Genomic DNA, 57,671 nt, shown 5'->3' on the forward strand with positions numbered 1-57,671 from the left:
TCAAGGAGGTTTTGATGGAGCGGGTAGCGGGAATCGAACCCGCACGACTAGCTTGGAAGGCTAGGGCGCTACCATTACACCATACCCGCGTGCTTGAATGTGGGGGTAAGTCATCGTCCCGTTTTCGTCAAGGATGAATGAGCCTTGACCTATGATGCGGATTTCCGCACATCACACATATGTTGATATTCAAAATTCTCCGCCCTTCCGAATGGGACGTGCTTTGCGCCCAGAGGGAAAGCCTTGGCGCGCCGATTGATCAGGCCGATGGCTATATCCATTTCTCGACCGCAGCGCAGGTGGCCGAAACCTTGGCCAAGCATTTTTCAGCTGTCGAAGGATTGATCCTTGCCGCCTATGAGGCCGATGCCTTTGGCGATGCCCTGCGGTGGGAGGTGTCGCGCGGCGGCGATCTTTTCCCACATTTATATGGCAAGCTGCCCTTAGACGGGGTTTTATGGCATCATGAATTGACGCTTGAAAATGGTCTTCACATTCTGCCCGATTTGAACGGGTGATGAGAGATTAGGACATCTGATGTTTGAAAAAGCCGCCCTTGCCGCCTTGCGCCTGATCTCACCTGAACGCGCGCATGGTCTTGCGCTGACCGCGCTGAACATGGGGCTTGCCCCCAAAACAGGGCCAATTACCACCTCACGTTTGGCAACAACTGTGGCGGGGATGAATTTCCCAAACCCGCTTGGCCTTGCGGCGGGCTTTGACAAAAATGCCACCGCAATTGCGCCCTTAATGGAAACAGGGTTGGGGTTCATTGAGGTGGGGGCAATCACGCCACAGGCGCAGCCAGGAAACCCGCAACCCCGCGTGTTTCGCCTGCCGCGTGACCGCGCGGTGATCAATCGCTTTGGCTTTAACAATGAAGGCATGGAGGCTGCATCCAAACGTCTGGCCGACCGCCCCCATCGCATTCCTTTGGGTTTGAATTTGGGCGCCAATAAAACTAGCATGGATCGCGCGGCAGATTACGCTTTGGTTTTGGCCCGTTGTGGGGGGCTGATTGATTTTGCTACGATCAACATCTCCTCGCCCAACACCGAGAACCTGCGCGACCTGCAGGCCGCCGACCAGCTTGAGCGCTTGTTGCAAGGGGTAATGGATGCGAATTTTGATCTCGCCCGTCCCGTGCCGCTCTTTGTGAAAATTGCACCTGACCTGACCAATGACGAGATTGACGCCATTGCAGAGCTTGCCTTGCGGATGCAGCTTGCGGGGATCATTGCCACCAATACCACCATTTCACGCGAGGGGTTGCGCGGGCGCCATCGGCGCGAAACAGGGGGCCTCTCAGGGCAGCCCTTGTTCGAGCGATCCACCCAAGTTCTGGCACGACTGTCGCAGCAAACAGGCGGCAAGATTGCCTTGATTGGTGTGGGGGGCGTGGCCAATGCGGATCAAGCCTATGCCAAGATCAAGGCGGGCGCACATTTGGTGCAGCTTTACACGGGGCTTGTTTATGGCGGTATGGATTTGGTTGCCGATATCCTTCAAGGTCTTGACGCCGCTCTTGCGAAAGATGGCCATGCCAGTTTGCAATCTGCCATCGGCACAGAGGTTGACGCATGGCTTTGACCCTCTGGCATAATCCACGCTGCTCGAAATCCCGTCAGGCTTTGGCATTGCTGACAGAGAGGGGCATAGAGTTTGACACGCGCGCCTATTTAGACGCCGCGCCCACCCATGCCGAACTGGCCGCAGTGATCGCAAAACTAGGCCGCCCTGCCCGCGATCTGATCCGCGTAAAAGAGGCCCGCGAAACGGGGGTGGATTTGACCGATGAGGCCGCAATCTTAGCTGCCATGGCCGATGATCCACTCCTGATTGAACGCCCTGTTTTGATCAGTGAAACCGCCGCCGCGATTGGCCGTCCGCCTGAAAACATCCTCAGGCTGCTTTAGGTCGCGCTGCGCTCAAGTGCGGGATAGCGCGCCCCAAGGCTGAGACCGCGCAGGATGAACATCCCCAACAACGCGGCCCATAACCCGTGATTTCCATAGGTGGGCATCAGCGTCAGGCACAGTATCACATAGCCTGCGAAAGACAGGGCCATCATGTTGCGCATGTCACGGGTGCGGGTTGCGCCAATGAATATCCCGTCCAAAATCCATGCTTGAAACCCAACAAGCGGTGCAAGCACCATCCAAAACAGGTAATCACGCGCCTCAATTCGTACTTCGGGCGCAGTGGTGAGAATATCAATAATCTCGCCTCCAAAGACCCAAAAAGCTGCGGCCATCACCACCGCCACACCGCCCGACCAAAGCGCCGTCATCATGGCGCTGCGGCGCAAGGCGGCACGGTTTTTGGCCCCTAAGGATTTTCCAACAAGACTTTCGGCGGCAAAAGCAAACCCATCCAACCCATAGGCGGTAATATGGATGAATTGCATAAGAATTTGATTGGAAGCGAGGGTCGTATCCCCGAAATCCGAGCCGATATAGATAAATGAGGTAAACCCTGCCATCAGAAAGACGGAACGGATCAAAATATCGGTGTTGACCTGCGCCATATGCAACAGCCGCCTGCGATCAAAAACGCGCGGCCAATCGCGCCATGCAGCCTGCGAAAATCCCGCGCGACACAGATAAAGCCCAAGCGCCAAGCCCGACCATTCTGCAATGGCCGTGGCCGCGGCCACACCATCGACATCATAGCCCAAACCCAACACAAACCCCGCTGACAGCAGTATGTTCAACCCGTTCATCCAGAGCTGCAAAACGAACACGGCGCCTGTGCGTTCAGCGGCAATCAACCACCCCGTGATGCCATAAATCGCGATTGCAGCGGGGGCAGACCAAATCCGGATTGCCATGTAATCGCGCGCCAAGGCCTCGACCGCATCACTTGCGGGGGCTATCGCAAAAATGGCCGCGAAGATTGCCGATTGCAGCAGGATCAAAAGCACACCAGCCACCACGCCAATCATCAAAACGCGCGACAGCAAAGCCGAGATTTCTGCCTGATCCCCTGCCCCATGGGCCTGCGCGGCCAAACCGACGGTGCCCATGCGCAAGAATCCAAAAATCCAAAATACAGTGGTCATGGATATCGCACCCAAGCCTACCGCACCGATCATAGCCGCATCACCCAATTGGCCAACAACGCCCGTGTCGACCAAACCCAAAAGGGGCACTGTGATGTTTGACAGAACCACAGGCACGGCGATGCGCAACACCCGCGCATGGGTCAAGGGCGGGGTCTGATCCGTCATGGGACTGTCCCCAAGGCAAAATGGCCATGCGCCGCGGCAATGGGGGCGTCTGGATCACCTTGCCACATCGTGACCGAGACCGAGGCAAAACGGCGCCCCGCGCGGGTCAGCTGCGCCTTGGCAAACCCATCCTCGGGCAGGCCGCGGCGTAAATAATCCACAGTGAAATCAATCAACTTTGGCGGGGTTATCAGCGGGATAGAGAGCGCATGTATCACATGGGTTTGGGCCGCGATCTGCAGCACCGATGCCGTAACCCCGCCATGCAGTGCGGGCAAAATCGGATTGCCAATCAAAACGCCACGATAAGGCAATTTGATCACCCCGCCCTCTTGGCCCTCTAGGCCCAAAAACCGCGCATAGGGCAGCTGGTTCAAAATCTGCTGCATCAGCCCTGCCTCGTTTGCGGGTTGACCATCTCCAAGACACCCTTGCCATCTGGCCCATATTCGACCGTGAAACTTCCGCTGGCTTTGGCCAAAAGCGCGCCTGTCTCTTGATCAGTGGCCGCCACAGTGACAAAGGCCACATTTCCCCTGATGGCATAACACTCCGCCTTGGCCAGAACCGTGCCTTTTGCACTCTGACCCATCACATCAAGGCGCAGATCTAAGGTCGCGGTCGCAAGGGCTTTGCTGTCATGCGCCACCACCGCCGTGCCTGCGCAGGTGTCCATCAGCGCCATGAGTGCGCCTTCATGCAGCGCGCCCGCAGCATCACAGAGATCGGGCAGAACCCGCATCGTCATCGCCGAAGTCCCAGATCCAAGGGCAACAATGTTCATCTGCAACGCCGCCGCATAGGGCAGTTGCGTGATGAAACTTTGCGCGACATGGAGGAAATCCGACTGGTCGGAGGGCACGGGCATAATCCAACAAATTGGGGTTGATGATCTGCACCATCTAACGCGCGGCGCGCGCCCGCGGCAATGCGCAAATTACATCGATACCAATTCTATGATAAGCTGCGATCACATCATGGATCAGCCGAGGATGCCGCAAATGCCATCAGACGCCCCACAGCGCGAGGCCGATTTTCGCACCATCGGAGAGATGTGCGCCCTGTTTCAAGTGACGCCGCGCAGCCTTCGCTTCTACGAAAGCAAGGAGCTGTTGGCCCCCTTGCGTGTGGGACAAAAGCGGCTTTATTCCCGCAGCGACCAAGCGCGTCTTAAACTGATTTTACAGGGCAAACGGTTTGGCTTTAGCCTAGAGGCGATGCGACAATTGCTTGACCTTTATGCACTTGGCGACAATCAAGTGACGCAATTGGAAAGAAGCCTAGAAGTTGGGCGTGAAAGATTGCACGATATGCAGGCACAATATACCGAGTTAGGCCAAGCCATTCGTGATTTGCAAAGTCAAATTGATTTGGTGGCGCAAATGCTGGCAGACCGAAAATCGGATCAAGACCCACAGTCATAACGTGACATAAGGAAACCGAGCCGTGACCAACACCCTCTATTGTTTTGGGGAATCTGGAAATGCCTATAAAGCCGCGCTGTGCCTGACTTTGGCAGGTGTGCCTTGGCAGCCCCGTTTTGTTGATTTCTTCAACGGCGAGGCGCGCGGTGCAGAGTTTCGCGCAATAAACCCAATGGGCGAAGTTCCCGTGCTAGATGCAGGGGGTAAAATCCTGACCCAATCAGGGTTGATACAAACTTGGGTTATGGATGAAACAGGCAAACTTGCAGGGGCGAGTGCCACAGACCGTCAAGAAATCTTGCGGTGGATTTTGTTCGATAATCAAAAGGTTTCGGGCACTGCGGGGCCGTTGCGGTTCTTGATGAATTTCGCGCCCGAGGACAAACGTGATGCGGGCGTTGTTGGATATTTGACGGGGCGGATGAAGGCGGCACTTTCCATTCTTGAAGGGGTGCTCAGCACCCGCGACTGGATTGCCTGCGACAGTGTCTCAGCGGCGGATATCGCCTGCGCGGGCTATCTCTATTACCCTGAAAATTTCAATTTCACGCGCGCCGATTATCCTGCGATTTCGGCATGGCTGACCCGCTTGGCCCACCAACCCAATTGGGCACATCCCTATGACCTGATGCCTGCGCCAACATTGGGCAAAGATGACGGGTTTCGCGATGCATAAGCGCGAGGGCATTGCGTGACCGCGTTAGAGGAATATCAAAAACTAGAGGCCACAGGCCTTTGGCGCGATGTTGGCGACAGCCAACGCCGCGAAGTATTGATCAATTTGGGCAACACTTCTTTGATCATTTCGACCCTTTCAGAAACCGCGCTCACCCATTGGTCGCTGGCCGCGGTGATCCGCGTCAATCCAGGCGAGCTGCCCGCCCTTTATGTGCCTGTGGAGGGCAGTGACGAAAGCCTCGAGATCGCGGATGAGGACATGATCGCCGCAATCGAAAAGCTGCGCAGTATGATTGACCGCCATCGCCCCCATCCTGGGCGGTTGCGTGGCATTCTGGCGGCCACAACCGCGGCGGTGGTTCTGGGCTTGGGCCTGTTTTGGTTGCCCGATGCATTGGTGCGCCAGACAGTGCATCTCTTGCCCGAGGCAAAAAAGCGCGAAATAGGTCAGGATATTCTCACAGAGATGATCCAACTGACGGGGCCAAGCTGCAATCAAACCGCAGGGCAAGCCGCGCTTGCAACCCTTGCGCGGCGGGTGTTCATTGCCACGCCAACCGTGCCTCGGCTTGTGGTTCTGCGTGATGGTCTGCCCGCAAGCTTACATTTGCCCGGCGATTTGATCGTGCTGAACCGATCCGTGGTTGAGGATTACCAAAGCCCTGATGTGTTGGCAGGGTTTTTATTGTCGGAATATATCCGCTTGGTTGACAGCAACCCCACCCAAGCCCTGCTGCAAGAGGCGGGTTTGTGGGCTACATTTCAACTGTTGACCACAGGCGAGATCAGCGAAACGCATCTGGCTGCGCGCGCAGCCAGTCTGCTGACCGAAACACCAACAGATGTTGCCGATGAGGCGCTTTTATCGCAATTTGCACAGGCCGAGATTTCTTCGCAGCCTTACGCCTACGCACTCGATATTTCGGGTGAAAACACCCTTAGCCTAATCGAGGCAGACCCCCTTCGGACAGCACAAAATGCGCCCTTGTTAGAAGATACGAGATGGGTTGCCCTACAGGAGATTTGCACTGAGTGAACAGATCACTGAATGCGGGCCGAGGTGAACCCTGCCGCACGCAGGACCAATTCCGCGCGTTGCGTTGCTACATCACTTGAGAACGGGCCGACCAGAACCGCATATCCCGAACTCATACGCCCAAGCTGTGCAGTCATGCCAAATTGAGCCAATTGCGCGGCGGTCTGCGCGGCTTCGTTCCGCGTGCTATAGGTGGCGGCGCGAACCTAAGCCCCTGTCACGGAAACTGCGGGCATGGCAGTTGCCCGAACCGTTGCAACAAATCCCATGCTGCCCCAAAATTGTACTGCTTTTTTGACCATTCAAGCCCCCGAATTGGGGCAAGAATGAATAAATGTTTATACATAGTAAAAGCACATAAATGAACAAATAGATATCCGCCCCTCATTTGGTGGCAAATATCCGATCCCCCGCATCCCCTAGACCCGGAAGGATATACCCCTTTTCGTTCAAACCGCGATCCAAGGCCGCGGTAAAAATTGGCACATCAGGATGGCGAGCGGCGAATGTCCTGACACCCTCAGGGGCGGCCAGCAATGTCATCAGACTGATATCAACGGCCCCTTCCAATTTGATTTTATCCACCGCCGCAGCCGCCGAATTGCCCGTGGCCAGCATGGGATCTAGGGCGATGACATGACGTTGGGACAGGTGCGAGGGCAGGTTGAGATAGTAATCCACGGGCTCAAGCGTTTCCTCATTGCGATACAGCCCGACAAATCCAACCCGCGCAGCAGGGATCACGGCGCGCATCCCCTCAAGCATTCCGTTGCCCGCCCGCAAAATCGAAATCAAAGCCAGTTTTTTCCCTGCAAGTGTCGGCGCATCCATCACCTCAAGCGGGGTTTCAACGGCAGTGGTTGTAACCGCCAAATCGCGGGTGACCTCATAGGCCATCAGCATCGAAATTTCGGTCAAAAGCCGCGCGAAATCTTGGGAGGCGCAGTTTTTATCGCGCATCAAGCTCAACTTATGTTGCACAAGCGGATGGGTCACGATGGTCAGTGTGTCGAATACTGTCATAGTCTTCCCTCTAGCTTTCAAGCCGTTTTGTAACGCGCGCGCGGGTTTCCTCATCACAAAAGGCCGCCGCAAGCGCGGTTTGGTTTATTTCCGTGAATTCCGTCTCACCCCACCCAAAATGCTGTTCCAAGGCCTCATATTCACGGCTCATATTGGTATGGAAAAAGGGTGGATCATCGGTTGACACGGTTACCTTGACCCCAGCCTCGCGTAGTCGCGCAAGCGGGTGACTTTTCCAATTTGGGAAAACCCCAAGAAAGACATTCGACACAGGACAGCATTCCAAAACAACACCCGTATCGGCAAGACGTGCGACCAAATCAGGGTCACTGATCGCCTCGACACCATGCCCGATACGGGGCGGATTATAGGCATCTAACGTCTCGCACACCGATTGCGCGCCCCCCCATTCGCCTGCATGAATGGTGAAGGGTAGTCCTGCCTCGGCCGCGCAATCAAAGCTCCATGAAAAATCGCGCACATGGCCAATCTTCTCGTCTCCCGCCATTCCAAAGCCGCAAATCATGCACCCCGCCGTTTCCGCAGCACAGCGCGCGGCCCGTTTCGCCTGATCTGGCCCGAAATGACGAACCGCCGTAACCACGCCCCGCATCGTGATCCCAAAATCCCGCTCGGCGGCATCTGCGGCTTCGGTCATCGCAGAAAGATACTCGCGCCAAGCACCAATATCCCCACCGCCGCAAAAATCAGGGGACAGGAAGGTTTCGCAATAAACCACCCCATGGCCTGCTGATGCCTCCAGCACAGAGCGCGTCAGACGCGCATAATCTTCGGGCGTGGTGAGAACCGATGTTGCCGCCTCATAGACGCGCAGAAAATGCACAAAATCATGAATGTCATAGCCGCCTTGCGCGTTGAAAATGCCCGATAAATCCACCTTTTTTTCGAAGGCGATCTGACGAATAAAATCAGGCTGTGCTGCCCCCTCAAGATGAAGGTGCAATTCAACCTTTTTGACGCAGGCCATATCTGACATCGCCGTTCCCCTAGAAATAATAGCCAAGCGCGGTGACCACTATGGCAAATAAGGTAGCCGCGCGCCATGAGATCACCCGCTGCGACAAGACCCGGGCGGCCAGACGCACCCCAAATAGGGCAGCGACAAAGGTCATGGCAGCATAGATGATTTGACTGTCAATCGGGCTCATAAGGCAAGGCTTCCAATCTGAAGGGGGCCAAGCCCCAAATGCGCGGCAAGGCTTGCGCCAATATCGGCAAAGGCCCGAAGGCCAAGCACTTGTGGCGCATAGTCAGGGGCCGCGACCAAAAATGGGACACGTTCACGGGTGTGATCCGTGCCAACCCAAGTGGGATCATTACCATGATCCGCGGTTAAAATCAGCATGTCACCCGCGCGCAGCGCAGCGATAATTGGCGCAATCGCTGCGTCAAACCATTCCAGCGCACCCGCATAACCCGCCACATCGCGGCGATGGCCAAAACGGGCATCAAACTCAACGAAATTGGCGATTGTGAGGCTACCATCGGGGGCGCAATCTACCGCGTGGGCCAGATGTTCCATCAGGCGGGCATCACCTCCCTTATGGCTTTCCGTGATGCCACGATGGGCGAAAATATCGCTGATTTTGCCAATGGCAATGACCGCGCGCCCTGCCTCAGATGCGTGGTCCAACAAGGTTGGGTGAGGCGGCATCATCGCGTAATCGCGGCGGTTTTCAGTGCGCTCAAATCCGCCTACCCGACCCGTAAAGGGCCGCGCGATCACCCGCCCTACCCGCATCGCGTGCAGCTGCGGGGCGATCCTTTCGCTGAGGTCATAGAGACGCTCTAGCCCAAAGACCTCTTCATGCGCGGCAATCTGAAAGACACTATCGGCCGAGGTGTAGCAAATCGGATACCCCGTTTGCAGATGTTGCGCCCCAAGGCGTTCGATGATCTCAGTGCCAGAGGCGTGGCAATTGCCCAAAATCCCCCCAACACCTGCGATAGATTGAACCGCCGCGACCAAAGCCTCAGGGAAACTGGGAACGGTGGCGGGAAAATAATGCCAATCCCAAGGCAAGGCGCAGCCCGTCAATTCCCAATGGCCTGATGGCGTGTCTTTGCCTTTGGCGGATTCTTCGGCCACACCCCAAATGGCATTCGGTGCGGCCGATGTCAGAGGTGCAGGGCAAATGCCGCTTGCTAGGTGCAAAGCGGCCCCAAGACCCAGACGATCCAAATTCGGCACTCTCAGCGCCTGTGCCTGCGCGATATGGCCCACGGTATTCGCGCCTGTATCGGGATGGCCCGCATTGAAATATCGGTCTGCATCACGCGCGCCCCCGATACCAACAGAATCCATCACCACCAAAAATCCGCGCGCCATTCAGCCGATCCTTTCATGGATCAAGGCAGGGCGCGGCGGCCTTTCTTCGGAGAGGGTGAAGGCGTCTAACAGGATTGCCCCCATATGTTTGGCAATCTCAGGGTCGCGCGCATGAAGGCGCAAAAGCGGGGTCGTAGGGTCGGCCAAATCACCAATCCGCTGGATGTCGGACAGACCCACGCGTTTGTCGATCTGATCCTCTGCCTGTAGGCGCCCCCCGCCAAGATGCACCACGACCTCGCCCAAGGCGCGGGCGTCAATTGCGCGGATATAGCCCGTCTTTTGCGGGAAAATATCGACCGCATAGGGCGCTGCGGGCAAGCGATCTCGCCAACGCGCCACAAAATCCGTAGCGCCCCCTTGCGCCGCGACCATACGGCCAAAAACCTCGGCGGCGTGACCTTGGGTCAGCGCGTTTGCAAGTGCCATCTCACCCGCCGCCGCATCAACCGCAAGCCCCGCTTGCACCAAAACCTCACCCCCAAGGCTGATGGTTAGGCGGATCAGATCACTGTCGAGATTTGGACTGCACAGCGCCTCCATCACCTCCATCATTTCCAAAGCATTGCCCGCCGCGCGCGCAAGTGGTTGGTTCATATCGGTGACAAGCGCCGTGGTTTTACAGCCCGCACTTTGCGCTGTATCCACCAAGGATTGAGCCAGTTGCACGGCCTCTTGCGGGGTCTGCATGAACGCACCCGTGCCGCATTTCACGTCTAAAACCAAAGCCTCTAGTCCTGCCGCTAATTTCTTGGACAAAATAGACGCCGTGATCAAATCAATGCTTGGCACAGTTGCGGTGATATCACGCAACCCATAAAGCCTGCGATCCGCAGGGGCGATATCGGCATTGGCGCTGATAATCGCACAGCCCACTTGCCCCACAATGCGTTGCAAATCCTCAATGGCGACATCAATCTGCAAGCCCGAAATTGCCGAAAGTTTGTCCAAAGTGCCGCCCGTATGCCCCAAGCCGCGCCCTGAAATCATCGGCACATAGGCCCCGCACGCCGCTAAGGCAGGGGCAAGGATCAGCGACACACAATCGCCCACCCCGCCTGTGGAATGTTTGTCGATCACAGGGCCATCCAGTGACCACCCCAAAACCGTGCCGCTTTCCAGCATCCCATGGGTCAGATGGGTGCGGTTCTCAAGGCTGAGACCGCGCAAACATACGGCCATCGCAAAGGCCCCCGCCTGCGCATCGCTGACAGTGCCATCCGCCAACCCTTCAGCAAAGGCAAACATCTCAAATTCGGTCAGAGTTTGCCCCTCTCGCAATTTTGCCAAGATGCTGCGCGGATCGGCCATGATCTGCCCTATTCCATCGCCGATTTCACAAAGGCACCAGGCAGAATGTCAGCCATGCTCAGGATAGCCTGACCTGTGCCGCGCGTTGTGGCCATGGTGATCAGCACCTCATCTTTGCTGAATTCCCGCAATTTTTGGCGACACCCCCCACAAGGGGCGACAGGAATGGGGCTATCGGCGATCACCGCAACCTCTAGGATCTCATGACAGCCTGCGGCAATCATCGCTGAAATTGCGCCCGCCTCAGCACAGGTGCCTTGGGGATAGGCCGCGTTTTCGACATTCACCCCTTGGTAAATCTGCCCATCTGCCCCACGCAGCGCAGCACCGACTGCAAAGCCCGAATACGGGGCATAGGCGCGCGGACGGATTTCTGCGGCGGCGGCCATCAATGCGGGGTCTGGTGTCTTTGTCTGGGGCATGATCCGCACTCCTTGAATTGCGTTGCCTCAATCTGTCCTGACGAACCGATGCACGCAAGGCGAAAGAAAAAGCGGGCCCAAAGGCCCGCCCTTCATCCCGTCTCGTCAAACCCGCCTTAGGCTTTGGGGTAGCCCAAAGTTTTCAAGGCCACTGCAATCTCGTCTAAAATCGCAGGATCATCAATTGTTGCAGGCATTTTATAGCTTTCGCCATCAGCGATTTTCACCATTGTTCCACGCAAAATCTTGCCCGAACGGGTTTTGGGCAGGCGATCCACCACAACGGCCAGTTTGAACGCCGCAACGGGGCCAATTTTGTCACGCACAAGTTTCACGCATTCAGACACGACATCTGCCGCATCTTTGGTCGCCCCTTTATTGAGACACAAAAACCCCAGAGGCATTTGCCCTTTGAGATCATCTGCCACACCGATCACCGCGCATTCAGCCACATCTGGGTGGGAGGCAAGAACCTCCTCCATCCCACCTGTCGACAAGCGGTGACCCGCCACGTTGATCACATCATCCGTGCGCGCCATGATATAAAGATACCCGTCTTCATCCTTATATCCCGCATCACCCGTCTCGTAATAGCCTTTGAAATGCTCAAGATAGGATTTGCGGAAGCGGGCTTCGGCATTCCACAACGTAGGCAAGGTTGCAGGCGGCAAGGGCAATTTAATCGCAATCGCGCCCAATTCGCCCGCAGGCAATTCATGCCCGCCCTCATCCAAAATTTGCACATCATACCCGGGCATTGGCACCGAGGGGCTGCCGATTTTGACAGGCAATTTTTCAATACCCAATGGGTTGCCACAAATGGCCCAACCCGTTTCGGTTTGCCACCAATGGTCAATCACGGGCACGCCAAGTTTTGCCTGCGCCCATTGGATTGTGTCAGGGTCGGCACGCTCACCCGCCAAGAACAGCGATTCAAGGCTAGAGATGTCATATTTCCCAATAAAGCTGCCTACTGGGTCTTCGCGCTTGATCGCGCGAAAGGCCGTTGGGGCGGTAAACAGGCATTTAACTTTATGCTCATCAATCACGCGCCAGAACGTGCCTGCATCAGGCGTGCCAATAGGTTTGCCTTCAAAGACGATTGTGGTGCAGCCAAAGGTCAGAGGCGCGTAACAAATATAGGAATGCCCCACGACCCAACCCACATCAGAGGCGGCCCAAAACACCTCGCCGCGGTTCATGTCGTAGAGATTGCGCATTGACCAATTCAACGCAACCAGATGGCCGCCTGTATGGCGCACAACGCCCTTTGGCTGGCCCGTTGTGCCAGAGGTGTAGAGAATATAGGCGGGGTGGTTGCCCTCTACGGGCACACAAGGCGCAGGCGCAACCCCGTGTTGGAAGCCATACCAATCGACATCGCGCCCATCGGTCAAGCTTGCCACTTCTTGCTCGCGCTGAAAGATCACGCAGAAATCTGGCTTGTGGGCGGCGGCCTCGATGGCCGCATCCAAAAGCGGTTTATAATGCACCACGCGGCCCGGCTCGAGGCCACAGGAGGCGGCGATGATACATTTGGGTTGCGCATCATCAATGCGCACCGCCAATTCAGCCGCAGCAAAGCCGCCAAAGACCACCGAATGCACCGCGCCAATACGCGCGCAGGCAAGCATCGCCTCAACCGCCTGTGGCACCATCGGCATATAGATAATGACCCGATCCCCTTTGGTCACACCTTTGGCTTGAAGGCCACCCGCCAGAAGCGCGACACGTTCTTGCAATTCTGCATAGGAAATTTTCTGAACCGTGCTGGTGATGGGGCTGTCATAGATGATAGCGGTGCGATCCCCATGGCCTGCGGCAACATGGCGATCGACCGCGTTCCAACAACCATTCAGTTGACCATTTGCAAACCATTCATAAAGAGGCGCGTTTTCATCAGACAGCGCTTGGGATGGTTCAACATCCCAATCAATGGCAGAAGCAGCCTCCATCCAAAACCCTTCTGGGTTGGAACGGGCATACTCATAAATCTTTTGATAGCTCATGCGTGCCTCCCTTTGCTTGTGCAATTTTCTATCCCTTCAACCATAGCTTGCGCAAGAAGGTGACTTTGACGCAGGCGCGAAAACTGCGACCATGCGCCACTTTGTTTTAACGGCGGGGACGTTAGGTGGGGGAATATTGAACAGGAGCCTCCCCCATGACCATGTCCTTGAACAAAGACACAAGCCACTATATCACACGCCATGTCACCTATCGCCTGCCCGTCATCAGGCGCATCGCGCGCGAGGTGATCGAGGGCGAAGTAGACAACAGTTTTGCCCTTATTATCATGGTTGTTTCGGCTGTTGCCTCGGCCGTTCTGATTTGGGGTTTTCCCGCACTGATCATCTCAGGGCTTGGGGCAACCGCATTGATGTTTATCACACTGTTGCGCATCACCTTTGGCTAAGGCGCGGCCGTGCGCCTGTCAGCCATAGGTGGCGACAGGCGTGCCTGCGAGGGCAGAAATATTCAACAACCCCCGCGCGGTAATTGAGGGGGTGACGATATGGGCGCGATTGCCCATCCCCATAAGAATCGGCCCGACTTCCAGCCCGCCCGCCTTCATCTTTAGGATGTTCCGTGCCGCCCCAGCGGCATCAGTATTGGCAAAGACAAGCGCGTTGGCCTGCCCCTCAAGGCGCGAATTGGGGAAAATTCGGGCGCGCAGTTCGGGATCAAGCGCGCTGTCTATATGCATCTCGCCCTCATAGGCGAAATCAAGCGCCATCGCGTCCAGAATATCGAGCGCCGCACGCATCCGCCGCCCACTATCACTGTCGAGATTGCCGAATTGACTGCCAGAACACAGCGCAATTTTTGGCGCGATGCCAAAACGGCGCACATGACGGGCTGTGGCAATCACCGTCTCGGCGATTTGGTCTGGGGTGGGCTGCGCATGAATATGCGTATCGGCAATAAAGAGCGGCCCATCTTCCAAAATCATTAAGGACAGCGCCCCAACAGGATGTAACCCGTCACGGGCCAAAAGCTGGCTGATATATTTCAAGTGCCACAAATACTGGCCGAAGGTGCCGCAGATTAAGCTGTCTGCCTCTTCGCGATACACCATGACCGCGCCGATGGCGGTGGTGTTGGTGCGCATAATCGCACGGGCCAAATCGGGGGTCACCCCGTGACGTTCCATCACGCTGTGATAGCTGCCCCAATAATGCCGATAGCGCGGGTCATTTTCGGGGTTTACGATTTCGAAATCCACCCGCGGGCGGATGGTCAGGCCTGCCCGCTCGGCTCGCATTTCAATCACATCGGGACGACCGATAAGAATGGGGGTGTCTGTGGTTTCCTCAAGCATGGCTTGGGCCGCACGCAGAACGCGCTCATCCTCGCCTTCTGCGAAAGCGATACGGCGGGTCGTAGTGGCCGCTGCGGCAAAGACAGGGCGCATGATAAGCGCAGAGCGGAACACCGCCTGATTAAGTTTGGCGCGATAGGCGGCGATGTCATCAATGGGCCGCTTCGCCACACCCGAACTCATAGCCGCCTCAGCCACGGCACTGGCCACCACACCCATCAGGCGCGGGTCAAACGGCTTGGGGATCAGATAGTCAGGGCCAAAGGTCAGCTGCTCGCCCTTATAGGCCGCCGCCGCTTCGGCACTGGTGGTGGCGCGCGCCAAGGCGGCGATGCCTTCAATACAGGCAATTTGCATCGCGTCATTGATTTCGCTTGCGCCGACATCCAAGGCGCCGCGGAAGATGAACGGAAAGCATAAGACGTTGTTCACCTGATTAGGAAAATCTGACCGCCCCGTGGCAATGATCGCGTCAGGCTTTACCGCGCGCACATCATCGGGGGTGATTTCTGGGTTCGGGTTCGCCAAGGCAAAGACCACAGGACGATCTGCCATGCGCGCAACCATCTCGCGCGTTAAAACACCCGGGCCAGACAGGCCAAGGAACAAATCCGCCCCCTCGATCACATCACTCAAGGAAGCAGGACTATCCCCTTGGGCATATTCAGCCTTTTGCGGGGTCATTCCCGCCTCACGGCCCTGATAGACCAGACCATCCAAATCGCAGAGCCAAACATTCTCACGCTTGAGGCCCAGTTTCAGCAGCATATTGAGGCAGGCAATCCCCGCCGCACCGCCGCCCGTAGACACGACCTTGATATCGGCAAAGGATTTCCCCGCAAGACGCAGCGCATTGGTTGCGGCCGCGCCCACGACAATCGCCGTTCCATGTTGGTCGTCGTGGAAAACGGGAATATTCATTCGCTCACGGCACAGTTTTTCTACGATAAAACAATCTGGCGCTTTGATATCCTCAAGATTGATTGCGCCAAAGGTTGGCTCAAGCGCGCAAACAATATTCGCCAATTTCTCGGGGTCGCTCTCGTTCAATTCAATGTCAAAGCAGTCGATGCCAGCGAATTTCTTGAAAAGAACGGCCTTCCCCTCCATCACAGGCTTTGAGGCGAGTGCGCCAATATTACCAAGGCCTAGCACAGCCGTGCCATTGGTCACCACGGCGACAAGGTTGCCGCGTCCTGTATAGCTTTCGGCATGGGCAGGGTCTGCTTTGATTTCAAGGCAGGCTTCAGCAACGCCGGGGCTATAGGCCAAGGACAGGTCGCGCCCATTCGCCAAAGGCTTGGTCGCGCGCACCTCTAATTTTCCTGGTTTTGGGCCTGCATGATAGGCAAGCGCGCGCTGGCGCAAACTGTCGTTGCTGTCTTCAGTCATCATCTATTCCCAATCGGCTGTGGTCGCCAAACAGCCGCAAACGGCCGCCCTCCACAATTAGTTTAACGTTAAACTATCACCTAGGAAAGGGTAAATCCCGTTTGGATTACACGAATTGCTCGCGCAAAAGCCGCTCTTCCAAACCATGGCCTGGATCGAACAGGATACGATGGGTCACGTCTTGCGCGCTGGATATCTCTACATGGGTGACATTGTTCACCGAAACGCTATCGGCATCTGCCATCACAGGGCGGTGGTCAGGATCGACCACTTCGAAAATTACGTTGGATGATTTATTGAGCAGCGCCCCCCGCCACCTGCGCGGACGAAAGGCCGCCACCGCGGTCATCGCCAAAACATCTGCACCAATGGGCAAAATCGGGCCATGCGCGGAATAGTTATAGGCGGTCGAGCCTGCAGGCGTGCATAACAACGCACCATCGCAGACCAGTTCTTGCATGCGCAGCTTTCCATCAACATGGATGCGCAGCTTGGCGGCTTGGGGGCCTGCACGCAGCAAACTGACCTCATTGATTGCCAAAGCCTCGATTGTTTCGCCTGTCGCGCGCCGCGCCTTCATACGCAACGGGTTGATCTGCGCCTCCTCCGCCGCAGTGAGGCGGGCCATCAAACCATCGGCAGAATATTCATTCATCAAAAAGCCGACCGTACCACGGTTCATTCCATAGACAGGACGATTGAGCGGTTGGGTTTCATGCAATGTCGACAGCATGAAGCCATCCCCGCCAAGCGCCACGATGATATCGGCCTCCTGAGGCGTTGATTGGCCATAAGCCGCGCTCAATTCCGCAAGGGCTGCCTGCGCCATCCGCGCCCGCGAGGCCAAAAAGGCTATTTTCAAATCTTTGCTCATCTGCGCGACCTTTGCGAGACAGGGGTGACGCCATCCTGTTCCCTGCCATGCCGAAACACAAGACCCCGCAAAACAGTGCAAATTTGCCCGCCTTGCAGGGCGGCAGGGCGCGACTCTCTGTCGAATTGCCGCTTTCACCCTTTTCCAAGGGGCTGTTCTGCCCTAAACCCCATGCGATAGACAGAGCCCGCGCGTGACCCAACAAAACGCGCCCCCGATGTAAGGAGCCCTCACTATGACTGCGCCCCACCGTGACGATGGATTTTTCACTGAAGCCCTCAGCACCCGTGACCCTGAAATCTTTGGCGCGATTACCAAAGAATTCGGTCGTCAAAGCGAAGAGATCGAATTGATCGCCTCCGAGAACATCGTCTCGGCTGCTGTGATGGCTGCGCAAGGCTCGGTGATGACCAATAAATATGCCGAAGGTTATCCAGGTCGGCGGTATTATGGCGGCTGCGATTATGTCGATATCGCAGAAAACCTTGCGATTGAGCGGGCCTGCAAATTGTTTGACTGTGCGCATGCCAATGTGCAGCCCAATTCAGGCAGCCAGGCGAACCAAGGGGTTTTCACGGCTCTTTTGACGCCCGGCGATACCATCTTGGGCATGAGCCTTGATGCAGGCGGCCACCTGACCCATGGCGCCAAGCCCAACCAATCGGGCAAGTGGTTTAACGCCATTCAATACGGCGTGCGCAAGCAGGACATGGAAATCGACTATGACGCGATTGCCGAACTTGCGGCTGAACATAAGCCCAAAATGCTGATCGCGGGCGGCTCGGCCATTCCGCGCGTCATTGATTTTGCAAAAATGCGTGAGATTGCTGACAGTGTCGGTGCTTATCTTTTGGTCGACATGGCGCATTTCGCGGGGCTTGTGGCATCGGGTCATTACCCCTCGCCTTTCCCGCATGCGCATGTTGCAACCACCACCACGCATAAAACCCTGCGCGGGCCACGCGGCGGGATGATCCTGACCAATGACGAAGATATCGCCAAGAAGGTCAATTCTGCCATCTTCCCCGGCATTCAAGGCGGGCCGTTGATGCATGTGATCGCCGCCAAGGCTGTGGCCTTTGGTGAGGCGCTGCGCCCCGAATTCAAGGCCTATCAGACCCAAGTGATTGCCAATGCCAAGGCGCTGGCGGATCAGCTTATGAAGGGGGGCTTGGATATCGTCACAGGCGGCACAGATACGCATTTGATGTTGGTTGACCTGCGCCCCAAAGGCGTAAAAGGCAACGCCACTGAAAAGGCGCTCGGCCGTGCCAACATCACCTGCAACAAAAACGGCATCCCGTTTGACACCGAAAAGCCGATGATCACCTCAGGCGTGCGTTTGGGAACACCTGCGGCCACAACCCGTGGCTTTACCGAGACCGAATTCCGCCAAGTTGCGGATTGGATCGTTGAAGTGGTCGATGGCTTGGCCGCGAATGGTGAAGACGGCAATGGCGCCGTAGAGGCGAAAGTTGCCGCAGAGGTGAAGGCACTCTGCCAGCGCTTCCCCATCTATCCAAGCATCTGACAGCGCCTATAAAATTGTGATGTCACGCGGGGCGGGGTTTGTTAAAAACTCCGTCCCGTTTTCTGTCAGGACAATATTTTCTTCGGCGACCAGTATTCGCCCCTGCCCTAGATCAACAGATGGCTCAAGCGTGAGAACCATACCTGCGGGCAGCATTGTCTGATCGTGCGGTGTAAGGGATGGCCATTCGGTCAGCGTCACGCCCAACCCGTGCCCTAAGCGACCACCACAAGGCGTGCCGCCGCGCGCCGTAATTTCGCGGCATAGCATGGCGTGCAGGTCTGAGGCGCGTATATTCGGCGCGATCCCCTCCATCACCGCATGGATCGCATCTTGTAAAATCTGATGCCCGCGGGCCGCCTCAGGGCTTGGGGTGCCGATGGCAAAATTGCGATCAAAGTCACAAAAATAGCCGTCTTTCACCGCGCCTGTATCCAGCATCAAAATATCGCCATTGTGCAGGGGTGTCGGCGCGGCAGGTGAGATCACATCACCATAGCCCCCCTCGCCCGCGCCACCTGCGACATAGGACACCCAATCGGCCCCCTCCTCGAGCAGCAGGATTTGAAAGGCCCGAAACACTGCGTCTAAGGGCATGCCAATACGGGCAATTTCATCAACGCGGGCAAAGGCACGATCGCCAATGGCGCAGGCGGCGCGTAATTTTTCAATCTCAAGCGTTGATTTTACCTCGCGGGTGCGGTGCATGATATCTGTCGCATCCACAAAACTGCGGGGGGCGAGACGGGTTTGCAGCGCAAAGAAATCCCCCAAAGGCATCCGCAGCTGCGTCTCTAGGCCCATGGCCACACCGACCTGTCCGTCTTTGGATATCACGTCACATAAGGCCTCAGCCAGCAAGCTGACCCCATCATCTTCGGGGCGCGGCGCGGGCCATGTGCGGATATCGGTGATCACCGATTTCCCCATAAGATAGGCCCCAATCTCGGGGATCACGGCGATTGGGGTGCCTGTGGCGGGGATCACCACAAACCAAGGCCGGGCGGGACTTTCCCAAAAGCGGGTGAGAAAACCCGTGACATAGAAAATATCTGCGGCTTGGGTCAGCAAAATGGCATCTAGGCCTGCGGCCTGTAGGCGGGCCTGAATCGCGCTATGACGGCGGTGATATTCAGAGGGCGGGAACAGGTCAGACATCCTCTGGCCCTTCGCTCAACACACAAAGAACCCGCGCATCGGGTGGGAAGTCATAGCCAAGATAGGCCGCAGCAATCACGCCCGCGGCACCCGATGGCGTGGAGGCAAGCCCTGCTTCGGTCAAACGCGCTACGCCCGTGGCCGCTTGGCCATCTGAGATCGTCAAAAACTGATCCGCATCGCGCGCCAGCCCCGCAAGCGCCACAAGCGAGGCGGTTTTGCAGTCAAGCCGTCCCATGATTGAGACAGGCCCGTGGCTGTCGACCACATGACCCGCGATAATCGCATCTTGCAGGGCGGGGGCTGCGTCAGGCTCAACCACGATAATCTGCGGGGTCTGCCCCCATGTGGCGCGCGCATGGGCGGCCAAGGCCCCTGCCATGCCACCCACACCTGCTTGCAAGAAAATATGGGTTGGGGGGCTGTCCAGTGCTTCGGCCATTTCCGCCCCGATTTGCAAATACCCCTCCATCACGAGATAGCCTTGGGTCATCTCACCCGCCCATGTGCTATCGGGCAAAAGCGTGCCTTCCCCCGCCGCGGCTGCAGCCTCGGCGGCCTTCATGCTTTCCTCATAGGTTGCCCCTGCACGGCGCGGTTCCGCCCCTTGCGCGCGCAGACGATTGGCAAAAGCCTCAGGCACAGTGTCAGACAGATAAATTATGGCACGCGCGCCAAAAACACGCGCGCCTGCCGCAACAGACAGACCATGATTGCCCGCACTTGCGGCGATAAACGCGCGGCCTGTCAGGGCCGTGCTGTAGTCAGTGGCCCCATTTTCCATGGCTGCGCGCGCAGCGCGGGCGATGACATAGGCCGCGCCCAAGGCTTTGAAGCTTCCAAGCCCCATACGCGCGCGCTCATCTTTGACGGAAAACGCGGCTGTGCCTGCCGCTTTGGCTAAATCATCGCGCACCAAAAGGGGCGTGGGCGCATAAGCGGGGCACTGTTCCAATAGGGCCTGAACGGGGCTTGCATCCTGACTGGGAAAGCACTGCAAATCAGGCAGACCCGCCCCGCGATAAGGGTTCTCGTGGATCACGGTTGGGTGCAAGGCTGTGTCTTCCATGGCGCAATGTCCCTTTTCTAATCGCACCAAGCCTAAGACCAGTTTATCGGTGCTTTCGTGTTGCCCGCGTCACTCTAACCACAAAAACCGCCAATTTGCCAAATGGCAAAGGCCTGAGCACGAAAACAAGGCTAGACCCAAGCCGATTGGCGCGCTATCGCAAGATCATGCGATATATCACGTCCCTTTTGCTGGTCTTGCCCCTCGCGCTGTCTGCTTGCAGCGCACAGAACACCGCGCGCCAAGATCTGCGCGCCGCAAGTTACCCCGCGCTTTTGCCGCTTGGCGCGCTTGAAGTTGAGGGAGTGCGTGACCCGACCCGCGCCGAGACACCGAGCACCGCTGAGGCCACCGTTGGGGAATTGTCCGAGCGCGCAGAAGACATGCGCCGCCGCGCCGCTGCCTTGGCCAACGCGCCACTCAATTAAATCCGTGTGGAATAGTTGACCTGCCTGCGTTGCACCTTGCATTGGAAGGGGCTAACAGGGGTTCAACTTAAGAATGTGCGCATTGCGCATAGATATTTGGAGGTTCGGGATCATGGAACGCCCTTTGCGCCTTGCAATCGCAGGTCTTGGCACGGTTGGCACAGGTGTCATCAAGATGATTCAGAACAATGGCGCACTGATCGAGGCTCGCACAGGGCGTAAGGTTACCATTTCTGCCGTAAGCGCACGCAGCCGTGACAAAGATCGCGGCGTGAATTTGGCGAAATACGCATGGGAAGATGATCCCGTTGCGATGGCTAAGCGCGATGATGTGGATGTATTTGTTGAATTGATGGGCGGCTCGGATGGCCCTGCAAAGACGTCGACCGAAGCAGCAATTGCCGCAGGCAAGGATGTTGTCACAGCCAATAAGGCGCTTTTGGCGTTGTATGGACAGGAACTGGCTGAAGCGGCAGAGGATAATAACCTTGTCCTGCGTTTTGAGGCTGCAGTGGCGGGCGGCATCCCAATCATCAAATCTTTGACCGAAGGGTTGGCCGGCAACCAGATCACCCGGATAATGGGGGTTATGAACGGAACCTGCAATTACATCCTCACGCGGATGGGAAATGCAGGCCTCACCTATGAGGAAGCTTTTGCCGAGGCTGATGGCCTTGGCTATTTAGAAGCTGACCCACAGCTTGATGTCGGAGGCATTGATGCGGGACATAAATTGGCGCTTTTGTCCTCTGTCGCTTTTGGAACAAAAGTCGATTTTAGCGGTATAAGCCTCGAGGGCATTGGCGCAGTCACCATTGAAGACATCAAACGCGCTGCTGATCTTGGATTCAAGATTAAACTTCTCGGAGTGGCGCGTATGACAGCGCGTGGCTTGGAACAGCGGATGAGCCCCTGCCTGGTTCCTGCTTCTTCGCCCCTAGGGCAGCTTGAGGGAGGCACCAATATGGTGGTGGTGGAAGGAGACCATGTTGGCCAAATCGTGCTGCGCGGTGCGGGCGCGGGCGAAGGACCAACAGCAAGTGCGGTGCTGTCAGATATTTGCGATATTGCGCGCGACATACGGATTTCTACATTTGGCCAACGCGCGAATACCCTCAAAGCCGCACCGCCCGCATCAGCGGCTTCGGCGGCCTGCTACTATATCCGCATGACCTTGACCGACAAACCAGGCGCTTTGGCAAAAATTGCCACAGTTTTGGGCGATAATGGCATTTCTATTGATCGGATGCGCCAATATGATCACCCAGACGAGGCCGCGCCTGTTTTGATTGTGACCCACAAAGCCGCACAGCCCGCGTTGCAAGAGGCGCTTGCCGCTCTGCCGCAGACGGGTGTGCTGATGAGCCCCCCTGTTGCCCTGCGCATCGAAGACGTCTGAAAGAAAGGCCATACCGCCCATGTCGCAAAAATCCGATTTCAATGATCGTATGCTCTCTTTGGGCTTGGCCCGTGTTTCTGAAGCGGCGGCGATTGCCTCGGCAGATCTTATTGGCCGCGGCGATGAAAAGGCCGCCGACCAAGCGGCGGTGAACGCCATGCGCGAGCAGTTGAACCTGCTTGATATTCAAGGTGTGGTTGTCATCGGTGAGGGCGAACGGGACGAGGCCCCCATGCTCTATATCGGCGAAGAGGTCGGCACGGGAACTGGCCCCGCGGTTGATATCGCGCTTGATCCCCTAGAAGGGACAACCCTGACCGCAAAGGATATGCCTAACGCCCTGACAGTGATTGCGATGGGGCCACGTGGATCTATGCTTCACGCGCCTGATACTTATATGGATAAGCTTGCAATTGGGCCTGGCTACCCTGAAGGCATCCTTAACCTAGATATGAGTCCTTCGGCACGTGTTATGGCTCTTGCCAAAGCGCGCGGATGCAGCCCAAACGATATCACTGTCTGTGTTCTTGAGCGCCCCCGTCATGAGGCAATAATCTCGGAAATTCGCGGCACAGGCGCCTCGATCCGTTTGATTACCGACGGCGATGTAGCAGGCGTCATTCATACCGCCGAGGCTAATCTGACTGGTATTGATATGTATATGGGCCAAGGTGGTGCACCGGAAGGAGTTCTAGCCGCGGCAGCCTTGAAATGCATGGGCGGACAAATGTGGGGACGACTGCTGTTCCGAAATGAGGACGAACGTGCTCGCGCTGCCAAAGCCGGCATTACCGATTTTGAACGTGTCTACACGCGCGATGAAATGGTAACAGAGGATGTGATCTTCGCTGCCACAGGTGTGACCTCAGGATCGATCCTTTCCGGCATCAAAAGAGAACCAGGTTGGCTGACCACAGAAACGATCTTAATGCGTTCCAAAACGGGATCAATTCGCCGTATGAGCTACCGTCATCCTACGGGTCGCTAAATGACCAACACTACAAAACACACGGAGCTCATACCACGAAATCTGTTATGACAGATGATTTGAACGCGAATATCTGCCTTGAAGTAAAGGTATCGCTTACGGGCAAAAGATGGGTCGCGCCTGCAACTGAAATGGCGCGCCATGCAACCGTAATTACGCGTGAAGCGCAACTCCCCCAACCTGTGGCCATGCTTTTGGCGCAGCGCAGAGTATTGCCTGAGCAGGCCAAAAGTTTTTTGAACCCCACACTTCGCGACCTGCTGCCTGACCCAAGCTATTTGCTGGATATGAATAAGGCCGCAATTCGTATCTTGACCGCCGCCACCACGCGCCAAAAGATTGCAATTTTTGCAGATTACGATGTCGATGGGGCTAGCTCTGCCACACTTTTGGTCGACTGGCTGCGTCAAATGGGCCACGAAGCCACCATATATGTGCCTGATAGAATTGACGAAGGCTACGGCCCGAACATCCCTGCAATGCAGGAACTAGGCGCTTCACATGATCTTATCATCTGTGTTGATTGTGGGACCTTGTCACATGAGCCAATCGCAGCAGCAAACTGTGATGTGGTGGTTCTCGACCACCATTTGGGTGGTGCTGAGTTGCCCAATTGTGTCGCCGTTGTAAACCCAAATCGCCAAGACGAAACTGGAGAATGGGGTCATCTTTGTGCGGCTGCTGTTGTATTTTTAGTATTAGTGGAAATGAACCGTGAGCTAAGAAAAGTTCATGACAAAATCGGCCCTGATCTAATGGCAATGCTAGATCTAGTTGCCCTGGCTACAGTGGCTGACGTTGCGCCATTAATCGGGGTAAATCGCGCATTTGTGCGTCAAGGACTAGCTGTCATGGCAAGACGTGCGCGTCCAGGGATTGTGGCGCTATGCGATGTAGCTCGCCTTGATCGTACTCCAAGCGCCTACCATTTAGGATTCGTCCTCGGCCCACGCATCAATGCAGGAGGACGTATTGGAGAAGCCGATCTTGGCGCGAAACTTTTGTGCGAGACTGAGCCGAATAAGGCCCAAGCGATAGCAACCAAGCTCGAAAGCCTCAACACAGACCGCCGCGAAATCGAGGCTGCAGTACGTAATGCAGCTTTTGCGCAAGCAGAAGCGCGCGGTTTGGATGCACCGCTTGTCTGGGCTGCAAACGATGGATGGCACGCTGGTGTGGTAGGTATTGTTGCAAGCCGACTAAAAGAAGCATCGAACCGTCCAGCCATTGTCATCGGCTTTGATGGGAATGCCGGCAAGGGATCTGGTCGTTCAGTAGCGGGTATTGACCTAGGCGCAGCCATACAAAAGTTAGCGGCAGAGGGCCTGATTGAAAAAGGCGGCGGGCACAAAATGGCTGCAGGTCTAAGTCTCGATCGCGCGCAACTAGAACCCGCGATGGCACGCTTGTCAGATCTTCTAGCTCGTCAAGGTTCAGGTCTCACCATACATCAAGATTTACGGGTCGACGCTATAATCCTACCCTCGGGAGCCACGACGGAATTAATAGAACTGTTGGACCAAGTAGGACCATTCGGTGCCTCAGCCCCCGCTCCACGCTTTGGCTTTCCAAATATGAAAATCATCTTCTCAAAACCGGTGGGCGAAACTCATTTAAAATTCACTGCCACCGATGGCGGTCCTACGAAAATAGACGGCATTGCTTTTGGTGCTATGGAGGGCCCGCTTGGTCCTGCTTTACAAGAGGCGCAGCGATCAGGACGCAACATCCACATCGCAGGGCGGCTCGAGTTGAACTATTGGCAGGGCCGCAGCAAAGTACAGTTGCGCCTTGAAGATGCCGCGTGGGCAGATGGCCAAGCAAGCTGAGTTAGACCTAGATCAATTTATGAAATAAAAAATTAGCGCGCAGTAGTACAGAATCCTCTTGCGCCTCAGCCGCACATTTCCTAAGAACCGCCCACACTAAGCGTGGCCCGTTCGTCTATCGGTTAGGACGCCAGGTTTTCAACCTGGAAAGAGGGGTTCGATTCCCCTACGGGCTGCCACATCCCCCCAAAATATAAAATAACTTCAATAGCTTAGTAAATTTCTAAGCTCTGCGTCCCCACATTCGTCCCCACGCCGCATGGCGTCCACACAAGTAAATGGCGATACGCGCAAGGCAAAAATTTCCTAAAATAGGCCAATCTGGCAAATCATACGCCGAACTTAGACGTAATTTCATGCTAAACTCGAACCACCGTCCCACGCGCGCGTGGCTGCGTGTTTGCTCCCGCCCGCGCGCGCGTTGCTTCCGTTTGTGTGTTAAAGGTTTGGCACTTTCACGGACTGAGAGGACAGCGCAATAATTTTGGAAATTCGACCAGCGCGTGTTTCTTTACGTTTCGCAGCGTGAAGCCACCGAAGAACGTTTCGGCGATAGCTGGGTGCAGACGCACTAAAAAATTGCCAAGCTACTTCGTTGGCAGAAAGTACGTCCTGCAAATCCTTTGGAATAATCAGCGCATCCACCTCATCGGTGTCATTCCAAAGACCACTCTTCTTTGAAAACATTATTGCGGCACGGCCAGCTTCGTGCATCTGGCCGCTAGCTTCTAATCTCTCTGTTCTGTCCTTGTAGGATTTCGCCCACGCTTGCTTTTTGCGGGGTGAAATAAGTTTCATGGTCTTTTTTTATCGAGCTATCGCCTGATGTCGTCAATCCAGCCGAACGCAATAAGCTGATCGAGAACCTCATCCCGAGACACGTAAGGGGCTTTTGCAGCTTTCTTCCATGTCACTAGCCAAACACTCTCAGATTGAGCGTGGTGTTTAACTAGCCAATCGCGCAGTTCGTTTGCTGATTTGACTTCCAATTTCTCGAATTTATCGTGGGCGTCCATTGCTTGACTGACCATGAGGCTTCATCGGATACTATTAAACCACTGAGGTCGATGCATGTGCGGGCTTCGCGTTACTTTTCTTTTCTCTCATAGCAATGAGCACTCCTGAGACAAAAATTATAGTTCCACCGATCCAAGTGAAAACATCAGGGACTTCACCAAAGAGCCAAAACCCAAATACAATGCCCCAAATTAACTTAACATAGTCAAAAGGCATCAATAAAGTTGGGTCCCCCTCCTTGAATGCTTGGCTAAGGGTGAGCTGCGTAGCAGATCCCAAGCATCCAATAACGACTAGCCAAACAAGTTGATGAAAATCTGGGGTTTTCCAAACCAAAATAGCTGGAATGAACGATAAAATAATCGTGGTGACGCCCATCCAAGAAACTATGGTCAGGCTATCGTCAGTTTTTGATAAGATTTTAATAAATAGCATTGATCCAGCCCAAAAAAAAGCTGACGCAAGCACCAATATCGAACCAGTGTCAATTTCCAACCAACCTGGGCGAAGAATGATGAGCATTCCTATGAAGCCCATTACAATTGCCATCCAACGATAAATCCGGAAGCGCTCACCCAAGAAGATCACGCTTAATATTGCCAAAAAGATTGGGGCTGTAAAACTTAGCGAATTAACGCGAGCTAACGTAATCAATCCTAAACTAGAAAAGAACATTAGCATTGAAGTTGTGTTTAAGAGGCCACGGACAAGGTGTAACCGTAACTTAGTCGTTTTTAGAAACTTAAAACGTGATCGAACTATCATCGGTAAAATCACGATAAACCCAAAGAGACTCCTGAAAAAAGCGACCTCAAAGGCGTGCAAGTCTTCGGTATTCATCCTTACAAGAACATGCATCGTCGCAGCAAAGAAAGTGGATGCTATCATCAAAAAAATACTTTTTAACGATGCGGATTGATTTGCCCAAACAATCCCAATTTTATTAGTCAAATTTCACCACTTTTCTTTTATTTATCAGATTACTAGCTTCAACAGACACATCACAAAGTTTTCATTGTCAATTCAACAACTGCCTTAGCTCTGTCCAGACTAGAATAGTCACGTTACAGTGCTAGCTCCTAGAGGAAATTCTGAAACACTAATGTTTAAAGAGACAATGGCGAACACATCGATTGATCAACACCCCGTAGCTAAAGGATCGAAATTACAGCTTGATGCCCTCATCATCGGCGCTGGATTTTCCGGCCTATATCAGCTTCATTTATTGCGGGATAAATTGCACTTGAAAGCCGCTATTGTTGAGGCTGGCGCTGGTGTTGGGGGGACTTGGTACTGGAACCGGTACCCGGGCGCTCGGTGTGACTCAGAAAGCCACACATATTGTTATTATTTTTCCGACGAAATTCTGAACGAATGGAGATGGTCAGAGCGATATCCGGGCCAAACTGAGATACTCTCCTATCTGAATTTTTGTGCAGACAAATTGCATTTGCGACGTGACATTTATCTTGATCAACGCGTCAAAACAGCTGTGTGGAATGAAGACACGGCATGCTGGGAAATACAGTGCAATAGTGGCTTTATTATTGAAGCAAAATATCTGGTATCGGCGGTGGGCTGCTTGTCCTCGACAAACACTCCAGATTTTGATGGCGCGCAAGAATTTGAAGGTCAAATATACCATACGGGTCAATGGCCTCATGATGGCGTAGATTTTCACAACAAATCGGTAGCGATTATTGGCACAGGCTCAACCGGAATTCAGGCAATTCCAGTGATTGCAGAAGAGGCGCAGCAGTTAACTGTCTTACAGCGCACCCCCAATTACAGTGTTCCAGCTAGAAATGCTCCACTGCACCCCGATTTTCATTCAAAATTTACAGAAGAACGAAACCATGTAAGGGCTCAGATGCTATCATCACGGCATGGCCATCCATGGACAGCTCCTCCAAGGAATCTAGTTGAAACACCTGAAAACGAACGGACCGAGATTTTAGAAGAAGCCTGGGAGATAGGAGGCCTTCGGTTCCGTGAAAGTTTTCAGGACATTCTATTCAACGAGCAATCAAATAAAATCATGTCCGATTTTATACGCTCAAAGATATCTGAAATTGTCAGGGACCAAGACACCGCTAAAAAGTTACTGCCGTCCGATCACCCATTCGCGACAAAGCGTCCCCCGATAGATACAAATTATTTCGAAACCTACAATCGCAAGAATGTTCATCTTGTTGATGTTCGTGAAAACCCGATTTCGAAATTAGACAAGCATGGTTTGGTTCTTGAGGACGGGACAAAGATCGAAGTCGATATCATGGTATTTGCCACTGGCTTTGATGCGATGTCCGGCGCACTTCTTAATATGGACATAGTCGGAAAAAACGGCCTTCGGCTGTGTGACGCGTGGCGCGAAGGACCAAAGACCTACCTAGGTGTCGGCGTAGCTCATTTTCCAAATATGTTCATTGTCACTGGGCCAGGCAGCCCATCAGTCTTAACCAATATGCCAAGATCGATTGAGCAAAATGTGAATTGGATTTCAGACTTATTACAATTCGCTGAATCTAACAAAGTTCGATCCGTTGAGGTTCGTGAAGAAGCGATGTTTCAATGGACAGAACACGTGAATGCAGTTGCAAGTAACACCCTGCTACCTAAGGCAAACCACTCTTGGTATTTGGGAGCTAATATTCCCGGAAAACCACGTGTGTTCATGCCGTATGCTGGCGGGCTAGATGTCTACAGCGCCCATTGTGAAGATATAGCAAAGAACGGTTATACGGGCTTTCAAATGATCCGTGACGTCAGCATGTCGTAAATAATTAATCGCATCTGCGTACAAGCTACCAAATCCAAAGATCACAACAAAAATTGAAGGCCAAAGCGATACTTTGATTTGATGTGTTAAGGTGCTTGACTGCAGGGCAGTCTGGACATATCTGCGACTTTGCTACGGGGCTCAGCCGTAGTTTCACGGCCACGGACGCAACAAAGACGTTAGGCCAAGATTTAAAGTTAAAAAATCATGGGGTTTAACACCTTTTCCTCTGGCGATACGGCGGCAGATAGGCGCGCATCTTTTGCCGAAACCCTAGCCCATTTAGGCGATGCTGCAGGTGCGATCGAGGCGTTAAATTCCGCGCTTGAGTTATCCCCTGATTGGGCGGCTGGATGGTATCGTTTGGGTGAATATCACGAGGCCACAGACGAAGCAGATTTGGCCCTTGCAGCTTGGCGTAAGGCCATGAGCCTCGACCCAAGCGATCCTTTCGGTGCAGCGATGAAATGCGATCTTATCGCGCGAGCTGACCCCATCACCGACCGCATGCCCGCGGCCTTTATCGAGACATTATTTGATCAATATGCGCCGCGCTTCGAGAGATCACTGCGCGAGGGGCTTGGGTATCGCGCACCAGAATTGATTGCCGAAGAGTTGTCGCGCACAGACCTTCGCCACACCGATTCTGCACTGGATTTGGGGTGCGGCACGGGCCTAATGGGGGTTCTATTGCGCCCAATTACGGCGCGGCTTGTTGGGTATGACCTATCTGCGGCCATGTTGTCCGAGGCACAGGAGAAGGGCTGTTACGACAGACTAGACAAATGCGATATCACAGAATTGGCACTTATCGGTCCAAGCTATGACCTGATCGTGGCGGCGGATGTGTTCAATTATATCGGTGCTTTGGAAAAGGTAGTCGGATGGTGCGCCGATGCGCTTTTGCCCGAAGGGCGTCTTTGTTTCACAGTCGAGGCAGGCGATGCGCCCGTGCGTCTAATGGCATCACGCCGCTTCACACATTCACAGAACTATATCACTGATCTTCTTGCGCAAGCGGGTTTTGCCCCGCCGAAGATCACCGAAGCCCCCATTCGCCAAGATCGTGGAGAAGATGTGATGGGGTTGATCGTAGTTGCAACACCTGCCCATCGCCAAGTCTCCTTGCGCGATGATGATCACAATGAGGTCATGGCCTAAACCCGCGCCCGCAAATTATCATTCCCAAAACCGTGTGATCGTGCCAGTGATGCGGCATACGTCCCTGTTTGTATGGGCCAGTATCACGATGGATCATAGCATGCGCAGTACCGCAGATAAGCCTGTTTTGGGTATTCTTTTTATGATCGGCTTTTGCATCATCGCCCCAATTATGGACGGGATGGCCAAGCTCACCCCAAATGAGGTGCCCGTGCTGCAAATTGTTGCGGCGCGCTTTGGGGTTCAAGTTGTGATCCTGATCCCCATGGCGATTATGATGGGGGTCGCCATGCGTCCCACGGCGCGCGATGTTGTGGGGCATCTGATGCGCGGCTTGATGCTGCTCTTGGCAACATTTTGCTTTTTCTCAGCCATTCGATACATGCCGATTGCAAATGCTATGGCCATCTTCTTTGTCGAGCCATTCATCTTAACCCTCATGGGGGGCCTTTTGCTGGGCGAGCAGGTTGGCCCGCGCCGTATAACCGCCTGTGTTATTGGGTTTATCGGTGCGCTTTTTGTGATCCAACCAAGCTTTCAGGAATTGGGGTTTGTGGCGTTACTCCCGCTTGGCACGGCTGTGACATTTGCCGCCTATATGATCCTCACGCGCACGATGTCAGACCGCCAACATCCAATCGCGCTTCAAGCTTATACGGCCTTGGGGGCATCGGTGCTGATCCTGCCCCTGATCATCGGGTTTGACGGCACGGGCAACCCTTGGCTCGACCCTGTGTGGCCCAATGAATTTGCGATGATGACCTTATTGGCCGTGGGGATCATGGCAACGATTTCTCATCTCTTGCTCTCAGTTGCATTGAAACTGGCCCCCACAGCCACAATCGCGCCGCTGCAATATCTCGAAATCGCGGGATCGGTCGCGGTGGGGTATTTCCTGTTCCGAGATTTCCCAGACAGCCTAACTTGGTTAGGTATCGCGATTATCGTGGGATCAGGACTTTATGTCTTCGCACGTGAGCGGCGCGCAGATTTGCAACGCCGCCCGACACCACCTGTCTAGGCCTGAAACACATCTGCATAGGTTTTGCGCATCTCTGCCTTTTGAACTTTGCCCATTGTGTTGCGCGGCAAGGCCTCGACAATGACAAAATGACGGGGACGCTTGAACCCTGCAAGTTCCACCTTGGCCGCGGCAAGGATTGCATCCAAATCAATACTGTCTTCTGCCTCAGGCACCAAAACCGCCACCACGCTTTCACCAAAATCAGGGTGCGGCGCACCGATGACAGCGCTTTCCTTAACCCCTGACTGCGCATCTAGGAACATTTCAATCTCTTTTGGATAAATGTTAAACCCGCCCGAGATTATCAAATCCTTGCCTCGACCCACGATGGTAACATAGCCATCCGCGTCAATCTTGGCCAAATCACCCGTGATAAAAAAACCATCTTCAAGCAGTTCTTCGCGGGTTTTTTCAGGCATATTCCAATAGCCACAAAATACATTTGGCCCCCGCACATGCAGCATCCCGATCTCGCTCATGGGCAATTCTACGTGCGTCTGAGGATCACAGATACGGACCGCCACTCCCTTCAGGGGGAAACCAACTGTTCCTGCGCGCCGATCCCCCTCATAGGGATTTGAGGTGTTCATATTCGTCTCAGTCATCCCGTATCTTTCAAGAATGCGGTGACCTGTGCGCCCTTCAAAAGCCAAATGGGTTTCCGCCAAAAGCGGGGCAGAGCCAGACACAAACAGCCGCATATGCGCGACCAACTCACGGGTAAAGCGCGCATCTTCCAACAGTCGCGTGTAAAAGGTCGGCACACCCATCATCGTGGTGGCGCGTGGCAAAAACTGCAAAATTGCCTCTTGGTCAAATTTTGGCAAAAAGATCATCGCATTGCCCGCCAATAAGCTGACATTGCACGCCACAAAAAGCCCATGAGAATGGAAAATTGGCAAAGCGTGCAGCAGCACATCATCGCTTGTAAAGCGCCACTCCTCGGCCAAGGCGCGCGCGTTTGACAGCAGGTTCTCATGGGTCAACATCGCCCCCTTGGAGCGGCCCGTTGTCCCCGAAGTGTAAAGAAGCGCTGCAAGATCATTCTGGCCGCGCGGCACGGGCGTAAATTCCGTGGGGTGTTGCACCGCGGCACGGGCCAAACTGCCCTGCCCTGAGGCATCCAAGGTCAGGATTGTCGCCTTGCAGGTTTCAGCAATTGGGGTCAAGGCGGCCAGTTCAGACGGATCACAGATCACCAGCGCCGCATCCGCATCAGTGATGAAATAGGATAGTTCTGCAGGCGTGTAGGCGGTGTTCAGTGGCAAAAACACAGCACCCGCCGTGATACACGCCGCATAAAGCGCCAAGGCAGGCGCGGTTTTCTCAACATGCACCGCAACCCGATCCCCCACCCCCACATCGGCGGCGCGCAAAGCATGCGCCATTTGGTTGGCCAAACCAAGGAATGCGCTATGTGCCATTTCTGACCCGTCCGGCAAAATGAGAAAGCTGCTCTCCTTGCCCTGATGGGGGGCCAATAAAGCGTCAAAAAGGGGGTTGCTCATTTGCGATTTCCTCACTCCTATAGGCGCGCTGATTTGGGACGTTTTATCGCCCTCTGCCCTAAGAGGCGCAACCTTACTGTCTAGAAAGAAATGGTCAAATGCTGAGTGAAAAATCGGGTTTGTTGGATGAAATTCGCGGTCGCTTCGCCCATGTGGACACCTGCCCCTTTGAAGGGCCGCGGGTGTTTTTCGAGAATGCAGGCGGTGCATTGACGTTGAATTCTGTGGTCGAAACTTCGGCCAAATTCGCCGCCATCCCTGACAATCAAGGCCGTGACAACCCTGCCGCCCATGCCCTTGTGGCGCTGATTGACAAAGCAAAGGCCGATATGCGGTTGTTTTTCAACGCACCGAAGGGGCAGTTTTTCGTCGGCGAAAGCGGCACAGAATTGCTGTTTCGCTTGATCCGAACCGCGATTGTCGGCACGGGCGCAGGCCGCGTTTTGGGCAGCACATTGGAACATCCCGCCTCGCGCAGTGCCGCCGCCCATTGGGCCGAAGTGGCGGGCAAACCCCATATTCTTGTCGCGCATGATGACACCATGGGCACAGTCGGCCCCGAGGCCTATCGCCCCGAAATCACCCCAGATACCCGCGTGGCCACGATCCTGCACACCTCGCCCGTCACGGGCATGGGGGTGGATGTAGGCGCCATTGCCGCCGAAATCCGCAAAATCGCGCCTGATTGCATCATCATCGTTGATGGCATCCAGCACGCTGCGCATGGCAGGCTTGATATCGAGAGCTATGATGTCGATGGCTATGTCATCTCGCCCTATAAGGTCTTCTCGCGTCATGGCTATGGCGTCGCTTGGGTCAGCGATAGGCTGCATGCGATCAAGCACGAACATCTGATTGATGCGCCCGGAAACCCATGGGAATTCGGCACCCGCGATACGGGTGCCTATGTGACCTTTTCCGATGTGGTGGATTATTTTGTCTGGCTCGGCGGTGAAGTCTCGGATCAGACCGATCCCCGCGCGCGGATTGTCGCGGCAGGCGAGGCGATCCACGCCCATGAAAAACACCTCACCGATGCCATGATCAACGGCATTGGCAATATCAAAGGCCTCAAAGATATGGCGGAGGTCGACATCATCGGTGGCCTCGAGAACCCCGCCCGCGAGGGTCTGGTTTGCCTGACCGTCAAGGGCCAAGCCGCGCCTGATATTGTCACCAAACTGCGCGAACGCGGCATCCGCACCCATACCCGCAAGGCGGATCATTATTCAGGCAACGTGCTCTCCCCCTTGGGCCTAGACGCCGCCGTGCGCGTCTCAATGTGCCACTACAACACCGAAACCGAAGTCGCACAATTCCTCACCGCCATGCGCGAGGTTGTGGAGGGGGTGTGAGGGGGTTGTGACCTTATCGGGAATTTAGAAATCCTGAAAATTTTTGAGCACGCAGCCGCGCGTGCGGAACGCGTTTCAGTAAATAATTTCAGTGGCTTAGATTTTCTCCTCTGAACCGCGTTCCGGGCGCGTCCCTGCTCCGAGTAGTGTCTCGCGCCCTCCCCTCACGCATTGGGTCGGCGCGGATGTTCACTGCGCGCAGTCGATCACTGCGTAGGTGAAGGGCTCACCCCCAAACGCGCAGTCGCCGCGGCTCGAGCCGTTTGCGACGCCCGAGCGCCCCTCGAGAATGAACTCGTAGCTGCTCGTGCAGCCGTCGTTGGTGATCTCCAGTACAATCGGGTTCGACGAGACTTCGCGGGGGTTCTGGGTCCACTCACCCCCGATGAGGGGGCACATGTTTGGGCTGTTTTCCTCGCAGTGGGCCGTGTGGAAGTTCTCGGCCTGCCAGGTCCCGTCCACCTGCTCGAATACAGTCATGATTGGCACGTCCAGCCCGTCGAACGCCGCACTGAATACCGCGTCGCAGCTGTCATATGCGTCAGGGTCTAATCCGTCGGGCACTTGGACGAGCACGCGCGTCGCGCCATCGGATCCGGCCGACGCCTCGGGGAGGTTGTCGCAGGGCCATAGCGTCTCCTCCTCGCGCGTCGTATCATAGCGCGGGACGAGGTCGTTGACGGTGTCGAAGTCGACCTGCTGTATCACTGTCGAGAGCTCCATGGAGCCGTCTGCCTGCAGCACGCCCACGTATTCTATAATCGTCCAGGGGTGGGCCGGGGCCATGGCGACCCAGGTTGAGTAGCTGGCCTCGAAACGGCGGCGGGCCTCGTCCACGCGGAAGTACTCCACGCGCATGTCGTCGGCGTGGTACTCAGTGCCCGTGATGACGTTGTAGTACTCCGTGGGCAGGAAGCGCTGGTAATCAGTCACCTCTGCGCCAATCCCGCAGGATGGCGTGCCGTAGAGCGTCCATTGGGTCTCGGTCACCGTGTTCAGCGTGTCGCTGCCCGCGTCCACTGGCTGGGCGGGCTGGTCGGAAGGCGCCTGTGGCTGCGGGACTTTGCCCGGAGCCGGTGTTTCACCCGAGCTTGGCATGGGTGGCTTTCCGGGCACCGACCCCACTTCGGGCTCGGGCTCAGGCTCCGCCTCGGGGCACTCGGCCCAGCGGTCGAGGCCGTCATTCCAGCAGAGCGCCAGTCCGTCCAGCTCCTCGTAGAGGGCCGATGACTGGGTCATCAGAGAGGACGGGTTGCACTCTAGAGACGCGATCCGGTCCTGGTTCTGGTAGACGTCCACGCGGCCGTAGGCCACGTCGTCATTGCCCGAGGCCGTCAGGCCGCTTACGACGTCGTAGCGGTAGTCGCCATTGCGGAAGCGGAATATGTCCTCTCGCACGGCGTCGCCGTCGAGCCACGGGCGGAAGTCAGTGTAGATGTCTGCCGACAGCTCGAGGTCGGGGCTGCCCTTGGCGGGACCGTAGCTGTATCCCAGCCACGTGTCCGATCGGCACACCTCGAGGCGGTTGCCGTTTGAGGCGATCGAGCAGGAGAATACGGAGACCTCGCCCGCGCCGCAGGCCGCCGCTACCGGGCCCGCGAATGCGACCAGGGCGAGGCCAATTAGGGCTGAGACTGAAAACTTCATCGGCCCGCCCTCAATATCCGCGCACGGAGGCGACGCAGCTCTGCATCATGCGCCCATCGCTAATGGCCGCGCGGACGAGACCCGGGTCCTGGTATGCGAGGTCTATGGCCTGATTTAGCCACAGCCACAGCTCGCGATTGGTGTCGAATGCGGAGTCGGCCATGTCCTTCGACACGCCAATGGGGATGCCCTGGTCGCGCATGTAGAGAGACTGCTCCACGACGGGCATGTAGGCCTGGCAGAAGGCGTCCGCCAGGCCCGACTGAGCGATCGCGAAACTAGGAGCTACGGACGCTAACGCGGCACATACTGAAATTTTAATTACTTTAGAGATCATGTGGCACGCCCCCTTCTACACTAGTTGTAGTATTAGTTAGCGTTTATCTTATGGTGGGCAAGCTGTGCGGGATATCGCGACCCTGGGTCTGGTCTGGTCCCGAGCCGTTGCAAGCCCTAGACATGAGGTAATAGTGAGTGGGAAGTTCACAAATTGGTGGTCTCTTGCTCCACTCTAAGCGGAAACCGCTAGAGCGTGGGACGCGACCGCGCTAGCCTCCGGCCCTACCCCAAATCCGGATGCCTGGGCCCTCGTCGGGCGCGCCCACGAACTCAATGCCGCGGGCTTCAAAGAATTTTTTTAGCAGCTCGAGGTGACCCTTTCGTGATTTTGGGACGCCGTTGGACGCCTCGTATCTACGAAGCGTGGCTATCCCAATTCCAGTAGCCTCAGCAATTTCGAGGTTGCTCAAACTAATCGCGTGCCTCGCCGCCTTTATCTGTTCAGCGGTGATTTTATCAGCTTGCATTGTGATCACTTTGATATCATATTAATGCTATGAGAGATTTCCACCAAATTGATTGGCAAACCTATATTCAACGCCTCAATGGCGCATACGCGCCCGCCACTATCAAGTCATACTATACCGACATGCGCACGTTAGTCGACTGGTGCGTGAGGCATGACCTCAATTGGAATGCCTTATCACCAGACGATGTCTGTGACTTCTTAGAGCATGAAGCCAAACGTGGCATGTGTCATGGCACTGTCCTGCGGCGTGTCTACAGTGCCCGCCGTGTCTTCACGCTGGCGAGAGTGTCTGACCCCACAGATGATCCAGAAGTGGAATTGTGCCTGCGCCGGATCGCTCGGGCGCGGCCCACGCGGCCCAAGCAGGCTCAGGGGCTCAGTCTCGCCGCACTACACAAACTCCTCGACGTGCAGCCGGGTACGCCTTGGGGGCTCCGCAATAGGGCCCTGCTCTCGCTCGGCTATGACTTGTTAGCGCGTCGATCAGAGATCACCGCGCTGCGCAGCGAGGATGTGAGTTGGCGCCGCGACGGCACGCTGGAGGTGATCCTGCGCCGCTCCAAAACCGATCAATCTGGTCGAGGCCGAATTGCTTTCACGTCGCCGCGCTCTGCCAGTCTCTTGGGCGACTGGCTGGAGTGGCGCGGCAGCGAGATAGGGCCCCTCTTCTGCGCGATCTATCGCGGCGTGGCGATCAATCGATCACTCTCTGGTTCCACGGTGAAAAATATTATCAAGTCGAGCGCACGTGTCGCCGGGTACGACAAGTGGGTCGTCGATGACTTCAGCGCCCACTCACTTCGTGTGGGAGCCGCGCAGGAATTGCTGAGACAGGGGCACGACAGTATCGCCATAATGCGTGCGGGTGGCTGGAGGACCCATGCAGTTTTGGCTCGATACCTTGAGAAGGCAGAGCACAACGTCTGGGACAGTGCGTAGAAGAATTTTGAGTTCATAAGAACACCCGCAAATGGAACAATCCCACGCGTGGTAATCCCTTATTGTACGGCTATGACTTTACTTTATCCAAGGCATCAATAACGTCCTAAATTGATGTTCACGCATATTCAGCCCAGACAAGCCTTAAGCGCGGGATAAAGTGACTTATATCGGGCGTAGACCTCTTCATACTGCTCTACATTGGCCGAAATCGGGTCAATGGTCCGGCCTGCGTGGACCATCTGCGATATTCCCTCATCAATGGACACATAGTGCCCGGCTCCATACGCAGCGAGAACTGCCGAACCAGTAGATGGCGCGTCTGGAGAGGCTGGCACACGCACAGGAATGCCGGACGTGTCAGCATGAATTTGCAGCCACAGGTCTGAGCCGGAAGCTCCACCACCCAGTGTCATCTCGTCCGCCGAATAACCTGCAGCCTTGAACGCATCCAAAATCGCTCGCGTCCCAAAGCCCACACCCTCCATCATGGCTCGGAAAATATGATGCTTCTCATGCGCAAGCGTCAGCCCGACCAATGCACCGCGGGACAGAGGATCTGTATACGGCGTTCGATTGCCTTGGAAATGGTCTTGCACAATGAGACCATCACACCCGGGAGCGAGTTGGGACGCCTTCGCATTTAGTTCGTCAAAGTCGAGGCCACCAGTCAACCGACCCAGCCAATTGATAATGGATCCCGTCGATGTCTGTCCGCCCTCAACAATAAACCGATCAGGATAAACGATGTCGGCATATGACCCCCACACACCGGGCGCATTGAGCGGTGCCTCAGTCACGCCAAATTGCAAATGGGAGGAGCCTGTAATCAGCGCTAGCTGTCCGGGTTGCGCTACTCCCAAGCCAATCATGCCAATGAGTGCGTCCGCGCCTCCCTGTATCACCTTGACGGATTGTGGGAGGCCCAGCGCATCAGCAGCTGTTTTCGTTAACGTTCCGATTAACGAACCAGGCGCCACAATGCGAGGAGGCCACTTCTCTAAGATATCTCCAATCCCGAGAGCCTCGACCATGGTTGTGGCCCATCCACCATCGCGATTGCGGTAGTGCCATCGCAATCCAACATTATCCAAACTTGCAGCCCATTCACCGGTAAAGCGGTACGTCAAATAATCTTGATACTCACAAATCCTGTAGGCGCGATCATACGTGGTCGGCTCGTTACGTTTTAGCCATAGAGCCTTCGGGATCATCCACTCAGCCGAGACAGGCCCCTTCCCGCCCCCATTCAGCATTAAAGCGGGATCGTTGGTTTCTAGAACGGCGTCTGCTTCTTCATTAGCCCGCACGTCCATCCAGATGAGGGCTGGCCGCAAGGCATCGCCATTTGCGTCAAGTGCGACTACCGAGCAGCAAGTTGTGGCATAGGATATCGCTTCAATTTTTTCTGGCGCGACATTCGCTTGTGCCAGCGCCCCACGGGTCGAATTAACGACGGCATCCCACCAATCAGACGGGTCTTGCTCTGCCTGGGCCCCCGCAGAAAACTTAGTCTGATACGGAACTGCCTGGCTGCCCAAGCATGCCCCCGACAAGTCATATATGCGGGCGCGAAGACTTTCGGTTCCACCGTCAAAGGTAAGAAAATAGGCCATGATACCTCCCTTTATCGCATTAGCCCACGCTAACAGGACTACTTGCAGAGCCGTTTTTCTTGGGGCGTGTGGCAATAATATTCAATATTTCAACTTTCTTTCTATGATCGTCCGCACGTCACCCAGAGCCTCCCAATGCGGCATGTGACCAACGTTCAAAAACTGATGGGTGGCAATTAGCGGAGAGATGGAAAGGACATCTGAATGCTCAACAATCTGATCACCAGTGCCTGTAATGATTGTAACGGGATGTTTGTGCGACAACCCAGCCAAGTCATTGCATAAGTCTCGCACTTTACCACGGCGTCCACTCAATTCCTTGGCCAGTGCAATGAGGCGGCCTTTTGATTGCGTCTCATAAATATCCTTGATCGCCCGATCGGATAAACCATTCGATCCAACGGTTAACATGTTGAGCGCATTTTTGATGTCCTCAACACCACGTGGTTGGCTTAGTTTAGAAAGGAATGCGGTATCGACACGCTGTCCAAGGCCAGCTGGCGCTATCAAGGTCAACGATGCCAAACTTAGCGACTTTCCCAAACATATTGCTGGGATAGCACCCATCGAATGGGCAACAACGTGCACTGGAGCACTGCCAAAACACTGCCTAATCACGTCTATTAGCGCATGATGCAGTGCATCAAGATTTGCCGCCTCGTGCGTAGCTATGCCATGTCCTGGCAGGTCAACTGCAACTGTATGGCAGCCAGAACGCGCTAGCTCCGTTTGGAGGCCAATCCAAGCTGTGCGATCAGCAGCGAAACCATGAACAAAAAACACGGCTTCTCCACCTCGCTTACCCATCTCAGACCATGCAAGTCCGTGTCCTGTTTTGCATTCCTCAGATATATCTTTTGAAAAAGCAGATACTGCGGCTTCTACGTCGAGGCGCTCAACGCGTCCTCGTCGCCCGCTACCAGCCAAACCAGTCAATTCGATCCCATGTTTTTGCGCCAATCGGCGTGCGACTGGCGTAGCGCGGGGCCTGTTAGAAGGTTCACGGAATGATAGCGTGTTATTATTTTGATTTGACTGATTCAGTGTGCCAGTTGAGATTGCGAGCTTTTCACCATGTGGACCATTGTCATCTTGCATCCAATCAGGCCCAGATCCAAAATCGATTTCCGCGATCGGAATGCCTACCTCAACCATTTCACCAGCCGCAACCAACTGGGTGATTAAAGTACCAGTGCCCAAGGCGGGGAGTTCAACCACAGTTTTATCAGTTTCAACTTCGAGCAATACATCTCCTCGCTCGAAAGAATTACCTGGTTCAACCAACCAGGCCACCACCCTGCCCTCTTCCATAGTCTCGCCAACACGAGGCATTTTGAGCAACCCACTCATGAAAAAACCCTTTGGGCTGTCTCAAAAATGAGATCTACCGTTGGAACCGAGTTTCTTTCCAGCTCAACCGATACTGAGATAGGGATGTCCTCGCCGGCGATACGTATGACAGGCTCTTCGAGAAAATCGAAACATTCCTCTGAAATTCGTGCGGCCAATTCGGCCGCCACGCCACATGTGATCGCTCCTTCAGAAACAACCAAGGCTTTTCCAACTTTTTCTACAGCCTCTCGGATAGTGTCAAAATCGAGGGGATTTAGAGTGCGCAAATCAATAACCATTGCTTCGCGACCATGCGCGGCCAATTTATCGGCAGCTTGCAACGCGTAATGTACTTGCCGTGAATAGCTAATAATCACCAAATCATCGCCATCTCGTCTAATTACGGCCTTACCCCACTCAGGTGGTCGAGCGCTTAGATCCACTTCATCCGTCATTGCGTAAAGGCTTTTATGTTCGATGAATACTACCGGGTCAGGCTGTTTAAGCGACTGTCGCAGCAAATGATATGCATCATACACAGTCGCGGGCATCGCCAATCGCAGACCGGGTGTGTGCATGATGTACGCCTCTAGCGACTGGCTATGCTGCGCTCCTGCAGATCGACCAGTACCGCCCTGCGTCCTTAAGACCATAGGCACACCAATCTGCCCTCCAAACATGTAGCGGATTTTAGCAGCCTGGTTACACAATTGATCCATAGTCATGCCGATAAAATCTACGTACATCAATTCAGCGACTGGACGCATTCCGGCCATAGCTGCACCAACAGCAGTTCCCACAATGGCTGGCTCCGAGATAGGTGTATCAAGCAAACGCTCAGGCCCAAACTCCTCAATCAAGCCTTTGGTAACTCCATAGGCTCCTCCATAGCGCCCCACTTCCTCACCAATTACAAACACATCCGGGTCTTCGCGCATCGCATCAATCAGTGCATGCCTTAGCGCATCACGGTAAGCTAGTTTTGGCACCGCTCACCCCCTTGCTAAAATGCGTTGAATACGATGTCGCACGGGCTCAGGTTCGGGTTGGCCTGATGCAAAAACATCCCGAAACATCATATCAAGAGTTGGTTCTTGAGAATTGATTGCAAAATCAATTGTGGCATCCATTTCATCAGATACTGCTTTGTCCAAGTCGTCCAACTCTTTTTCTAATTTACCATTTAATATCAAGGAATTACGAGCGAAAAAGACAGGATCTTTCGCACGGCCCACCGCCTCCTCATCTTCTGAGCGATAGGGGCTCTTGTCCTTGCGGCCATGACCAAAAAACCGAAAACACTCGACCGCCAAAAAGCCTGGTTTTCCCGCTCGCGCTTGATCAACGATACGCGTGGCAGCGTCTACAACATCGAGAACATCTAGACCGTCAACGGTCTCCGCATTCAATCCAAAGGCTAGGGCTCGTTCATGCAATGCTGTGGTTTTTGTCGCTTGGTCAATGCGAGTCCCCATGCCCCATTGGTTATTAATGCACACAAACACCGCCGGGAGGTCCCAAAGGGCAGCCATGTTCATAGACTCATAGAGGATACCCTGCTGCATCGCACCATCACCGAAGAATGCAATCGATACGTTGGAAGCACCGCGGCGCTTTTCAGCTAACGCTGCGCCAACCACTGCTGGGATCCCACCCCCAACAATGGCATTAGCTCCAAGATGTCCAAGTGCCATGTCAGCAATATGCATGGAGCCGCCTTTTCCTTGGCAGTAACCACTCTCTTTACCAGCGATTTCCGACATCATGCGGTTTGGGTCAGCTCCACGAGCCAAAAACACCCCGTGGCCGCGATGGTGCGTGGTAAAAGTATCGCCGTCTCGCATGGCTGAGCAGACACCAACAGCCGCACTCTCTTCTCCTATGGACAGGTGTAGCATCGAGCCTGCACTCTCGCCTCGGAGGTAAAGTTCACCAACCCGATCCTCAAAAGTTCGGATCCGACGCATGGTATGATAATAATTGAACAGGTTAGAGTTTGTGCTGTCTACCTGCACTTATACCCCCCCCACTTTAGCTTCTCGCTATGGTTAACAATACCAACGGCCTTAATTTGCAGGTGTGTGTAGAGTGCAGAGAAGCCATTTTCGTTTGCGCAGTTCAATTTTTGACCCACCTATTTGATCTCCAGAAGTTTGATCGCTAACTCCTCATCCACGAAAAGACGCTTCACAAATTTCGCACGAAGCACAGCCAGCGTTGCGACCGCCTTGCCTGCGCCACCAGCTAACAAAACAGTGTCAGCATTTTTCATGGTGCTTGGCTTCAAGCACGGCGCGCAGTCGTTCACCTGAACATCTGCTATGCTTCCGTCAGCGCGATAAAATACCCCGCAGCAGTCGCCAACCACATCTCCACACCGTAGTTGCGCTTTTTGGCGGTCAGTAAAAATGCCGCTCTCGTATAAAATTGATCCGGGTTTGCACTCACCCACACTCATAAACGCGTGATCGGCTTTGTGTGCAATATTAGCCGCCTCTCGCACGAGCCTCTGGCTCATAATGCTCTGACAATCTTCTGGCGTATCCGCAATAAAGGGCGCAGGCATTAAAACTGCGCGCCCACCAGTTTGGGAAGCAAGCCTGACACAGACATCACCGGGCGCCGTTTCAGACGCGTATGTTATTGATCCCATCAACGACACAAATGTGAGGTTGGGGTTATGGATGCCATTAACATTGTTCGCGGCGAAAGAGAGCGTACGTCCCCAACCCACTCCTATAATCTTCTTTTTATTGTGCCCTGCAACTCGAGAAATATAACGAGCAGCTAGTAATCCGACCGAGTCACGAGCGTTCTTTTCATCACTCGCGCCTCCTCTATTGGGTGCTACTTGAGCCTCTGTCAGACCAAACGCATCCTGAAGGCTTTCTGACAACTCAAGTGTGCGACTTGTACGGTGCTCTACGCTAACCTTCACAAACCCTCGCTCCCGCGCGTCTGCAAGCATTCGCAGCACCTTGAAACGAGAAATCCCTAGTCGATCACTGACCTCTTGCTGGCTTAGATTGCCAACATAATACAGCCATGCCGCCTGTGCTGCGTCATGATCAAAACTATGATCTCCCGGCTGCATCAAAGGACCTCGATACTCCCTTTTCATCTGCAATGAAACTTCTTGACCGATGCATATTGGCATATATAGTCACATTTGTGCAGTCAATGCACATGTGTTGCAAACTGCAGTTTGGAAACTGATAAGAGAAGCTAGAAGGGCGTCAACAAAACGATAACCGATAAAAATACTACGCTTCGCGATGGACGTCTTAGCATAGTTTTTTGGGAGGACTAAATGACAACTAAAACGAAACTACTCATGACCGCGGCATTGGCGGCTACGGCCCTTTCTGGGACACAACTCATTGCCGGCGGCCACTCAACTAGCATCGCAACCGTCGTAAAGATCGCTGGCATTCAGTGGTTCAATCGAATGGAAGAGGGCGTCAATAAATTTGCTGAAGATAATGGGGTGAATGCTTTCCAAGTTGGGCCAGCTCAGGCCGATCCGCAGCAACAAGTAGCTCTTATTGAAGATATGATTGCTCAAGGTGTGGACGCGCTTGCAGTTGTTCCAATGTCACCTGAGGCGCTTGAACCAGTTTTGGGCCGCGCAATGGCTGCCGGTATTGCAGTAATTACACATGAAGCGGCATCACAGCAAAACACCGCTTATGATCTCGAGGCTTTCGTAAACGAAGACTTTGGTGCCAACCTAATGGAGCAAATGGCTACGTGCATGGGCGGCGAAGGAGAATATGCAGTTTTCGTGGGCTCGCTCACCTCACAAACACATAACCAGTGGGTTGATGGGGCTATTGCATATCAGGAAGCCAACTACCCTAACATGACATTGGTCGGCGATAAGAACGAAACGTTCGACGACGCGGAGCAGGCATATACCGCAGCCCAAGAAGTACTTCGTGCGTATCCGAACATCAAAGGTCTACAAGGTTCGGCTTCTACTGATGTCGCAGGTATCGGCCGCGCCGTGGAAGAGCGGGGAATGGAAGATGGTACCTGTGTATTTGGGACATCTCTACCATCAATCGCAGGGCAGTACCTAGAAACTGGCGCTGTTGATGGAATTGGGTTCTGGGATCCCGCTGTTGCTGGCGAGGCTATGAACGCTCTCGCAGTCATGGTAATTAATGGCGAAGAAGTCACTGATGGCATGGACCTAGGACTCCCTGGATATGAAAACATTAGCTTGGACGGCAAAGTTATTTATGGCCAGGCTTGGGTTAATGTGAACGCTGCAAATATGGCAGACTATCCTTTCTGATAAAACGGATCAGCACGGAACGAGAATTAACGCGTTCCGTGCAACCACATCTACGAAAAAAATGTGATTGTGTAATGCATGAAAACAATCCTGCGCCGCTGGTCGAACTTCGTTCTGTCACCAAAAAATACTCTGGTGTAACAGCACTAGAGGCAGTTGATTTCAGCGTCAGGCCGGGCGAGGCGGTTTGTCTTGCGGGTGAGAACGGGTCAGGCAAATCTACACTCATCAAAATTATTTCTGGCGTTGAGCCTGCATCCGGCGGCTCAATTTTCTTTAATGGAAACGAGTACCCGAAGATTACGCCACGCCTTGCCGCTAGCATGGGCGTTATGGTTATATTTCAGGATTTTTCTCTGTTTCCTAACCTGAGCGTCGCCGAAAATATAGCCTTCGGCAGTCTTCTTTCGTCAGATCTCAAGGTTTTTGATCGTAGTAAGACAGTCTTAATCGCTCAAAAAGCTTTAGACCAAATTGGCGTAGATATAGACCTTGAAACGCGAGTGGAAAATTTATCAGTAGCCCAAAAACAACTTGTCGCTGTCTGCAGAGCGTTAGCATCGAAAGCGCGCCTTATAATAATGGATGAACCGACAACCGCGCTCACTCAAAAAGAAGTGCGCCGACTGCAAGATATCATACAGATGTTAAAGCTGAATGGTGTTGCAGTAATTTTTGTAAGCCACAAACTTTCCGAAGTGTTGGAAGTCTCAGAAAAAGTTTTTGTTTTAAGGAATGGTAAGAAAGTAGCAGAAGGTCCGGCATCTGACTTCGACACGACAAAACTCACCTATCACATGACTGGAAAAGATGTTTCTCTCTCTGACCCCGGCAGCTTGTCAAAAGACGCAGCAACCCTAATGGAGGTGAGCTCGCTGACAAAGCACGGGGCATTTGCGGATATCAATTTTAATTTACGCGCAGGAGAAGTACTCGGGATCACTGGCTTGCTTGGTTCGGGGCGCACATCTGTTGCTAAGGCCATATTCGGATTGGTGGAACCTGACAGTGGCTCGATAAGAGTGGATGGCGAAAAACTCGAGCTTGGAGATCCCCAAAAATCTGCAGCTGCAGGTATTGGTTACGTACCAGAAGATCGCCTAACAGAGGGACTGTTCCTCACGCAGTCAATAATGCGAAATGTAGCGATTGGCAGATTAGACAGTCACACTTCTGGCTACATTCTCAACATCGTCAGCCTCTTAGACGAGGCACAGTCTTGGCTGAAAAAGCTGAGTGTAAAAGCTCCAAATGTTGACGCACCGGTCCAATCACTTTCTGGAGGTAATCAACAACGTGTAGCTCTTGCGCGATGGCTCGCACGCTCTCCAAGAATATTAATTCTTAATGGTCCAAGCGTAGGCGTTGATGTCGGATCGAAAGCGGAAATTCACGAAATTATCCGAACCTTGTCCGCAAGCGGAATAGGCATCCTAGTGATTTCGGACGACTTACCTGAGCTCCTCTCGACCTGTCATCGCATACTAGTCATGCGTGACGGGTCAATAATTGATAGTTTTGACAGAAATAACGTGAATGAAGGGGATCTTGCCCAGAGGCTCGCATCATAATGAATTTCATCTCTAAAGATCTGCTAAAACGCAATGAAACGCTGGTTGCTGTGGTAATAGCCCTGTTTTGCATCATCGCCACAATCGCAGACCCGCGCTTCTTCTCCATTACAACAGTTTCAGACCTACTGAGAGCTTCTATCGTCATCGGCATTTTGGCGGTTGGAGCAATGGTCGTACTCGTTTCAGGCGGAATTGACGTTAGTTTTACGGCAATTGCGGTATTCGCAATGTACTCGTCCTCAGTACTCTTCTTGTCCATTAATCCCGATGCATCCTGGCCCATGATTTTTTGCGTTTCCATAGCATTTGGCGCTTTTCTAGGAGCAATTAACGGGGTGCTAATCGCCTTAATCGGGCTACCCACTCTTATCGTTACGCTGGGCACCCTATCAGTATTTCGCGGATTCCTTCTTACGTTCATCGGTTCACAGCGTATTTCTGATCTCCCACCGTCCATGCGAGACTTTTCCCGAGGCGTTATTGCGCGAGGCACCACTGAAGCGGGTAATTTTTACTCTATACCCTGGTCTGTATTGGCACTTTTGTTCGTGATTGTTTTGACTTGGGTCATCCTGCAAAAAACAATGTTAGGTCGTTCAATTTATGCAATTGGAGGATCCGTTGAGAGTGCTCGACGCATCGGCATCAATGTAAAATGGACCCAGTTTTTTGTGTATGTCTACGTTGGGGCGTTGGCTGGCCTAGCGGGCATAATTTACGGCTCTGTTGGAAGAATGGCAGACCCTTTCTCATTGGTTGGCCTCGAGTTGTCAGTAATTGCAGCGGTCGTTTTGGGAGGTGCGCGGTTAATTGGTGGATATGGGACTATAACCGGCACGCTACTCGGCGTTGCTCTAATTGTAATTGTTCAGAACAGCCTAATCGTGATTGGTATTCCAACGACCTGGCAATCTGTGACTATTGGTTTGTTGATACTTATCGGTACAGGACTGCCAGCTTATCGAGCAAAAAAAGCAGCTAAAAATGCGGGGTAAATAGAGATATGCTTCGATATATGTTCAAAAACCCCCAATTAAGCTCACCAGAATTTAGGCTGCTTCTCATAACGATATTAGTGTTCTTATCCATGGCTGCGCTGTCACCTGACAGGTTTCTTTCCAGTCAGAACTTAACATCGATGGCATTTCAATTCCCTGAGTTTGCGATACTTGCGTTAGCAATGACGATCACAATGATGACCGGAGGTATAGACCTGTCTGTGGTTGGCGTTGCAAACTTTTCAGCCGTAACTGCTGCCTTAATTCTGACACATTTTGCAGACCCCTCAATGTCGGGGTCCCAATCGCTTACTTGGCTAGCCCTCGCTATTTTCGCTGCCGTACTAGTCGGCTGTATTTCCGGTTTTATAAACGGAATTCTGGTTTCATTTTTTGGCCTACCCGCAATTCTAGCCACGCTTGGATCTGGCCTTGTTTTTACAGGCTTCGCAATTGCCATGACGGGCGGCAGCGCTGTGATGGGATTTCCTGATACAGTTGCATTGATAGGTAATTCTCAAATTATTGGGATACCAGTCCCCCTTATTATCTTCGGCGTGCTTGCCACGCTACTGGGTCTCATTCTGACACGGACGGCATTTGGGCTTCGGGTCACCATGTACGGAGCCAACCCCCTTGCAGCACTCTATGCGGCAGTAAATATCGATAAAATGTTAGTAAAAGTTTACATGCTTGCTGGAGTATTCTCATCTGTCTCTGGCTTGATAGTTATGAGCCGCGCCAATTCTGCGAAAGCTGACTACGGATCTTCGTATCTATTGCTTGCTGTGTTGATAGCCGTATTAGGCGGGATCAACCCATATGGCGGCTACGGACGAGTGATTGGCGTCGTCCTTGCCGTACTATCAATGCAATTTCTATCAAGTGGCCTCAATATGCTGCAAGTCTCGAACTTTGCGCGTGAGTTTATATGGGGGGCGCTATTAATCTTGGTCATGGTTATCAACACCTATTCAAGCCGTTTTTCGACCAACAGCGGAAGATAACCATCAAACGAAAATATGCTAAGGAGAGCGAAATGAAAAAAATTCTTAACGACCCTAAAGACTACGTCGATCAAATGCTAGCTGGGCTCGTTGCCGCTCACCCTGAATATTACAGCTTGTACGGAGATTCCGGTAAGGTTGTGGCGCGGGCTAAAAAAGCTGGTAATGGAAAAGTTGGCATAGTCACGGGCGGCGGTTCGGGACACTTACCAGTGTTTACCGGTTATGTGGGCACTGGCTTATTGGACGCTTGCGCGATCGGCGACGTCTTCTCGTCGCCATCGGCAGAGCAAATGGCCGACGCAATTCGAGTGGCAGACAGTGGTTCTGGGGTCCTCAGGCTCTACGGAAACTACGGCGGCGATGTAATGAATTTTGATATGGCCGGCGAGCTAGTCGAGTTTGATGACATTAAATGCACAACCGTGCTGCTTGCCGACGATGTCGCCTCTGCGCCGCCCAGCGAGGCTGAAAAACGGCGCGGCGTTGCGGGCATGGTGTATGCATTCAAAATCGCAGGCGCTGCCGCGGAAGCCGGTCACGACCTTGAGGCCGTAACCGCGGTAGCCCAAAAGGCAGCTGACGCATGTCGTTCTATCGGCGCTGCACTCTCATCTTGTACAGTTCCGCAAGCGGGAAAGCCTACTTTTGAAATTGGCGAAACCGAAATGGAAATGGGCATGGGCATACATGGCGAACCCGGCGTATGGAGGGGTGAGCTGAGATCTGCAGACGACATTGCAAATGAAATGATCGACAGGCTCCTCGAAGATATGCCGCTGAAGAAGGGAGACCGGGTATCTGTTCTAGTGAATTCGCTCGGGGCCACCCCGCCAGAGGAACTATACATTCTCTACCGCACTGTGAAAGCGCGATTAGAATCCTGTGGGGCAACGATCGTTATGCCTTTAGTGGGCCGCTACGCAACATCAATGGAGATGGCAGGCGTTTCGTTCACGCTATTGAAATTAGATCGCGAGCTTGAAGAACTGTTAACAGCGCCATGTGATTGTGCTTTCTGGAGTGTTAAATGAGTTTAGATCGTGAAGATTTAATTGCTGCGATTGAGCGCCTTAAAGATGAAATGGACAATAATTTCGATCTTTTAAATACAGCCGACGGCGCCCTTGGTGACGGAGACCTTGGCGTAACAATGACACGAGGAATGCATGCGATCTACGAAATGCGGGAAAGCTTACCCGATGATCTTGGAATGCTGCTATTTCAGTGCGCACAGGCATTCACAAAAACATCTGGCTCTTCATACGGAACACTACTGGCTACAGGCCTCATGGCTGCGGCGAAGTTATTGAAGGGGCAAACCACTCTCAATCCAAACAATTTGGCAGAATTGATTGCAACATCTCGCGATAAAATGCAGGAGAGAGGCAAGGCGGAGTTGGGCGGGAAAACTGTGCTGGATAGCCTAGATTACCTGAGCAAAGCAGTAGCGAATTCGGACGACAAGTCACTCGCGGCATCGCAAGCCGTCGACGCCGCATTAAATGACTTTCGCGACAAACCTGCGACCATAGGCAGGGCTAGGATCTTCGGAGACAAGAGTGTCGGTATGGATGATCCTGGAATGTTGGCAATGAGTTTAATCGTCCACGCTGTAGCGCGTCGTTAAGGTACAAAGCCTATATGAGTGGATCCTCTCCCCCATAATGCCGGTCTGGGTAGTCATTATGCAGGGCCTTATCCGCGCGTGAGAACCGAGGCTGTGCAAAGTTATGTTGATGCCAATAGGGATAAATGAGTGGCAAGCGGCTCACATCATTCAAGCGCTTCAGCTCGTCTTCAGAGAGAATAATTTCAAGCGCTCTGAAGTTTTTTGTAAACTGCTCAGAATTACGCCCACCAACAACTAATGAGGCGACCGCCGGTCGGGTTAAGAGCCAAGCTAGTGCAATTTGAGCGGCTTCTACGTTATGGGATTTAGCAATATCATCTAGCACATCGACGATATTCCACAAACGTTCCATATCACGAATAGGCGGCTCACTCCAGCCAGAAGCTTGTCGTGAACCTGGCGCCAATGCGCCTCTCCTATGCTTTCCAGTCAATAGGCCTGCTGCAAGGGGTGACCATATTTGCACACCAAGACCTTGATCGACAGAAAGCGGCAATAACTCATATTCGGCTTCCCGCGCTTCTATCGTATAATGGATCTGTTGTGACACAAAGCGGCTAGCGTAACTTGGTGCGGCGTTTAGCGCCTTCATTACTTGCCAAGCAGAAAAGTTCGAACACCCCACATACCTAACTTTCCCCTGCTGTATTAAATAATCCAGGGCCGATAGAGTTTCTTCAATTGGAGTAGTGCCATCCCACTCATGCATGTAATACAGATCGATATGGTCGGTGCGTAAACGCTTGAGAGATCTCTCGCACTCTCTGATTATATGCCACCGCGATAAGCCTTCATCATTTGGGCCTTCACCAATAGGCATTCGGACCTTTGATGTGACAAGTATATTGTGATAGCGACCCTCTAAAACTTCTCCCAAAATCTCTTCCGAGAGACCGGTGGAATACATGTTGGCGGTGTCGAACATGTTAACACCATTGTCGATACAGGTATCAACTAAGCGCTGAGCATCTTTCGTATTTTGAGTGCCTGCGCGCCCAAAGTCACCTTTGCCACCAAATGTGAAAGTTCCCATAGTTATCGCAGAAACTTTAAGGCCCGTTTTGCCCAAACTACGGTAGATCATGATAGCTTCTCACTCTTTTCAACATTTACCCAACAGTATCAGAAAACTCCGGAAATAGGCTCAACAAGCCAGTTTCTGACGCATCACACAAACCACGCTCAGTTATGAGACCAGTAACAAGCCTACTAGGCGTCACATCAAAGGCTGGATTCCCAACAGGAGTTCCCTCAGGCGTTACGGTAACAGCACCCACCTTTCCAGCGGCTGAAATGCCTTGAATATTAGAAATCTCAGCATCACTACGCTCTTCTATCGGAATTTCCATCAGACCGTTGCGCACAGTCCAATCAATTGTAGAAGACGGGAGAGCAACGTAAAACGGAACGTCATTATCCTTCGCAGCTAGTGCTTTTAAATAAGTACCAATTTTGTTGCATACATCACCACACCTAGTGGTCCTGTCGGTGCCAGTAATTACCAAATCAACCATACCGTGCTGCATTAAATGCCCACCTGCATTGTCGACAATGTAAGTGTGTGGCACGCCGTGTTTACCTAACTCCCATGCGGTGATTGCGCCCTGATTTCGCGGCCTTGTTTCATCGACCCAGACATGCAGGTTAAGTCCCATATCATGCGCCTGGTATATCGGGCTTGTCGCCGTACCCCAATCGACGGTTGCAAGCCAGCCGGCGTTACAATGGGTTAAGATCCGTACTGGATCACCGTTGTTTTTCCTCTGAGCTATTTTTAAAATTATTTCTAGACCATGTTGGCCGACTTTTTTATTTATCTGGACATCCTCATCCGCAATTAAATGAGCGAGCTTTAGAGCACTGGCAGCCCTGTCGCTTTCAGGCAGCGGCAACAATGCATCCCTACATCGATTTAGAGCCCACTTAAGATTTATCGCAGTAGGTCGAGTTGCTTCCAGAAAATTCCAAGTTCTTTCTATATTGGCATCAGACGGGTCGCTTTCCATTGCGCGCGCCACTCCGTACGCAGCCGTAGCCCCAATTAGCGGCGCTCCTCTGACTTTCATTTCGCGAATTGCGTCAGCAAAATCTTGTAGTGTTACAACTTGGATTGTTCTGAAATCATAAGGCAACCAAGTTTGATCAATTATTTCTACCACACCCCTGGTTTCGTTCCACCACAGGGAGCGGAAATGCTTTCCGTCCACTATCATAAAAAATCTCTCCGATTGTGGGCTCGAGCGACCTCACACACTTCAGCAGCATTGTCGAACGCACCAGCTGAACGGATCAGATGAGCTCCCATTTCAATGTTTCGGGCTTCCAGAGATGCTCGCTCAACAGAGTTCGAAATCTCCTCAAAGTCTGCATTATGCGCAAGAGACAGACACCTGCGATGCATCTCAATGCCGCAATATGTCCAAGCGTCACTCCAAATATCTTTCAGGACAATCTCACACGCGGCCATGGCATCGTGATCTTGGTCTTCAAATAGAACCGGTGGATACAAAAGGCCGCGCCGCTCATTCGCCCACAACACACGAAATTCAGCATTAAAGACATCAAATATTTCTAAAATAATATTTAGAATCCACTCTTGGTACTCTTCAAGTCCAGATTGCCTGTGAGCTGGTTGGCTGAAATAAGCCATGAAAAAGTTTGCGCACAGCATTCCGACATCAAAGCCCATCGGACCATATTGCACAAATTCTGGATCGATCACACGACTGGTTTGATCGGTGCACATAATTGAACCAGAGTGTAAATCACCGTGTATCATCGTCTCAGAGTTAGAAACAAAACGCTGCAAAGCTTTTTGGACTTTGATCTTCAACCCGACATCACGCCTCAAGACGCTGATTAACCGGTCGAGTTGCTTCGTGTGATGATTTTGTTCAGCCTCATAATAGGGATCCGTGAAAACCAGCGCCTCTGTGATCGCGGGTATCTCAACATTTCCAGAAAACAGAGCGACGTCTGACTTTTTATTCGCGCTCTGCATAGAGAGCTCCGAACCTCGAAAGGCAGTCCTAGCACAGAACTGTCCTAAAAACTCTGCAAGTCCTTGCACCTTTTCGCCAGCGATTAATTTTTGACGCAGGATAGTGTGCTCGTCGAGATACTCCATCACTATGATAGCTTGAGTGTCATCAAAGTAATAAATTTCAGGGGTTGATCCTGGGTGGCGCTGCGCCATCCGTTCCAGCGCATTATATTCGTAAAAAGCTCTGTAAAGTGGCAAGGGCCAACTCTCCCCAACCAACCTCACATAGGGAAGGGCCTGTTTAACGATCGCCTTGCCATTTTTACCTGATATTATGAATACTAGGTTTAGGTTGCCATCACCTATTTCAGCTACTTCCCAAAGGTCAGAATTTTCTCCAACCTTTTCATTAAGCACTTTTATCCCTGACAATCTCTTCGCCAAAGTCTCAGGAGTAAGTGCTTTATACTCTGTATTTTCAGCCATACTTTGCAATTATCGTTGAGGAATTTATTTGAAGCATAGCGAAACTATCACCGTTTAATCTACGAAAAACTCTCGCAAACAATTCAATTTCTTTCGTTTCTAGCGCGAGCAACATCTAAAGTGTCATCCGGTTCTGGCCCTCTACCGTAGCTCATGCGTTTCATTTGCTCCAATACCCGATCCATTTCATTATCGGAGAGCACTGGCGGTTCACCTAACGCACAGGCGTTAATGTAAATTTTTGCTAGGGACTCTACCTCGATGGCCATTGCAAGGGCGCCGTCAACATTCTTCCCTAGGCTAATTTGACCATGCTGCGCGAGCAGACACGCCATTCTGCCTTCCAGGGCGTCTATCGCTGCATTGGAGAGCTCCTGGGTGCCAAAAGTCGCATAAGGGGCACATCGAAGGGTATTACCGCCCATTAACCCAACGATATAGTGAAAAGCCGGAATGTCTCGATGGTGACAAGCCACAGCAGTGGCGAAGGTGGAGTGACAGTGCAACACAACATCAACGTCTACACGTGTTTTTAGTATATCGCGATGGAAGCGCCACTCCGATGACGGCCGGGGCCCAAGATAGGTGCCGTCCCAATCCATCTGCACAATATCCTCAGGGCTGATTTGATCGTATGGGGTTGAAGAGGGTGTAATTAAAAATCCATCACCATAGCGTACGGAAAGATTTCCAGATGTGCCCTGATTTATGCCGTGTGCATTCATCTTTAGGCAGGTCTCGATCATATGATCGCGCAGTTTCTTCTCATCAGGTTTCATTCACCGCTCTCCCGCGCAAGCCTTTGCCAATCTTCAACATATTTTTTCAAACCTTGGACCTTATCCAGTTTAGATGGATACCCAAGCGTTGGTGGTAAAACTGTAGATGGGTAACATAATGCTACCGCCCCCCTCGAGAGGCCATCAGCCGCCTCATTTATATAAGTTTTCGCATTAGGCGCAATTAGGGAACGTATTGAGTTTACCATTGCCGCGTAGAGTGGCTCCTGCAAGTAGCTCCCGTCCAATATCCATGTTCGATCAGGTCCCAAGGTGTTTGCGCACTCCACTGTAAGAAGAGCACTGTGAATGATTGCCAAGGCAAGACGCTGTTCTTGTGTATCTGGTTTTGGACCGACTATCTGCCCAGAACGCGCAGAACCTGGAAACTGGCCATTATCATCGCCCAAACTCGGTAGCACCATGGTCCCCTGCAATACCAATTCCTGGATCACACTGAGGTCGGCTCTTGCTCCGGCGGGTTGGACACCTGCGATAGTCTCATATTCACGTCCAGCCATCGTCAGTGCGCCACAAACTGGGTTGCCAAACGGATCTGAATTGCACGTCATTCCCAGTGCCTCATTCAGCTGCAGCGGGTCAAATCCCCCAGCGAGGGCCACGGTCCAAGTGCCGGTGGACACAATAGTGAAGTCATCAACGCCCAACGATTTATAACTATAAAAATTGGCCGATGAATCATGGATCCCGGCGTGCACTTTAATATCAGGAGACAGTGAATATTTTTCGGCCAATTCCGGTCGTATCTTCCCAAGTACCGCATCAGACGAGGTGATGGGTGGTAATATTCTATGCCAGTTGCGATCTTGCACTAACCCCGTCCAACTAGACTGAGGCACATTCCACAAGTGAGACTGGGCACCTAAAATCGTAAATTCACTGACAGCCACACCACTCAAACGCCATGCCCAATACTGTGGAAGGCATAAAAACCACCGAGCATGCTTAGTGGCTTCAGGTAGCTCAGTTTCAATCCAAAAAAGCTGACGGGCTACGTGACTGGCACCCATCATTAAGGCCGAACCACGATCTAGGTAGCTGGCCTCAATATTTTCGTAGGCCGTAGCGATGTCTGCGGGAAGCTCTTGTTCATAGTCGATCATGGGTACTAAGGCTCCATCGCCAACGACCTCATTACGATCCCCGACCAACACTCCACCCGACCCATGGGCCGATACGATGATATCTCCAATGGAGTGGTTTTGATTTAATTCAGCTAATGTAGAGAACACCCATTCGTTTAGCCCGATAAGATCTGTATGCCGCCAATTTTTCGCTTCTATCGACACATTCCGAGTCGAGCGGCTGTCTATAACGTCACCACTCTTGCTACATATGAATAATTTGACGTTTGATTTGCCGTGGTCGAGGACGGCAACGCGTTTAGTACCCATGGCCAAGTAATTCTCCGCAATACACATGCACTGCTCTTCAACGGGACAATATTTTGCGAGTAATATGCAACCAATATAGGAACTTGAGAAACTAAATCTCAAATTTTTATAAATTATGTATATAAAAATTAATATAAAGGGATTTGGCTGTGTTTGAGCTGCCGTATGTGAAAATAATAAACAAACTTAGAAAGTTTTTCGATTTATGTGAAAATTTTTTTCAAAATTTCTTGACCGACTCGTATACTCGTGCAAGCGTTTCAAAGAAATTTCCTTCGCGCATGGGATGAAGCCAATAACGTTAGTGAGGGAAGCAAACCCAAATACACACCGCCCCACTCATATTAGAGTGAGCTCAGACTGGGGGAAAATACGATGCTTGACACTTCAACCACTCAAGAAGTCCAAAATTTTCTTGATGAATTTGGCGCATATTTAGCAGGTCATGAAATAGACAAGGCCACGAGCATGTTCGCTGATGATACCTATTGGCGAGATTTGGTGACATTTACTTGGAACATCAAAACCATGGAGGGGCGTGGGCAAATCGAAGAAATGCTCCACCACCAACTCAAGGCAACCAGGCCCTTAAATTGGAAAGTAGCTGAGGGAGAAGTGCCAACGGTGGAGGGAGATGTGACCACCGCGTGGATCACATTTGAAACTGAAGCCGCAAGAGGTAATGGACTAATCAGGATCAAAGCCGGCAAAATTTGGACGCTCCTGACCGCCATGACTGAATTGAAGGGGCATGAAGAGCCAAGCGGTGACAATCGGCGTATGGGCGCCAAGCACGGCGCAGGAAAAGACCGTGCGACATGGCTGGAAGAACGCAGCAAAGAAATCGAGGATCTTGGCTATAAAACTCAGCCGTATTGCGTCATCGTTGGCGGCGGACAGGGCGGGATCGCGCTAGGAGCGCGACTGAGGCAGCTAGGTGTCCCGACTATTATCTTAGAGAAAAACGAGCGCGCGGGGGACAGCTGGAGAAAGCGGTACAAGTCTCTCTGCCTGCACGATCCGGTCTGGTATGACCACCTCCCCTACATCAAGTTTCCCGACAACTGGCCCGTATTCTCTCCAAAAGATAAAATTGGGGACTGGCTCGAAATGTACACCAAGGTCATGGAGCTGAACTACTGGACGAAGGCCACAGCAAAATCCGCCAAGTATGATGAGAAACTCGGGGAATGGCACATTGTGGTGGATCGCGATGGTGAGGAAGTTGTCCTCAAGCCGAAGCAAATGGTAATGGCCACTGGAATGTCGGGCAAGGCGCGAATGCCCTCCTTTCCGGGAATGGATACCTTCAACGGCGACCAGCATCACTCATCCCAACACCCCGGCCCGGATGCCTACAAAGGCAAGAAGGCAGTCGTAGTGGGATCCAACAACTCTGCTCACGATATTTGCGCGGCCCTTTGGGAGGCTGGAGTGGACGTTACAATGGTGCAAAGATCGTCGACGCACATAGTGCGCTCAGACACGCTAATGGATGTGGGGCTAAGCAGTTTATACTCTGAGGAGGCCGTGGCAAACGGTGTCACCACCGAGAAAGCGGACATGATTTTTGCATCAATCCCGTACGCTATTCTGCACGAGTTCCAGATACCGCTATACGAAGAAATGAAAAAACGCGACGCTGACTTTTACAAGGGCCTCGAGAAAGCTGGGTTCTGGTTGGATTGGGGTGATGACAGCTCCGGGCTCTTTATGAAGTACCTCCGCAGGGGGTCTGGCTACTACATAGACATTGGCGCGAGCCAGCTAATCATCGACGGCGAGATAAAGCTGAAGAGAGGCCAAGTGTCTGAAGTCACCTCGAGCGGCGTAAAGCTTGAAGATGG

53 protein-coding genes, 2 tRNA genes and 1 pseudogene (1 of these 56 only partly in view) are annotated in these 57,671 nt (G+C 53.3%); 25 read left to right on the top strand and 31 right to left on the bottom strand.

What is annotated here, in order from left to right; genetic code table 11:
* Positions 1-15: 15 nt before the first annotated feature.
* A tRNA-Gly gene (locus tag AAC632_RS00320) sits at positions 16-89 on the bottom strand.
* Positions 90-179: 90 nt separating this feature from the next.
* On the opposite strand from AAC632_RS00320, the gene AAC632_RS00325 reads away from it, so the two are divergent.
* From AAC632_RS00325 to arsC, 3 genes are read left to right on the top strand one after another with little or no spacing between them, the layout of a single operon-like run.
* Entirely contained in the window at positions 180-518 is a 339-nt protein-coding gene (locus AAC632_RS00325; protein WP_340298685.1) for a DUF952 domain-containing protein, read from the top strand.
* A gap of 19 nt (positions 519-537) precedes the next feature.
* Positions 538-1,590 (top strand): quinone-dependent dihydroorotate dehydrogenase, encoded by a 1,053-nt coding sequence (locus AAC632_RS00330; protein WP_340298683.1) that lies wholly within the window; start codon positions 538-540, stop codon positions 1,588-1,590.
* A complete protein-coding gene (arsC, locus tag AAC632_RS00335; RefSeq protein WP_340298682.1) occupies positions 1,581-1,916 on the top strand; it encodes an arsenate reductase (glutaredoxin) in 336 nt (111 codons plus the stop codon). The genes AAC632_RS00330 and arsC overlap by 10 nt, the downstream gene beginning before the upstream one ends.
* Here the strand turns inward: arsC and AAC632_RS00340 are convergent.
* From AAC632_RS00340 to AAC632_RS00350, 3 genes are read right to left on the bottom strand one after another with little or no spacing between them, the layout of a single operon-like run.
* On the bottom strand, positions 1,913-3,229 hold the full coding sequence (locus tag AAC632_RS00340) for an MATE family efflux transporter (protein WP_340298680.1): 1,317 nt from the start codon (positions 3,227-3,229) through the stop codon (positions 1,913-1,915). The two genes, arsC and AAC632_RS00340, sit on opposite strands and share 4 nt — an antisense overlap.
* A complete protein-coding gene (locus tag AAC632_RS00345) occupies positions 3,226-3,618 on the bottom strand; it encodes a PaaI family thioesterase (RefSeq protein WP_340298679.1) in 393 nt (130 codons plus the stop codon). The genes AAC632_RS00340 and AAC632_RS00345 overlap by 4 nt, the downstream gene beginning before the upstream one ends.
* The gene (locus tag AAC632_RS00350) at positions 3,618-4,091 is read right to left on the bottom strand and encodes a PaaI family thioesterase (RefSeq protein ID WP_340298677.1); all 474 of its coding nucleotides are present in this window, start codon (positions 4,089-4,091) and stop codon (positions 3,618-3,620) included. The genes AAC632_RS00345 and AAC632_RS00350 overlap by 1 nt, the downstream gene beginning before the upstream one ends.
* A 139-nt stretch (positions 4,092-4,230) precedes the next feature.
* Between AAC632_RS00350 and AAC632_RS00355 the strand changes: the two genes are divergently transcribed.
* Genes AAC632_RS00355 through AAC632_RS00365 form a run of 3 tightly spaced genes read left to right on the top strand, consistent with a single transcriptional unit; the run spans position 4,231 to position 6,367 of the window.
* Positions 4,231-4,653 (top strand): MerR family transcriptional regulator, encoded by a 423-nt coding sequence (locus AAC632_RS00355; protein WP_317655448.1) that lies wholly within the window; start codon positions 4,231-4,233, stop codon positions 4,651-4,653.
* 22 nt (positions 4,654-4,675) lie between these two features.
* Positions 4,676-5,329, top strand: a complete 654-nt coding sequence (locus AAC632_RS00360; RefSeq protein WP_340298676.1) for a glutathione S-transferase family protein — start codon at positions 4,676-4,678, stop codon at positions 5,327-5,329.
* 15 nt (positions 5,330-5,344) lie between these two features.
* The gene (locus tag AAC632_RS00365) at positions 5,345-6,367 is read left to right on the top strand and encodes a hypothetical protein (protein WP_340298675.1); all 1,023 of its coding nucleotides are present in this window, start codon (positions 5,345-5,347) and stop codon (positions 6,365-6,367) included.
* A 5-nt stretch (positions 6,368-6,372) separates the two neighbouring features.
* Here the strand turns inward: AAC632_RS00365 and AAC632_RS00370 are convergent.
* From AAC632_RS00370 to AAC632_RS00405, 8 genes and pseudogenes are all read right to left on the bottom strand, one after another.
* Positions 6,373-6,561 (bottom strand): annotated as a pseudogene (locus tag AAC632_RS00370) (SPOR domain-containing protein); the annotation flags it as partial.
* A 190-nt stretch (positions 6,562-6,751) separates the two neighbouring features.
* Positions 6,752-7,390 carry a uracil phosphoribosyltransferase gene (upp, locus tag AAC632_RS00375; protein WP_340298674.1) on the bottom strand — a complete coding sequence of 213 codons (639 nt, stop codon included), beginning with the start codon at positions 7,388-7,390 and terminating at the stop codon, positions 6,752-6,754.
* Positions 7,391-7,400: 10 nt separating this feature from the next.
* A complete protein-coding gene (locus AAC632_RS00380) occupies positions 7,401-8,387 on the bottom strand; it encodes an adenosine deaminase (protein WP_340298673.1) in 987 nt (328 codons plus the stop codon).
* A gap of 10 nt (positions 8,388-8,397) precedes the next feature.
* On the bottom strand, positions 8,398-8,559 hold the full coding sequence (locus AAC632_RS00385) for a hypothetical protein (protein ID WP_340298672.1): 162 nt from the start codon (positions 8,557-8,559) through the stop codon (positions 8,398-8,400).
* Positions 8,556-9,740, bottom strand: a complete 1,185-nt coding sequence (locus AAC632_RS00390; protein ID WP_340298671.1) for a phosphopentomutase — start codon at positions 9,738-9,740, stop codon at positions 8,556-8,558. Before AAC632_RS00390 ends, AAC632_RS00385 begins: the two co-directional genes overlap by 4 nt.
* Positions 9,741-11,051 (bottom strand): thymidine phosphorylase, encoded by a 1,311-nt coding sequence (locus AAC632_RS00395; RefSeq protein ID WP_340298670.1) that lies wholly within the window; start codon positions 11,049-11,051, stop codon positions 9,741-9,743. It abuts the gene before it with no gap.
* An 8-nt stretch (positions 11,052-11,059) separates the two neighbouring features.
* Entirely contained in the window at positions 11,060-11,473 is a 414-nt protein-coding gene (locus tag AAC632_RS00400; RefSeq protein WP_340260005.1) for a cytidine deaminase, read from the bottom strand.
* 116 nt (positions 11,474-11,589) lie between these two features.
* Positions 11,590-13,482, bottom strand: coding sequence for a propionyl-CoA synthetase (locus AAC632_RS00405; protein ID WP_340298668.1), 1,893 nt, complete (start codon positions 13,480-13,482; stop codon positions 11,590-11,592).
* Positions 13,483-13,637: 155 nt separating this feature from the next.
* On the opposite strand from AAC632_RS00405, the gene AAC632_RS00410 reads away from it, so the two are divergent.
* A complete protein-coding gene (locus AAC632_RS00410) occupies positions 13,638-13,889 on the top strand; it encodes a hypothetical protein (RefSeq protein ID WP_340298667.1) in 252 nt (83 codons plus the stop codon).
* Positions 13,890-13,907: 18 nt separating this feature from the next.
* On the opposite strand, the gene AAC632_RS00415 is transcribed toward AAC632_RS00410, so the two are convergent.
* Both AAC632_RS00415 and AAC632_RS00420 read right to left on the bottom strand, forming a co-directional pair.
* Positions 13,908-16,187, bottom strand: coding sequence for an NADP-dependent malic enzyme (locus AAC632_RS00415; RefSeq protein ID WP_340298665.1), 2,280 nt, complete (start codon positions 16,185-16,187; stop codon positions 13,908-13,910).
* 106 nt (positions 16,188-16,293) lie between these two features.
* On the bottom strand, positions 16,294-17,061 hold the full coding sequence (locus AAC632_RS00420) for an NAD kinase (protein WP_317655467.1): 768 nt from the start codon (positions 17,059-17,061) through the stop codon (positions 16,294-16,296).
* Positions 17,062-17,296: 235 nt separating this feature from the next.
* On the opposite strand from AAC632_RS00420, the gene glyA reads away from it, so the two are divergent.
* Positions 17,297-18,592, top strand: a complete 1,296-nt coding sequence (gene glyA / locus AAC632_RS00425) for a serine hydroxymethyltransferase (protein ID WP_317655468.1) — start codon at positions 17,297-17,299, stop codon at positions 18,590-18,592.
* Between the two features lie 6 nt (positions 18,593-18,598).
* Here glyA and AAC632_RS00430 read toward each other — a convergent pair whose 3' ends face one another.
* Positions 18,599-19,750 (bottom strand): M24 family metallopeptidase, encoded by a 1,152-nt coding sequence (locus AAC632_RS00430; protein WP_340298664.1) that lies wholly within the window; start codon positions 19,748-19,750, stop codon positions 18,599-18,601.
* The gene (locus AAC632_RS00435) at positions 19,743-20,819 is read right to left on the bottom strand and encodes a pyridoxal-phosphate dependent enzyme (RefSeq protein ID WP_340298662.1); all 1,077 of its coding nucleotides are present in this window, start codon (positions 20,817-20,819) and stop codon (positions 19,743-19,745) included. Before AAC632_RS00435 ends, AAC632_RS00430 begins: the two co-directional genes overlap by 8 nt.
* Before the next feature lie 167 nt (positions 20,820-20,986).
* Here AAC632_RS00435 and AAC632_RS00440 point away from each other — a divergent pair, with 167 nt between their 5' ends.
* The 5 genes from AAC632_RS00440 (at position 20,987) to AAC632_RS00460 (ending at position 25,642) form a co-directional block, all read left to right on the top strand.
* Positions 20,987-21,247, top strand: coding sequence for a hypothetical protein (locus AAC632_RS00440; protein WP_340298660.1), 261 nt, complete (start codon positions 20,987-20,989; stop codon positions 21,245-21,247).
* 112 nt (positions 21,248-21,359) lie between these two features.
* Positions 21,360-22,646 carry a homoserine dehydrogenase gene (locus AAC632_RS00445; RefSeq protein ID WP_340298659.1) on the top strand — a complete coding sequence of 429 codons (1,287 nt, stop codon included), beginning with the start codon at positions 21,360-21,362 and terminating at the stop codon, positions 22,644-22,646.
* 19 nt (positions 22,647-22,665) lie between these two features.
* A complete protein-coding gene (glpX, locus tag AAC632_RS00450; RefSeq protein ID WP_340298657.1) occupies positions 22,666-23,634 on the top strand; it encodes a class II fructose-bisphosphatase in 969 nt (322 codons plus the stop codon).
* Between the two features lie 47 nt (positions 23,635-23,681).
* Positions 23,682-25,463 carry a single-stranded-DNA-specific exonuclease RecJ gene (gene recJ, locus AAC632_RS00455; RefSeq protein ID WP_340298655.1) on the top strand — a complete coding sequence of 594 codons (1,782 nt, stop codon included), beginning with the start codon at positions 23,682-23,684 and terminating at the stop codon, positions 25,461-25,463.
* A gap of 104 nt (positions 25,464-25,567) precedes the next feature.
* Positions 25,568-25,642 (top strand) — tRNA-Glu (locus AAC632_RS00460).
* Between the two features lie 259 nt (positions 25,643-25,901).
* On the opposite strand, the gene AAC632_RS00465 is transcribed toward AAC632_RS00460, so the two are convergent.
* On the bottom strand, positions 25,902-26,261 hold the full coding sequence (locus AAC632_RS00465; protein WP_340298653.1) for a YdeI/OmpD-associated family protein: 360 nt from the start codon (positions 26,259-26,261) through the stop codon (positions 25,902-25,904).
* 252 nt (positions 26,262-26,513) lie between these two features.
* Entirely contained in the window at positions 26,514-27,431 is a 918-nt protein-coding gene (locus tag AAC632_RS00470) for a DMT family transporter (protein ID WP_340298651.1), read from the bottom strand.
* A gap of 151 nt (positions 27,432-27,582) precedes the next feature.
* Here AAC632_RS00470 and AAC632_RS00475 point away from each other — a divergent pair, with 151 nt between their 5' ends.
* From AAC632_RS00475 to AAC632_RS00485, 3 genes are all read left to right on the top strand, one after another.
* Positions 27,583-29,259 (top strand): flavin-containing monooxygenase, encoded by a 1,677-nt coding sequence (locus AAC632_RS00475; protein WP_340299839.1) that lies wholly within the window; start codon positions 27,583-27,585, stop codon positions 29,257-29,259.
* A 207-nt stretch (positions 29,260-29,466) separates the two neighbouring features.
* Positions 29,467-30,420: a class I SAM-dependent DNA methyltransferase gene (locus tag AAC632_RS00480; RefSeq protein WP_340298649.1), complete on the top strand. Its 954-nt coding sequence runs from the start codon at positions 29,467-29,469 to the stop codon at positions 30,418-30,420.
* A gap of 100 nt (positions 30,421-30,520) precedes the next feature.
* Positions 30,521-31,441 carry a DMT family transporter gene (locus tag AAC632_RS00485; RefSeq protein WP_340298648.1) on the top strand — a complete coding sequence of 307 codons (921 nt, stop codon included), beginning with the start codon at positions 30,521-30,523 and terminating at the stop codon, positions 31,439-31,441.
* Here AAC632_RS00485 and AAC632_RS00490 read toward each other — a convergent pair.
* Positions 31,438-32,952, bottom strand: a complete 1,515-nt coding sequence (locus AAC632_RS00490; RefSeq protein ID WP_340298646.1) for a malonate--CoA ligase — start codon at positions 32,950-32,952, stop codon at positions 31,438-31,440. The genes AAC632_RS00485 and AAC632_RS00490 overlap by 4 nt on opposite strands.
* A 98-nt stretch (positions 32,953-33,050) precedes the next feature.
* Between AAC632_RS00490 and AAC632_RS00495 the strand changes: the two genes are divergently transcribed.
* Complete coding sequence (locus tag AAC632_RS00495) at positions 33,051-34,307, top strand: aminotransferase class V-fold PLP-dependent enzyme (protein ID WP_340298645.1); 1,257 nt, start codon at positions 33,051-33,053, stop codon at positions 34,305-34,307.
* Between the two features lie 189 nt (positions 34,308-34,496).
* On the opposite strand, the gene AAC632_RS00500 is transcribed toward AAC632_RS00495, so the two are convergent.
* Both AAC632_RS00500 and AAC632_RS00505 read right to left on the bottom strand, forming a co-directional pair.
* On the bottom strand, positions 34,497-35,954 hold the full coding sequence (locus AAC632_RS00500; protein WP_340298644.1) for a hypothetical protein: 1,458 nt from the start codon (positions 35,952-35,954) through the stop codon (positions 34,497-34,499).
* Positions 35,955-35,964: 10 nt separating this feature from the next.
* Positions 35,965-36,291: a hypothetical protein gene (locus tag AAC632_RS00505; protein WP_340298642.1), complete on the bottom strand. Its 327-nt coding sequence runs from the start codon at positions 36,289-36,291 to the stop codon at positions 35,965-35,967.
* 498 nt (positions 36,292-36,789) lie between these two features.
* Between AAC632_RS00505 and AAC632_RS00510 the strand changes: the two genes are divergently transcribed.
* Positions 36,790-37,701, top strand: a complete 912-nt coding sequence (locus AAC632_RS00510) for a tyrosine-type recombinase/integrase (protein ID WP_340298640.1) — start codon at positions 36,790-36,792, stop codon at positions 37,699-37,701.
* A 128-nt stretch (positions 37,702-37,829) separates the two neighbouring features.
* On the opposite strand, the gene AAC632_RS00515 is transcribed toward AAC632_RS00510, so the two are convergent.
* From AAC632_RS00515 to AAC632_RS00535, 5 genes are all read right to left on the bottom strand, one after another.
* Positions 37,830-39,317 (bottom strand): FGGY-family carbohydrate kinase, encoded by a 1,488-nt coding sequence (locus AAC632_RS00515; RefSeq protein ID WP_340298639.1) that lies wholly within the window; start codon positions 39,315-39,317, stop codon positions 37,830-37,832.
* A gap of 81 nt (positions 39,318-39,398) precedes the next feature.
* The gene (locus tag AAC632_RS00520) at positions 39,399-40,667 is read right to left on the bottom strand and encodes an alpha/beta fold hydrolase (RefSeq protein WP_340298638.1); all 1,269 of its coding nucleotides are present in this window, start codon (positions 40,665-40,667) and stop codon (positions 39,399-39,401) included.
* Entirely contained in the window at positions 40,664-41,638 is a 975-nt protein-coding gene (locus AAC632_RS00525; protein WP_340298637.1) for an alpha-ketoacid dehydrogenase subunit beta, read from the bottom strand. Before AAC632_RS00525 ends, AAC632_RS00520 begins: the two co-directional genes overlap by 4 nt.
* Positions 41,639-41,641: 3 nt before the next feature.
* Positions 41,642-42,664, bottom strand: a complete 1,023-nt coding sequence (locus AAC632_RS00530) for a thiamine pyrophosphate-dependent dehydrogenase E1 component subunit alpha (RefSeq protein WP_340298636.1) — start codon at positions 42,662-42,664, stop codon at positions 41,642-41,644.
* 119 nt (positions 42,665-42,783) lie between these two features.
* A complete protein-coding gene (locus AAC632_RS00535; protein ID WP_340298635.1) occupies positions 42,784-43,743 on the bottom strand; it encodes a sugar-binding transcriptional regulator in 960 nt (319 codons plus the stop codon).
* Positions 43,744-43,959: 216 nt separating this feature from the next.
* Between AAC632_RS00535 and AAC632_RS00540 the strand changes: the two genes are divergently transcribed.
* From AAC632_RS00540 to AAC632_RS00565, 6 genes are all read left to right on the top strand, one after another.
* Positions 43,960-44,949, top strand: coding sequence for an autoinducer 2 ABC transporter substrate-binding protein (locus tag AAC632_RS00540; protein WP_340298633.1), 990 nt, complete (start codon positions 43,960-43,962; stop codon positions 44,947-44,949).
* Positions 44,950-45,023: 74 nt separating this feature from the next.
* Positions 45,024-46,520 (top strand): sugar ABC transporter ATP-binding protein, encoded by a 1,497-nt coding sequence (locus AAC632_RS00545; protein ID WP_340298631.1) that lies wholly within the window; start codon positions 45,024-45,026, stop codon positions 46,518-46,520.
* Positions 46,520-47,518 (top strand): ABC transporter permease, encoded by a 999-nt coding sequence (locus tag AAC632_RS00550; RefSeq protein ID WP_340298630.1) that lies wholly within the window; start codon positions 46,520-46,522, stop codon positions 47,516-47,518. The genes AAC632_RS00545 and AAC632_RS00550 overlap by 1 nt, the downstream gene beginning before the upstream one ends.
* 92 nt (positions 47,519-47,610) lie before the next feature.
* Positions 47,611-48,528 carry an ABC transporter permease gene (locus tag AAC632_RS00555; RefSeq protein WP_340298629.1) on the top strand — a complete coding sequence of 306 codons (918 nt, stop codon included), beginning with the start codon at positions 47,611-47,613 and terminating at the stop codon, positions 48,526-48,528.
* 32 nt (positions 48,529-48,560) lie between these two features.
* Positions 48,561-49,562: a dihydroxyacetone kinase subunit DhaK gene (locus AAC632_RS00560; protein ID WP_340298627.1), complete on the top strand. Its 1,002-nt coding sequence runs from the start codon at positions 48,561-48,563 to the stop codon at positions 49,560-49,562.
* A complete protein-coding gene (locus AAC632_RS00565; protein WP_317656649.1) occupies positions 49,559-50,158 on the top strand; it encodes a dihydroxyacetone kinase subunit L in 600 nt (199 codons plus the stop codon). The genes AAC632_RS00560 and AAC632_RS00565 overlap by 4 nt, the downstream gene beginning before the upstream one ends.
* Before the next feature lie 10 nt (positions 50,159-50,168).
* Here AAC632_RS00565 and AAC632_RS00570 read toward each other — a convergent pair whose 3' ends face one another.
* The 5 genes from AAC632_RS00570 to AAC632_RS00590 form a co-directional block, all read right to left on the bottom strand.
* Positions 50,169-51,245: an aldo/keto reductase gene (locus AAC632_RS00570; protein WP_340298625.1), complete on the bottom strand. Its 1,077-nt coding sequence runs from the start codon at positions 51,243-51,245 to the stop codon at positions 50,169-50,171.
* 25 nt (positions 51,246-51,270) lie between these two features.
* Positions 51,271-52,374 (bottom strand): S-methyl-5-thioribose-1-phosphate isomerase, encoded by a 1,104-nt coding sequence (mtnA, locus tag AAC632_RS00575; protein WP_340298623.1) that lies wholly within the window; start codon positions 52,372-52,374, stop codon positions 51,271-51,273.
* Positions 52,371-53,630: an S-methyl-5-thioribose kinase gene (gene mtnK, locus AAC632_RS00580; protein WP_340298622.1), complete on the bottom strand. Its 1,260-nt coding sequence runs from the start codon at positions 53,628-53,630 to the stop codon at positions 52,371-52,373. The genes mtnA and mtnK overlap by 4 nt, the downstream gene beginning before the upstream one ends.
* Positions 53,631-53,713: 83 nt before the next feature.
* On the bottom strand, positions 53,714-54,409 hold the full coding sequence (locus tag AAC632_RS00585; RefSeq protein ID WP_340298620.1) for a class II aldolase/adducin family protein: 696 nt from the start codon (positions 54,407-54,409) through the stop codon (positions 53,714-53,716).
* Positions 54,406-55,824 carry an FGGY family carbohydrate kinase gene (locus AAC632_RS00590; RefSeq protein WP_340299840.1) on the bottom strand — a complete coding sequence of 473 codons (1,419 nt, stop codon included), beginning with the start codon at positions 55,822-55,824 and terminating at the stop codon, positions 54,406-54,408. The genes AAC632_RS00585 and AAC632_RS00590 overlap by 4 nt, the downstream gene beginning before the upstream one ends.
* Positions 55,825-56,199: 375 nt before the next feature.
* Here AAC632_RS00590 and AAC632_RS00595 point away from each other — a divergent pair, with 375 nt between their 5' ends.
* On the top strand, positions 56,200-57,671 hold the 5' portion of the coding sequence (locus tag AAC632_RS00595; protein ID WP_340298616.1) for an NAD(P)/FAD-dependent oxidoreductase. It continues 328 nt past the right edge of the window; the window shows 1,472 of its 1,800 coding nt (coding positions 1-1,472); the start codon lies at positions 56,200-56,202; the stop codon falls past the right edge of the window.

The organism is Roseobacter sp. HKCC-CH-9351, assembly GCF_037830295.1.
Classification (GTDB): domain Bacteria; phylum Pseudomonadota; class Alphaproteobacteria; order Rhodobacterales; family Rhodobacteraceae; genus M30B80.

What these genes read in the sequence shown, in the direction of transcription:
- AAC632_RS00535 (WP_340298635.1), bottom strand. Translation starts at nt 43,743, where the DNA reads ATGCAGCCGGGAGATCATAGTTTTGATCATGACGCAGCACAGGCGGCA.
- AAC632_RS00480 (WP_340298649.1), top strand. Translation starts at nt 29,467, where the DNA reads ATGGGGTTTAACACCTTTTCCTCTGGCGATACGGCGGCAGATAGGCGC.
- AAC632_RS00415 (WP_340298665.1), bottom strand. Translation starts at nt 16,187, where the DNA reads ATGACTGAAGACAGCAACGACAGTTTGCGCCAGCGCGCGCTTGCCTAT.
- AAC632_RS00475 (WP_340299839.1), top strand. Translation starts at nt 27,583, where the DNA reads ATGTTTAAAGAGACAATGGCGAACACATCGATTGATCAACACCCCGTA.
- mtnK (WP_340298622.1), bottom strand. Translation starts at nt 53,630, where the DNA reads ATGGCTGAAAATACAGAGTATAAAGCACTTACTCCTGAGACTTTGGCG.
- AAC632_RS00545 (WP_340298631.1), top strand. Translation starts at nt 45,024, where the DNA reads ATGCATGAAAACAATCCTGCGCCGCTGGTCGAACTTCGTTCTGTCACC.
- AAC632_RS00440 (WP_340298660.1), top strand. Translation starts at nt 20,987, where the DNA reads ATGCGATATATCACGTCCCTTTTGCTGGTCTTGCCCCTCGCGCTGTCT.
- AAC632_RS00465 (WP_340298653.1), bottom strand. Translation starts at nt 26,261, where the DNA reads ATGAAACTTATTTCACCCCGCAAAAAGCAAGCGTGGGCGAAATCCTAC.
- AAC632_RS00565 (WP_317656649.1), top strand. Translation starts at nt 49,559, where the DNA reads ATGAGTTTAGATCGTGAAGATTTAATTGCTGCGATTGAGCGCCTTAAA.
- arsC (WP_340298682.1), top strand. Translation starts at nt 1,581, where the DNA reads ATGGCTTTGACCCTCTGGCATAATCCACGCTGCTCGAAATCCCGTCAG.
- AAC632_RS00485 (WP_340298648.1), top strand. Translation starts at nt 30,521, where the DNA reads ATGCGCAGTACCGCAGATAAGCCTGTTTTGGGTATTCTTTTTATGATC.
- AAC632_RS00400 (WP_340260005.1), bottom strand. Translation starts at nt 11,473, where the DNA reads ATGCCCCAGACAAAGACACCAGACCCCGCATTGATGGCCGCCGCCGCA.
- AAC632_RS00380 (WP_340298673.1), bottom strand. Translation starts at nt 8,387, where the DNA reads ATGTCAGATATGGCCTGCGTCAAAAAGGTTGAATTGCACCTTCATCTT.
- glyA (WP_317655468.1), top strand. Translation starts at nt 17,297, where the DNA reads ATGACTGCGCCCCACCGTGACGATGGATTTTTCACTGAAGCCCTCAGC.
- AAC632_RS00405 (WP_340298668.1), bottom strand. Translation starts at nt 13,482, where the DNA reads ATGAGCTATCAAAAGATTTATGAGTATGCCCGTTCCAACCCAGAAGGG.
- AAC632_RS00520 (WP_340298638.1), bottom strand. Translation starts at nt 40,667, where the DNA reads ATGAGTGGGTTGCTCAAAATGCCTCGTGTTGGCGAGACTATGGAAGAG.
- AAC632_RS00585 (WP_340298620.1), bottom strand. Translation starts at nt 54,409, where the DNA reads ATGAAACCTGATGAGAAGAAACTGCGCGATCATATGATCGAGACCTGC.
- AAC632_RS00550 (WP_340298630.1), top strand. Translation starts at nt 46,520, where the DNA reads ATGAATTTCATCTCTAAAGATCTGCTAAAACGCAATGAAACGCTGGTT.
- AAC632_RS00345 (WP_340298679.1), bottom strand. Translation starts at nt 3,618, where the DNA reads ATGCAGCAGATTTTGAACCAGCTGCCCTATGCGCGGTTTTTGGGCCTA.
- AAC632_RS00330 (WP_340298683.1), top strand. Translation starts at nt 538, where the DNA reads ATGTTTGAAAAAGCCGCCCTTGCCGCCTTGCGCCTGATCTCACCTGAA.
- AAC632_RS00500 (WP_340298644.1), bottom strand. Translation starts at nt 35,954, where the DNA reads ATGAAGTTTTCAGTCTCAGCCCTAATTGGCCTCGCCCTGGTCGCATTC.
- AAC632_RS00590 (WP_340299840.1), bottom strand. Translation starts at nt 55,824, where the DNA reads ATGGGTACTAAACGCGTTGCCGTCCTCGACCACGGCAAATCAAACGTC.
- AAC632_RS00445 (WP_340298659.1), top strand. Translation starts at nt 21,360, where the DNA reads ATGGAACGCCCTTTGCGCCTTGCAATCGCAGGTCTTGGCACGGTTGGC.
- AAC632_RS00385 (WP_340298672.1), bottom strand. Translation starts at nt 8,559, where the DNA reads ATGAGCCCGATTGACAGTCAAATCATCTATGCTGCCATGACCTTTGTC.
- AAC632_RS00435 (WP_340298662.1), bottom strand. Translation starts at nt 20,819, where the DNA reads ATGGAAGACACAGCCTTGCACCCAACCGTGATCCACGAGAACCCTTAT.
- mtnA (WP_340298623.1), bottom strand. Translation starts at nt 52,374, where the DNA reads ATGATAGTGGACGGAAAGCATTTCCGCTCCCTGTGGTGGAACGAAACC.
- AAC632_RS00515 (WP_340298639.1), bottom strand. Translation starts at nt 39,317, where the DNA reads ATGGCCTATTTTCTTACCTTTGACGGTGGAACCGAAAGTCTTCGCGCC.
- AAC632_RS00410 (WP_340298667.1), top strand. Translation starts at nt 13,638, where the DNA reads ATGACCATGTCCTTGAACAAAGACACAAGCCACTATATCACACGCCAT.
- AAC632_RS00505 (WP_340298642.1), bottom strand. Translation starts at nt 36,291, where the DNA reads ATGATCTCTAAAGTAATTAAAATTTCAGTATGTGCCGCGTTAGCGTCC.
- AAC632_RS00355 (WP_317655448.1), top strand. Translation starts at nt 4,231, where the DNA reads ATGCCATCAGACGCCCCACAGCGCGAGGCCGATTTTCGCACCATCGGA.
- AAC632_RS00555 (WP_340298629.1), top strand. Translation starts at nt 47,611, where the DNA reads ATGGCTGCGCTGTCACCTGACAGGTTTCTTTCCAGTCAGAACTTAACA.
- glpX (WP_340298657.1), top strand. Translation starts at nt 22,666, where the DNA reads ATGTCGCAAAAATCCGATTTCAATGATCGTATGCTCTCTTTGGGCTTG.
- AAC632_RS00430 (WP_340298664.1), bottom strand. Translation starts at nt 19,750, where the DNA reads ATGTCTGACCTGTTCCCGCCCTCTGAATATCACCGCCGTCATAGCGCG.
- AAC632_RS00420 (WP_317655467.1), bottom strand. Translation starts at nt 17,061, where the DNA reads ATGAGCAAAGATTTGAAAATAGCCTTTTTGGCCTCGCGGGCGCGGATG.
- AAC632_RS00490 (WP_340298646.1), bottom strand. Translation starts at nt 32,952, where the DNA reads ATGAGCAACCCCCTTTTTGACGCTTTATTGGCCCCCCATCAGGGCAAG.
- recJ (WP_340298655.1), top strand. Translation starts at nt 23,682, where the DNA reads ATGACAGATGATTTGAACGCGAATATCTGCCTTGAAGTAAAGGTATCG.
- AAC632_RS00390 (WP_340298671.1), bottom strand. Translation starts at nt 9,740, where the DNA reads ATGGCGCGCGGATTTTTGGTGGTGATGGATTCTGTTGGTATCGGGGGC.
- AAC632_RS00340 (WP_340298680.1), bottom strand. Translation starts at nt 3,229, where the DNA reads ATGACGGATCAGACCCCGCCCTTGACCCATGCGCGGGTGTTGCGCATC.
- AAC632_RS00510 (WP_340298640.1), top strand. Translation starts at nt 36,790, where the DNA reads ATGAGAGATTTCCACCAAATTGATTGGCAAACCTATATTCAACGCCTC.
- AAC632_RS00560 (WP_340298627.1), top strand. Translation starts at nt 48,561, where the DNA reads ATGAAAAAAATTCTTAACGACCCTAAAGACTACGTCGATCAAATGCTA.
- upp (WP_340298674.1), bottom strand. Translation starts at nt 7,390, where the DNA reads ATGACAGTATTCGACACACTGACCATCGTGACCCATCCGCTTGTGCAA.
- AAC632_RS00570 (WP_340298625.1), bottom strand. Translation starts at nt 51,245, where the DNA reads ATGATCTACCGTAGTTTGGGCAAAACGGGCCTTAAAGTTTCTGCGATA.
- AAC632_RS00325 (WP_340298685.1), top strand. Translation starts at nt 180, where the DNA reads ATGTTGATATTCAAAATTCTCCGCCCTTCCGAATGGGACGTGCTTTGC.
- AAC632_RS00495 (WP_340298645.1), top strand. Translation starts at nt 33,051, where the DNA reads ATGCTGAGTGAAAAATCGGGTTTGTTGGATGAAATTCGCGGTCGCTTC.
- AAC632_RS00395 (WP_340298670.1), bottom strand. Translation starts at nt 11,051, where the DNA reads ATGGCCGATCCGCGCAGCATCTTGGCAAAATTGCGAGAGGGGCAAACT.
- AAC632_RS00540 (WP_340298633.1), top strand. Translation starts at nt 43,960, where the DNA reads ATGACAACTAAAACGAAACTACTCATGACCGCGGCATTGGCGGCTACG.